This is a genomic window from Chlorobium sp. (genome assembly GCF_021740465.1).
Lineage (GTDB): Bacteria > Bacteroidota > Chlorobiia > Chlorobiales > Chlorobiaceae > Chlorobium.
Map to the genome: position 1 here is coordinate 53,718 of NZ_JAIOZR010000003.1, position 57,671 is coordinate 111,388.

Below are 57,671 nucleotides of genomic sequence, written 5' to 3' on the forward strand. Positions count from 1 at the left end.
GTGAATTCAAGGCAAGAATCCAGATGGTGCAGATTACAACTCGCGAGGAAGCTCGACGTGCAAATTCATTCGGGCCATGCGGCTGCCTGCTCTGCTGTTCGAGCTGGCTGCCGAAAATACATGCAAACCCATTTGCCGACAAGTCGCAGTATCCCGACAACAACTGCAGCGACACTCACGCTTTCAACATTACCGGTATCTGTAACCGTCCGAAATGCTGTCTGGGTTATTCAAAACATGACCGGTCACATGCACAGGTTTCCGGGCTTCCTCCTTCGGTGCCGCCTGTGGGCAGCAAGGTTTCAACACCATCGGGCGATGCCGTAATCGAAAGTGTCGATATGCAAAAAAAACTGGTTCTGCTTCGCTATATCAGGAACGACCAGAAACGGAAAATTCCTTTCGACAAGTGTCGTACCCTTTTCGTAAAAAAATAACTGTAACCCCGTAAACCGGCAGTATTGCGGTTTTCCTCAAGAACGGGATTCCCTGATCTGCCGTTTTCTGTATTTTTTTTCTATCCATGATGCATCCCGTTAAAAGAACTCTCGTCACTACGGCCCTTCCATACGCAAACGGCCCGGTACACCTTGGCCATCTGGCTGGGGTTTATCTACCGGCGGATATCTATGTTCGCTATAAAAGGCTCAAGGGGGAAGATGTCATTCATATAGGCGGCTCCGATGAGCATGGCGTGCCTATTACCATAACGGCGGAAAAAGAGGGGATTTCACCCCAGGATGTGGTTGACCGGTACCATCGAATGAACCACGACGCTTTCCGTAAATGCGGCATCTCTTTCGATTATTACGGCAGAACTTCTTCGGTCGGACATCATGAAACCGCGAAAGAGTTTTTCCTTGAAATCGAGAAAAAGGGGATTTTTCGCCGAAAAACCGAAAAGCAGTTTTTCGACGTTGAAGCCAATCGTTTTCTTTCAGACCGCTATGTTACCGGAACCTGTCCCATCTGCGGCAATCCGGAGGCCAACGGTGATCAGTGCGAACAGTGTGGTACCCATCTGAGTCCGACGGAGCTCCTGAATCCGAAGAGCAAGCTTTCCAATGCAACGCCCGAGCTGCGTGACACCATGCACTGGTTTTTCCCGCTGGGAAGGTTTCAGGAAGCGCTCGAAGAATATGTGGATACGCATGACTCGCAAAAAATCTCTCCTGAGAGTTTCGAAAAAGAGCAGTATAGTGTGTGGCGCCCTAACGTTGTGAATTATACTCGTACCTGGCTGAAACAGGGACTGAGCGACCGGGCGATCACCCGGGACCTCAGCTGGGGTATCGAACTACCGATATCAGATCGCGAAGCTCAGGGGAAGGTACTCTATGTATGGTTCGATGCCGTTCTTGGCTATATTTCATTCACCCGTCAGTGGGCGGCTCAGGTAGGCGATGAAAGCCTCTGGAGAGCGTATTGGCAGGATCCGGAGTCGAGAATCGTAAATTTTATCGGCAAGGATAACGTCGTGTTTCATACCCTCATGTTTCCTGCTATCCTGATGGCATGGAACGAGGGACGCGAAAATGGTATCTACAATCTGGCCGATAACGTTCCTGCATCGGAATTCATGAACTTCGAAGGCCGGAAATTCTCTAAATCGAGGAACTATGCGGTCTATCTCGGAGAGTTTCTTGAGAAATTTCCAGCAGACACGCTTCGTTACAGCATTGCCATGAACTATCCTGAAAACAAGGATACCGATTTCAGCTGGCAGGATTTTCAGAACCGGACCAATGGCGAGCTGGCCGATACGCTCGGCAATTTCATTAAACGGTCAGTTGATTTTACCAATTCACGATTCGAGGGTGTCGTGCCTCATGCCTGCAGCGATGAAGAGTGGAATACACTCGGTATCGAATGGCATGAAACCCTGGGAAAACTTGACCAGGCCTTCGAACAGTGTCATTTCAGGGAAGCCGTTTCGCTCGGTATGGAGATCGCCAGGGCTGCAAACCGCTTTCTCACCGAGTCCGAACCCTGGAAAGTTATAAAAACCGATCCTGCAGCCGCAGCCAGAACCATGGCGCTTTCCCTCAATCTCTGTCAGGCACTTTCCGTCGCGCTTTATCCTGTAATTCCTGATACCGCAGGCCGAATCCGTTCCATGCTGGGGCTCGAAGGCTCAATCGAAGAGACCATCGTATGCGGGCAGTCGCTTTTCTCCGGATTGCTCTCTCCACAGCTCCAACAGGGACACCGTATCAGGAAACAGTCCGAAATTCTCTTTACCAAGATCGAGGATGCCGATATAGAGCCTGAACTGAAAAAAATCGAGCGACTGCTTGCCGAGACAGAAAAACGTGAGGCCGGAGCCGCTCTGGAACGCCTGACGTTCAAGCCTGAAATCAGCTTTGATGATTTTCAGAAGGTTGACCTGCGGGCGGCAACGGTGCTTTCGGCCGAAAAGGTCAAAAAAGCCGGAAAACTGCTGAAGCTGCAGCTCAAGGTCGGCCCGGAGACCCGCCAGGTGCTTGCCGGAGTGGCCGAGCACTACAGCCCGGAGGAGATGGTCGGCAAACAGGTAGTTCTGGTGGCCAATCTTGCCGAACGCACCATCAGGGGAGAGGTTTCACAGGGCATGATTCTCGCCGTAGAGGGTCAGGAGGGGAAGCTTTTTCTGCTTGAACCGTCGGGAAACGACATAAACGGGAATCAGATACAATAATTATTTGCAAATGTAATATTTTTGCTTACATTAAGAGTACAAACACCGTGGGGTGGAGCAATTGGTAGCTCGTCGGGCTCATAACCCGAAGGTTGCAGGTTCAAGTCCTGTCCCCACCACCAAAAAAGCCGCACATGCAAAAACGTGCGGCTTTTTTATTGTCTGCTTTACTTCTCCCTGATCCGCCTCCACGCCCTTGTCTTCGCCGTTCATTTGCAGAAAGCGGCATCTGTATGCATGCCTTTTCAGGAGCGGAGAAAACGGCAAAGCCCCGGAACTTTGCCGGGGCTTCATGGAAAGGGGATTGCCATCGAAGGATTCATTCTTCCGGTTGCAGGGGAAGGGTGACCTGTTCCTTTATCATTTCCTCGATGTTGTTTGCCGGGATGAAAAACCGGTTGAGCGGAGTGCTTTCTGTGGCATTGTGCAGAATGCCCCGAGCCGTGCTGGCGGTCAGTGTGGCCAGATGTCCGGCAAAATTTTTCGGGAGTACGAACAGCCCGTTATCGTTGTTGGTGAAGAGTCCCCATGAATCCGGATCGAAAGCGAAAATGCAGCCTGTTTCAATAGTGATGAACGGCATGTCGTCCTGGAGAAAAACATTTTTGAAAAGTACCTTGAGCAACTTTTGTTTGTTGTCAATACCAAAGTTCAGCCCGGCATTGATTTTAACCGGTTTGTTTTCTTCTATGATTTCCGGAGAGAGATCGATCTGTTCGGTAATGATTTTAACAAGGGCAAAGTTCACCCTTTTCTTGGTAGTGTCTGGCATGGATGTTTCGTGCATGGGTTGAGAAAACAAATAGCGACCGCTTGAGGATTTATCGAAAGAACGTCACCAAGATAGAGAATTTTCAGAAAAAAAGCACCGGTTCATTCTGTGCGGCATTGCCCTTATGAGCCACTTGGGGAGGTTTTTCTTGCATCGTTGCACTCAAGCTGAGGAATCTGGGTATATCGGCCGTATTTCAGGGCAGTACGGATGTTTTTCAGCACCAGTTCCCTTGTCTTTGTGTTGCCTGATGCCCGGATCTCACGACAGAGGAAATAGGTGAAGGCACCGTGCCAGCCTCCCTCGATCAGGGCATCCGCACTGGTCTGATCAGCCTGGCAGCCGGCCCAGAGAATGTGTTGGATGTTTTCATTTTCGGGAAGAAGGTCGCGAAGGCCGCGAGGTTTCAGCGCCTCTATTTGAAGAAACGCCTCGATAGAGGGCGGTGAGAGGTAACGGGGTTTTCGTTCGGCCGCGAAATCGACAGCCCTCAATCCGGTTCCGCTGTGACAGGTATCGAAAAACGCTTCAAGGGTGACCTGTGCCGGAAGATCGGCAAAGAGACGGTTCAGTTCGTCATCGGTAATGATATGTTCGGCATGCCACTGTCCGTCGTTCTCTCTGAGATCGTACGGGCAGAAGGCTTCATCGGCAAGGTCGGGTTCATCATTGCCGGTATCGGGCACCTGGGTGCCGTGGCTGGAAAAGCTGAAAACAAGATAATCGTATTTTCCTGCAATGGCACCCTCGACCATCTCCCGAAGCTTGGCCATAATGTTCTGTTTTGTTGCCTTCGAGTCGGTCAGGGTAGTCACCTTCTTCGCGCTGAAACCGAAGTGCTCCGTCAGAAGCTTTTTCATTTCGTGTGCATCATTGACGCACCCGTTGAGTGTTGCCGAGGGGTAGTTGCGGAATCGGTTTATCCCTACGCATAAAGCTTTTTTTGCCATGTGGTTTCTATGGGAGTTGTGTTGCATACAGCTTGATGTTCGCAATCGCTCCAGGCCTTTTTGGGACTGAAGGGAAGTTTACGCATTTCATGATGAAATAAAAAAATGAAGAGCCCTCTGCAATGGGTATCTCATGTTCGGCCCAATGCCGCCTTCAGGAAACGAGGGGGGTTGGTAAACAAGGCCTGGATGGTTATGTTAAGGGCGGATTACCTCATGTAAAACCAAAGAGCCCGGAGCCAGATGCAGGAATCACCGTTTCCCTGTCCCTTTGAGGCGGATGTACCGCTCAGCGAAAAAAGTTATTACCGCATCGGTGGTACTGCGCGGTTCTTCGCCCTGCCGGAGACAATCCGCCATATCGGTAACCTGTTGCTCTGGAATCGTGAGCACCTGCTTCCTCTGGCGGTTATGGGCAGTGGCAGCAATATGCTCTTTTCCGATGAGCCTTTTCCGGGGATCGTACTTTCCATGGAGCGGATGAACCGGATGTTCTGGATCTCCGGAGATGAACTGTTCTGCGAGGCGGGAGCTGAAAATTCGGCAATTGCGGCAGAACTTTTCGATAAAGGCCGCTCGGGAGGGGAGTGGCTGCACATGCTGCCTGGACGGATCGGCAGTACGGTACGCATGAATGCGCGTTGTTTCGGAGGTGAAATATCCGGAGTGACCTCGGCAGTTGTAACCGTTGACCGGCTCGGTCGGGTGCAGTGGCGCTCCGCAGAGGGGGTTTTTCTCGGTTACAAGCAAACCTCCCTTATGCAGAACCGCCAGATCATAGTTGCCGCAGTGCTTCGTTTCGCAGCCACGAAACCACGTGAAGAGATTCGTGCCGAAATGGACCGCTATGAAGAGGAGCGCCGCAGTCGGCACCATTTCGATTTCCCAAGCTGCGGCTCTACCTTCAGGAACAACTATGATGCCGGTCGTCCCAGCGGTCGGATATTCGAAGAACTCGGATTCAAGGGAGTGCGGGAAGGGGGTGCCGCAGTAAGCGATTACCATGCGAACTTTATCTACAATACCGGAGGTGCCTCTTCATCCGATGTGCTCGCCCTTGCGGCGAGAATGAGAAAAGATGCCATTGAAAAAGCCGGCGTTCGCCTCGAACTGGAAGTCGAATGCACAGGGCTTTTCGACAGGGCGAAGCTTGATGCGTGCGGCGTGTCGTCAATGCCTGAAGGACAGGATGAGCTTAAGGCCTGGGCGGGCCTGCTCTGGCAGCCAGGGGAAGAGCCCGCTGTCGGAGGCTCGGGGGAGCACTTTCCCGAAACGCTGCTGCATGGCAGCCTGACCGGATATTCTGCCGAAGATCTTGCCTTTCCTGCGGAGATTGTCGTTCATGTCGAACAGCTCCTGAGTCTCCGGGATGCGCGTCTGAATTCGTCGCTTCCGTTTCTTAGATGGACAACCAGGGCGGAATCCGGAGAACTTTCGGCCAGCATTGCACCGGACGAGTCAGTGGTGCCGGGAAACTTTGTCGATGAACTCTGGAAAAGCCCGGTATCGGAACTCTTTATCGGGAACGCGGAATCGGAGAGCGGATACCTTGAATTCGAGATGCAGCCATCGGGAAACTGGGTCGTTTTGCGATTCAGTGACCGGAGAGTGCGGGAAGCAGGGTTCAGTCAGCTTTCCGAGGAGGCATGGATAGGGCATGTGGAGCGTTTCGTGCAAACAGGGGCATTTGGCATGACCTTTTCGTTTAAACTGGTGGAGCCCTTTTTAAATCGCGACATCCTGTCCCTTCAATGCTGCGCTGCTCCGGGGGAGGCGCGTTATGGATTGTTTCCCTGGTGGAATGCCGTTGAAGAAAAACCCGATTTTCATCAGCCGGAGCGGTTTTACCGTATCCGGCTCAGATAGCAGAATTCAGGTTGATGTTTCGTATCTTGCAGGGAGATGCGGGTTGTATAATCGATTACGTAAATTCCCTTTACAGAATCCTTTCTCATGCCGAAGTATTTCAGTGTGCTTTTTTCGTTCGTTTTCCTGCTCTTTTTGCTTCAAGGGTGTGATCGGTATTTCGACAAAACCGTTGAGGGACGCCTCGATATGGAGGTTGCACTTCGCGGGTTTTCGCTGGAACACGGAGTCGATATCGATAACCGGAATTTCATCGTGCAGGACGACGTTGCCTACGAGCTTGTCTTTCTTTCCGATACCTGGTTGAAGAATTTTTCTGCTTCAACAGAAGGCATTGCCATTCCTGTGCCGTCAGGAGTCGGCACGGTAAGACTTGAACCCGGGGCCCTTTACCGGGTCAAGGGTAAAACCGGAACAACAGGGGAACGCTACAGGGATTTTCCTGTCGTGCTCCTGCAGCTCCGTTCTATCGAATACCTCGGTTCAGGCTCTGGCGACGGTGGGTTGCACATCCATTTTTAGCCTTACAGGTCACCCGCCGGCATCCGGGATACTTCGGCGGCAGTAAAGACCGGCCCCTCCTTGCATATGTACACCGAACCGACATTGCACCTGCCGCATTTGCCGACGCCGCATTTCATCCGGTTTTCAAGCGTGGTATAGACATTCTTTTCGTTGAAGCCGAGCTTGCCCAGTGATATCAGGGTGAACTTGATCATCACCGGAGGCCCGCACAGCACTGCAACGCAGTTGTCCGGCGAAGGAGCGGCCTCTTCAAGCACGGAGGGCACGAATCCTATCCTGTGCTGCCAGTCCGGCGACTCTCCTCCGGGATCAACCGTCAGCACCAGTTCGATATCGCTGCGGTTCTGCCACTCTTCAAGCTCGTGCTTGTAGACAAGGTCGGCGACGGTTCTCGCTCCGTAGACAATGGTCACCTTGCCGAATTTGTCTCGCTGGTCGAGGCACGACCAGATAACGCTGCGTGTTGGAGGCAGGGCGATACCTCCGGCTATGAAGAGGAGGTTTTTGCCGTAGAACTCTTCAATGGGAAAGCGGTTGCCGTAGGGGCCCCTGTAGGTTACCAGATCACCGATCTCGGCACTGGCAAGCGAGGATGTCACCCTTCCCGACTGGCGGAAGGTGCACTCGATATACTCTTTACGGGTTTCCGGGCTGGCTACGCAGAAGGTGCTTTCGCCTTCGCCGAAGATTCCGTAAAGTCCGAACATACCGGTTCGGTAGTGCTCTTTGAACCGTTCATGTTCTGCCGGGTCCTGAAACTCGAGCCGCAACGTTTTGACGCCGGGAGCTTCGTCGCGTTTCTGAACGACTTTCATGATCGCCGGCTTGTAGATGTTCTGCTGTCCGTTCTGTGTGTTGTCTGTCACTTCGATAATTTTGTTATCTCTTGCAAGGTTTCTGTTATGCCCATGTCCACCGGACACTCGCGGGTACATCGTCCGCATCCGCTGCAGCTGTTAAGGCTGAATTTTCCGGGGAAATAATTGAATTTATGCATGATGCGCTGCCGCCAGCGGGCCGATTGTGTCGATCGGGGGTTGTGGCCCGAGGTGTGCATGGTAAAGAGTGCAAAGGAACAGCTGTCCCAGTTTTTTCTCCGGATTCCCGTATAGGTGTCGCCTTCGTCCTGAAAATCGAAACAGTGGCAGGTCGGGCAAAGGAAGGTGCAGGTACCGCAGCCTATGCAGCGCATCGATATCTCTTTCCAGAAATGGCTTTCAAAATTCTCCGGGTTCTGCAGCCACTCCCTGCAGGCATCGAGATCGAATTTTACCGGCACAACGGCCAGCGGCAGAGGATCTCCGGTGGCATTCTCCAGGAGTCCCTCGATAAGGCTGAAGGCGTCTCGTCCCCGTTCGGTAAGTTCCTCGACCAGCCATCCCCGGTTGCCCTCGAGCGGCCGGAGCAGGATATCCGAGCCCTGGGGACTGTCCGGAGCAAGCTTCAGCGATGTACACATGCAGAATTCATCGGCAGACGTACATGCTATCGTGACAATGACGGTTTCGGTTCTCCGCTTGAACCAGTAGGTATCCTTGTAATCCCATCCGAAGAGGGGATCGTCTATCGCCATCGCCGAAACATCGCACGGCCTGGCTCCGAAAACGATTCTCTGACGTCCGGGAGGAAGATACTCTTCGGTATCGATCTGCTGTTTGCCGATGCGGTAACGGAACATCGGCTCTGTCTGGGGGAAGAAAAGATCCTTGAGGGTTCTGTCCGGCAGGATGATCCCGAAATCGAGTTCGCCGGCTTTTTGGATTGTGTCGAACTGCGAGATGTTGTTTTTGCTTACAGGGCCTATAACATCAAGACCTGCAGCATGCCATCTGGAGATGCAGTCGTCGAGCCTGTCACGTAAAAGGATTTTTGTCATACGGATTACTTAGAGGATAAAGGTCTCGGGATCGTCCTTTTTGAAACTTGCCAGTACCGGTTCCTGGGTGTGGCTCATGCCTGAGAAATGGTCGAAAGCGTCAAGCACCTCCTGGGCCATTCTCCGGTTTATGAGGCGAAGAGGGATGTTGACGGGACAGGCCCGGTCGCAGCCTCCGCATTCGACGCATCGACCTGAAAGATGGAAGGCTCTGACCAGGTTCCACTCGAAATTTCCAAGGGTGTGCGAAGAGGTATGTACCCATTGCGGCTGGTTGTTGTCGACGATACAGCGCTTGCAGTAACACATAGGGCAAACCTGACGGCAGGCATAGCATTTGATGCATTTTGAGAATTCCGCCTGCCAGAAGGCAAACCGTTCTTCCGGCGTCATCCCTTCGATTTTTTCGATGAGTGCCTGCTCTTCGGGAGTCGAACGGCTCTCCTTCAGAGTGGAGATCAGGGAGGAAAAATCATTGACACCGCTGCCCTGGAGAGCAGCGAGTGAACCGTTCTCGACATTGAAACCGATAATGACAATCTGAAGGGGGTCGAGCTGGGATTCGGCGGCAAGGATATTGACGCTTCTTATGCCCTCCGGCCTCAGAAAGATACCGACTTTCTTCCTGTCGCTCAGGAGGCCTTCGCTTACAAGATAGCCCGAAAGGTTGGCGTCGCATGCGGCGTCAACATGAAGCAGGGAAGCGTCATCTGCCGAACGGATAAACAGTGCTCGTCGCCGGTCGGGGGTCGAACCGGCACCATATCCGATAATGATTTTCACCTCACCCGAAGCAAGCAGCTCAGCGGCTCTTTTTCTGTACTGTTCCTGTATACTCATTGCTGTTGATAAGAATTTAAAGCGAAACCGGAGTTTCGGTTTCATGGATCATGGCCTTGTACTGGTCGAAAGGTCCGAGTTTTCGGATGTCTTCGGTAAGGCTACTGATGAGTTCGGCGAATTTCACCCCTTCGGCGGCGCTGATCCATGAGAACCGGATACGTTCGAGCGGAATGCCGGTAAAATTCAGGAGAGCACGGAACACCGTCCACCGACGCCGGGCATGATAGTTGCCGTGAGTGAAATGGCAGTCTCCGGGATGGCAGCCGCTCACCAGCACGCCGTCAGCGCCTTTCTGCAGGGCCTTGAGAATGAACATCGGGCTTATCCTTCCAGTACAGGGAAGCCGCACCATGCGAATGTTCGGAGGGTATTTCAGACGACTGGTGCCTGCAAGATCCGCTCCGGCATAGGTGCAGTAGGTACAGACAAAAGCAACGATTTTCGGTTCGAATGGTTCGCTCATACGTTCGGTTTATTGATTCGTTTTTTCCGCTCCGCTAAAGTCCCATGACTTCTGCGAATATCTGTTTTTCGGTAAATCCGGCCAGATCGATACTGTTCGAGCGGCAGAAAGTTACGCAGGTGCCGCATCCCTGGCAGAGGCCCGGATTGATGAAGGCAACCCGTTTGATGAGCTCCCCGGAACGGCTGAGAATATCCTTTTTCTCGATGGCATTGTACGGACAGGCCAGGGCACATCCCCAGCAGCCAGAACAGGTCGATTCGTTATTGACCGCGATTACCGGCTCGCGTTCGAGCTGATCCCGGCTGAAGAGGCCGATCACCTTGCTTGCGCAGGCCGAGGCCTGGGAAACCGAATCCGGAATGTCTTTGGGCGACTGGCATGCTCCGGCCAGAAAGATACCTGCAGTTGCGGTTTCTACAGGGCGAAGCTTGAGGTGGGCCTCGTTGTAAAAGCCGTATTCGTCGCAGCCGATGCCGACAACCTTCGCAAACTCCTTTGCATCAGGCTGTGGTGTTATAGCCGTAGCGAGCACTACCATGTCGGCAGCGATTTCGACAGGTTTGCCCAGCAGGGTATCGACACCGCGCACCATGAGCTTGCCGTTCTCTTTCCAGACCTTGCTGACCCGGCCCCTCAGGTAGGAGGCTTCGTCCTCTTCGATAGCCCGGCGGGTGAATTCGTCGTACCCTTTACCGGCAGCCCGGATATCCATATAGAATACATGGGCTTTTCCGCCATGGACCTTGTGCGCGTAGAGCATGGCGTGTTTGGCTGTATACATACAGCATATTTTCGAGCAGTACTTCACTCCTTTTGACGGATCCCGTGAACCCGCGCACTGGATAAAGACGATGGTTTCGGGTTCGACACCGTCGGAGGGGCGCTTGATTTTTCCCGCGGTCGGTCCGCTGGCAGAGGCAAGGCGTTCGAACTGCAGGCCGGTGATCACATCGGCATATTTGCCGTATCCGTACTCGCCGTACATGGCTGTGTTCTGAATCTGAAAACCGGTAGCCACGACAATGGCTCCTATTTCCAGTTCGAGGAACTCGTCCTGCATCTCGAAATTGATGGCGTCTGTTTCGCAGACCTTCTGGCACACCTTGCACTTGCCGTTTTTGAAAAAGGTGCAGTGTTCCTTGTCGATAACCGGTATGTTCGGTACCGCCTGGGCGAAAGGCGTATAGATCGCCGGTCGCTTGCCGAGATTGCAGTCGAATTCATCGCTGATTTTCTTCTGCGGACATTTCTGGATGCAGTCGCCGCATCCGGTACAGGCTTTCATGTCCACATAGCGTGATTTCTGGCGGATCCTGACCTTGAAGTTGCCGATGAATCCTTCGACCTGTTCGACTTCGGAGTAGGTCAGGAGACGGATTTTCGGATGCTGTGCGGCTTCAACCATTCTCGGGGTCATGATGCACTGCGAACAGTCGAGAGTGGGGAAGGTTTCGGAAAGCTGTGCCATATGGCCACCAAGTGACGGTTCCCGTTCGACAAGCACCACCTCCTGACCGGCATTGGCGATATCGAGCGCGGCCTGGATTCCGGCTATGCCGCCTCCGATAACCAGAGCTCTCTTTGTTACGGGGACTTCTATAGGTTGCAGCTCATTGTTCAGCTTTACTTTTTCGATGAGCGAGCGGGTTATTTCAATAGCCTTTTCCGTGGCCATATCCTGATCGGTGTGCACCCAGGAACACTGCTCCCGGATGTTGGCGATCTCGCAGAGATAAGGGTTAAGTCCGGCTTCCGCACAGGCTTTTCGGAAGGTTGCCTCATGCATTCTCGGAGAGCATGCGGCAACCACGACTCCGGTCAGATTGTGTTCCCTGATGGCTTTTTTCACATTCTCCTGACCGGGATCTGAGCAGAAATACTTGTATTCGACTGAAACCGATACGCCCGGATGGTCGTTCATGGCCGAAACGAGTTTGGTACAGTCTATTTTAGCGCCGATGTTTTCGCCGCAGTGACAGATGAAAACGCCAATTTTTGCCATTCTTTCGCTGATTAGATAGATCGCCGTGCTTTGAAACCGCACTGCTTGATTGTTTTCGAAAAGGCAAGACAGAACTGAAACTCACAACAGTTTATTCCGGCTTTCGGTTTCAGTGAAAAAAACCCTTGCCGTCCGTAAATCAGGACTGGTATCCAAGGGGAAAAAACAGGTTTTTTCCGTATGTATGGCATTGATCACAGAAGCAGGCAAGAAGACTTTGTCTACACGTGTGTCAGGACTGGATGGCCATACCGAACCAGTCCGTTATTGCAGAATCACAAGGTATAGCATTCCGGGTTACCGCTTGTTGAGCAGCTCAAGTGCCGGAACAAAATGCTTTCCGACGGCGACCTCTGCAGGATCGGCACCGCATGCAACGGCTACAAGTTCTGAAATATAGTAAACAGGCATGGATTCAATATCCTCATACCGCTTTCTCATACCCCCCTGCCGCATATCGAGATTGGCATGGCATAGCGGACAGGCCACAACAAAAGCCTGCGCACCGTTTACCGAGGCATTTCGGGCAATGGAATGTGTCAGGTCTTCAACCATTTCCTGCTGGGCAAGCGTCAATCCCGCCCCGCAGCATTCGATCTTGAAGTCCCAGTCAACAGGGGTGCCGCCAAGTGTTGTGACGATCTGCTCCATTTTGAGCGGATTTTCGGGGTCGTCAAAACTCATCGCCTCCATCGGGCGAACCAGAAGACATCCGTAATAACAGGCCAGGCTCAAATCCTTGAGCGGGCGCTTGACCCGTTTGGCAAGTTCGTCCGCACTGTAGCCTTCAAGCAGCTGTGTAACCCCTATGAACTCCGCTCTGCCGGTGGGTTCGATACCCGTTGTGCCTTTTACCTCGAGGCGAAGCTCTTCCGAGTCGATAACGGCTTTGCGGGTAGTGACCTGCCGGTTCTGGCATGCTGCACAGGGTGCAAGTACATAATCCATGCCTGCGGCATCGGCAAGGGCCTGATTCCGGGCTGGAAGCAGGAGGGCGAGCCGGTGACTGGTCGCATGGGCGGAGGTTGCCCCGCAGCAGTTCCAGTCGGGAATCTCCTCAAGGCGGATATCGAGGAGTTCGCACATTTTTCTTACGGAAATATCATACTCTTTGGCCGTGCCGCCGAGCGAACAGCCGGGGTAGTACCCTATGGTCATTCCTGGCTTGATGAGGGGTGGCGGCTGCGGCGAAAAGGTGTTCTTTTTTGGCTTTCTGGCCGGAGCGGCGGTATGCACCTCCTTTTCGGCAAGTTCAAAGATTTTTTCGATCTGCTCTTTGCCGCTGACCCCCTCTTTGCCGCTGAAGGAGGCCAGAGGATTGATTTTTCCCTCACGAATCATTTTTATGCCGGAGGATGCGTCCTGCAGAAACGTACGTGTTCTCAGCTTGTAGCTGTTGACCAGTGAAAGCTCCTGAAGGCGCCCATGCTTGCGGATATTGTTCAGAAAAGAGGTATGGAATGCCGTCACAAGTTTTTTCGAGCGGTCCTCGGAAACGATGCCGGATTTGATGGCAAGTTCTCTCAGTGCGTCCATCGTTGCGGCAATGTCCATGTTCTGCGGACATCTGGCAGTACAGGTCTGGCACCCCACACAGTACCAGAGGGCGTTGCTGCGCATGGCTTCTTCAATATAGCCGGCCTGGACAAGGCGCATGATTTTGGTAGGCGGGTTATCCATGAATCCGCCAGCCGGGCACCCGGCGGTGCATTTACCGCACTGATAGCAGCAGTTGTAGTCATTGCCGGTTGACTGTTCCAACTGTTTTTTATAGGCATCGATCGAGGAAAGGTTGTGTTTTGACACCGGGTTACTGATTAGCGTGTTGAGGAGCGGATTTCAAAACGACACAAACGTAGCATTGTACTAAAAAAAAAAATAAAGTCCAATTAAGAGAACGATATGACCTTCATAATGACGATATTTTTCCTTCACTGAGCGTTGGAGCCGTGTCTTTCGTGTACTATCTTTGAAAGGCAAACTGCAATAGTGTTCATTATATCCAATTTTTAATCATTATTATACAAACAATCCGTCTCATGCTTAAAGAGTTCAGAGCGTTCGTTCTGCGGGGCAATGTCGCCGATATGGCCGTAGGCATAATCATCGGCGGAGCGTTCGGCGCAATCGTCAATACCCTTGTCTCCGATGTGCTCATGCCGCCGCTCGGTCTTTTGATCGGGGGTATCGATTTTTCCAATTTCTACCTTGTGCTCAAGGAGGGTGCCACAGCAGGGCCTTATGCGGCTCTTGCCGACGCAAAAGCCTCTGGTGCGGTTACCGTCAACTACGGAATCTTCCTGAATGCCCTCATCAGCTTTCTGATCATGGCCTTTGCGGTTTTCATGCTCATAAAATCGCTGAACTCGATGCGGCCGAAGCCCGAACCATCCAGTCCTGCTCCGGCCGTGAAGGAGTGCCCTTTCTGCTGCAGCACCATTCCTGCAAAAGCCTCGCGCTGTCCGAGCTGTACCTCCCGGCTTGAAAAATAAAACCGTTACGGTATGGATATAAGCCTCTTTTTGCTTATGATATTTGCTTTGCAGGCGGTTTTTCCGGCGTTGAATTTATTTTGTACGTAACCATGTTTGATGAAATCCAGTTTGAGAAAATAAAGAGGCTTCCCAAGTATGTCTTTGCTGCGGTCAATGAACTGAAAATGGCTGAACGGAGGGCGGGGGAGGATGTGATTGATTTTTCGATGGGCAATCCTGACGGGCCTACTCCGCAGCATATCGTCGACAAGCTTGTTGAAAGCATCAACAAGCCCCGAACCCACGGTTACTCCGTTTCAAAGGGCATATACAAGCTGAGGGGTGCCGTGGGCAGCTGGTACCGTCGGAAATACAACGTCGATCTCGATCTTGACCGTGAGGTGCTGGTCACCATGGGTTCCAAGGAGGGGTATGTTCACCTGGTGCAGGCAATCACCAATCCAGGTGATCTTGCCATGGTACCCGATCCCTGTTACCCGATTCATTCCCAGGCATTCATACTCGCCGGCGGTAATGTTCACCGCCTGAAACTGGAGATGCTCGAAGACTACCGTCTCGATGAGGATGCTTTTTTCGCCAATATCGAAACCGCGCTCAGGGAGTCCTCTCCGAAACCGAAATACCTCGTGGTGAACTTTCCCAACAATCCCACCACGGCTACGGTCGAACTCTCTTTTTATGAGCGCCTGGTCGAACTTGCCCGGAAGGAGCGATTCTACATCATCAGCGATATCGCCTACGCCGAAATAACCTTTGACGGCTACGTCACCCCGTCAATTCTTCAGGTTCCGGGTGCGAAGGATGTTGCCGTGGAGAGTTACACACTCTCGAAAACCTACAACATGGCCGGCTGGAGAGTAGGGTTCATGGTCGGCAACGCCAAGCTCATCGGCGCTCTTGAAAAGATCAAGAGCTGGCTCGATTACGGAACCTTCACTCCCATCCAGGTTGCATCTACCATTGCGCTTACCGACGACCAGAGCTGTGTGGCAGAGATCTGCGACGGTTATCGCCGTCGCCGCGACGTGATGATAAAAAGCTTTGAAAATGCCGGCTGGCCCATACTGCCGCCCAGGGCGAGCATGTTCGTGTGGGCGCGTATTCCGGAACATCTCAGGAGCATGGGCAGTCTTGAATTCAGCAAGAAACTGCTTACGGAAGGGAAGGTTGCCGTCAGTCCCGGCATCGGGTTCGGCGCTTACGGGGATGAATATGTTCGTGTCGCCATGATCGAAAACGAGGAGCGTATACGCCAGGCGGCACGCAATATCCGCAAGTTCCTGAAAAACAGTGAATCCTGACCGACACTCCGGCCAGCCGCTTCCTTACTCTTCGATATCGAAAATTTCATGGATCGCCGCCGGTATGGCATCGAGAATGCCTCCGGCAGAGACCAGGCTCGAAACCTCGTCGGCAAGATCTCCGGCCCTTCCGTGAAACCACGCTGCCGCCGCTCCGGCATCGAGAATATCCGCGCCTTTTGCCGCGATAGCCGCAATCATTCCGGCCAACAGGTCTCCCGATCCGGCAGTTGAAAGCGCTTCGGTTCCCGAATCGTTGAGAAACAACTCTCCAGCAGTACCGGCAAGTACCGTCGGGTGGCCTTTCAGCAGCAGATTCACACCGTTTCGTCCTGCAAATCCGGCCGCAAGCCCAAGCGGATCTGAAGCAATCAGCTCCGCCGCAAGACCGGACAGTCTGCTGAATTCGCCGTAATGCGGGGTAAGCAGGGTATTGGAGAAATCGATGCCGCTCTCTCCGAAATCGCTTTCCTTCAGGGCGAACAGGGCATCGGCATCGATCACGAGTTTTCTGGCGATGATTTCCGGTTTGCGGAGCAGTTCCCTTATGAATGAGACGGTTTCAGGTTTCCGGCCAAGCCCGCACCCGATCAGCACCGCATCCGCCCACAGGGCTTTTTCAAGGATGGCGTCCATCTCCTGGGATATGACGACCGCTTCCGGGGCAAAGGAGTGCAGAACCGCCGCACCGGCAATGGGCATGGCTGCACAGACATATCCCGCCCCGGTTCTGATGGCGGCTTTCACCGAAAGCAGGGCGGCGCCAAGCATGGAGCTCTCCAGAGAGTGCGATCCGGCGATAATGAGCACTTTTCCGTTCTGGTGCTTGGCTCCGGAGGGTTCGCGCAGCATGTACTGAGCGGCAGCATACTCCCGGTCGGTCAGGCGGCAGGTTCGCGAATCGAGCAAAAATTCCGGAATCGATATCTCTGCCGTTTGCAATTCGCCGCAAAGCCTGGGGCCTTCATTGAAGAAAAACCCGGTTTTCAGAAAAGCCATGGAGACGGTCATGTCGGCCTGAACGGCCTGTTCGGCGGTAAAGCCGGAGGTGGCATCGAGGCCGGAGGGTATATCGACGGCGATAAGCGGTGAACCGGTGCGCTGACGGATGCTGTTGAGCAGATCGATGCCTTCTCCTGCCGGAGGCAAGAGCCGCTTCCGGGGTTCGTCGATTTTCAGTCCGGTACCCAGCACCGCATCGACGAGACCGTCGTACTGCCGCTCCATGACGAAGGGGAGAGCTTCGTCCGTCTCCCTGAAGAGTCGTAGGGGCATGTCGTAGAGGTCGCGGCAGGCGTAAAGAATTTCCAGGCCGTTACGATTGACGGGGGAGAGTGCCTCGTCGGGGTAGAGCAGCAGCAGATCCACCCCGGCGCCCCGATTGAGCAGGTGACGGGCGACTACCAGACCGTCGCCGCCGTTGTTCCCCTTGCCGGCCACAACAAGAAAGATAGCCCCCTGAAGATCCTCTCTATCGAGAAGTGTCCTTATACGATCAACCGTTCGTACGCCGGCAAGCTCCATCAGCCTGCTTTCCCCTATATGGAGATCTTCTAAAGCGGCCCGGTCCGCTTTGGCCATTCCGTCCGCGGTGACAACTGGAAGCATGAGATTTTTCTCCTGTTACAGGTGAATCCTCTCTTTATTTCAGAGCGGTTTCCCTACAATTCATCGAGATGCAGGGCGTGTTCGAGTGCATGATAGTAAGTCTCGGCAAGCTCTGCGGTTGTGAAGGATACGGCGGTTTTTCCGTTGATGGCGATTGTTGCGCTCTTTTCCAGAACCTTGCCGATCACCCGAACCGGCACATTGAAGAGCACAGCCTCTGCAATAACCTCTTTTGCCGACTCCGGAGCAATGCTTACCAATACCCTTCCCTGCGCTTCGGAGAAAAGCTGCAACTGCATGTGGAACGGATCTTTCGCTGCATCCTCAAGATCGACGTCAAAACCAAGATGGAAGGCTTTGTTCATAACGGCTTTCTCGGCCAGCGCGGTTATGAGCCCTCCGTCGGAAATGTCGTGAGCCGAGCGAAGCAGTTTTTTCGATGCAAGCGAGACCAGGAGCTCCTGCAGCTGCTTTTCATGCTGCAAATCGATATCCGGGGCGTCCTGGCCGGGTGTACCGTACTGCATCGTCAGATATTCCGAACCCTCGAGGCTCAGTTCGGGATCGCCGAAGAGCAGGATCGCATCGCCGGCGCTGACGAAGGTAGAACCCACAAGAATGTCGATATCGTCGAGCAGGCCGATCATGCCTATGGTCGGAGTAGGGTAGATGGCGGCCCGTTCGCCGCCGATGGATGTCTCGTTATAAAAACTCACATTACCGCCGGTTACCGGGGTGTTGAATGTCCTGCAGGCTTCACCCATGCCTTCTACCGAAGTCTTGAACTGGAAGTAGACTTCAGGTTTGTAGGGATTCCCGAAGTTCAGGCAGTTGGTTATGGCCAGGGGTCGGGCTCCGGAGCATGCAATGTTGCGGGCACATTCGGCAACCGCTATTTTTCCGCCTTTCAACGGATTCAGATAAACGTAACGGGCGTTGCAGTCGGTTTTCATTGCCAGGCCTTTTTTCGTGCCTTTGATGCGGATAACGGCAGCATCGGAGGCTCCTGTGGCGGTGATGGTATTGGTCTGAACCATGGAGTCGTACTGCCGGTAGACCCACTGCTTGCTGGCGATGCTCGGCCGCGAAAGCAGCGCAAGGCTGAGCGCCCGAAGGTCGAGCTGGTCATCGCCGATGAGTTCGGCTTTCGGGGTCGAGGGCTTTTTTTCAACCGCTTCGCGGATATAGACCGGTGCACCGCCGCCGAGCACAAGCGACTCCGCAGGTATTTCGGCCATCACCCTGCCGTGCTGCATCACCCTGATCTGATTGTCGGCCGTGACGCTTCCGATAACGACAGCCTGAACATCCCATTTCCTGTAGACGTCGATAATTCGCTCTTCAAATCCTTTTTCGGCTACCACCAGCATGCGTTCCTGCGACTCGGAAAGCATGATTTCGTAAGCGCTCATGCCGGCTTCACGCGCAGGTACCAGATCAAGATCGATTTCAATGCCTCCCGAGCCGGTTTTTTCGATGCCGCGGGCGCTCATTTCCGAAGTTGAACTGGTCAGTCCTGCTGCACCCATGTCCTGCAGGCCTACAACATAGCCGGTGGCAATGGCTTCGAGAGTGGCTTCAAGCAGCAGCTTTTCGGCAAACGGGTCGCCCACCTGTACGCTCGGGCGCTTGTCTTCCGATGCTTCGCTGAGGTCTTCGGAAGCGAAGGTCGCTCCGTGAATGCCGTCCCGTCCGGTCGACGATCCCACGATCAGCACCGGATTGCCCTCGCCCTTTGCCGTGGCGCTGACGGTTTTGTGATGCTCGACAATACCTACAGACATTGCGTTGACCAGTGGATTGCCGGTATAGCACTCTTCAAAGTATATCTCTCCGCCGACCGTCGGTACTCCGAAAGAGTTTCCGTAGTCGCCGATGCCCCTTACGACCCCGTCAACCAGGTAACGCACCCTGGGGTCCTTGGGCGAGCCGAACCGCAGGGAGTTCAGCGAGGCAACCGGACGGGCGCCCATGGTGAAAATGTCGCGGTGAATGCCGCCCACGCCCGTTGCGGCCCCCTGATAGGGCTCGACGGCGGAAGGGTGGTTGTGCGATTCGATTTTGAAGGCAACGGCAAGATTGTCGCCGATATCGACCAGTCCGGCGTTCTCCTCGCCAGCTCCGGTAAGCAGGGCGGCACCCTCTCTGGGAAGGGTTTTAAGTACGGCAATCGAGTTCTTGTAGCTGCAATGCTCCGACCACATGACCGAAAAAATGCCGAGCTCGGTAAAGCTTGGGGTTCGCTTCAGAATATCGAGGATTTTCTGATACTCTTCGGCATTGAGACCATGCTCCAGGGCAAGCTGAAGGGTGACTTGGGGTTCAGTAGGTTTCATAGTGAACGGTGAGCGTTACAAGGCATCACGGCTGCTGGCCATGACAGTTTTTATATTTTTTCCCGCTGCCGCAGGGACAGAGGTCGTTACGTCCGGGTTTTTTCTCTGCAACGATCGGCTGCTGAACGCTATCCGTCTCTGGCTGCTGACCGGCTCCCCCCTCTTCAATCTGCTGGTATACGCTTTCTGCCGCCTGATGCTGGGCAACAAGCTTTTCCTGGCGCAGGGCCTCTTTTTTCTGGCGGGCCTCTATTTCGCGGGCTTCTTCAGGATTGATCGGAAAAAGCTTGAAGGCCAGTGAAAGGGTCTCCAGCTCGATCTCCTGCAAAAGCCCCACAAAGAGGCGGAAAGCCTCCTGCTTGTATTCGAGCAGCGGGTCTTTCTGGCCGTAGGCCCGAAGGTTGATGCCCTCCCTGAGCGAGTCGATCTCCCTGAGATGCTCCCTCCACTTTTTGTCGATCACGCTGAGCACGGCATATTTTTCGATCTGCCCCATGATCTCCTGCGGAATCTCCTCTTCCTTGCGTTTATAGAAGGCTATGGCGGTATCGTAGAGCCTGTCGGCGATTCCCTTAACGCCTTCGCGATCGTAGATGTCGCTTTCAGGACGGAATTCAACCGACAGCTCACGGAGCACCCGCTCCTCGAGTTCCGGAGCATCGAAAGCCTTGTCATATTTTTTTACCACCAGATCGCAGTAATCCCGCAGCAGGTCGAAAATATCTCCGGTCAGGCGGTCTTTCTGCAAGCCGTTGCGGCGACGGGTATAAATGACGTCGCGCTGCTGGTTCAGCACATCGTCGTATTCGAGCAGGCGCTTGCGGATGGCGAAGTTCTGTTCCTCCACCTTTTTCTGGGCTCGCTCGATCGATTTGGTGATCATGGAGTGCTCAATCACATCACCCTCTTCATGGCCGAGGCGGTCCATAACAGAAATAACCCGATCGGAACCGAACAGGCGCATAAGCTCATCCTCGAGAGAGACGAAAAACATCGTTTCTCCGGGATCGCCCTGCCGACCGGCACGTCCGCGCAGCTGACGGTCGATGCGCCGGGACTCATGCCTTTCAGATCCGAGAATGAACAGTCCGCCCAGTTCACGAACACCCTCTCCCAGTTTGATGTCCGTGCCTCGTCCGGCCATGTTCGTGGCAATGGTTACTGCACCTTTCTGGCCGGCACCGGCAACAATTTCGGCTTCCCGATCATGCTGCTTGGCGTTCAGCACGCTGTGCACGATCCGTTTTGCGCGCAGCATTCTCGAAAGCGTCTCCGATACCTCGACGCTTGCCGTGCCAACCAGTACAGGCTGCCCCTTTTTCTGCAGCTCTTCTACCTTCGTGACAATGGCGTTGTATTTCTCCCGACGGGTTTTGTAGACCAGGTCATCCATATCCCGGCGCACGATCGGCCTGTTTGTAGGAATGACCACCACGTCGAGTTTATAGATCTCGTAGAACTCCGAAGCCTCGGTTTCAGCCGTACCGGTCATGCCTGCCAGCTTTTTGTAGAGACGGAAGAAATTCTGGATGGTAATGGTTGCCATTGTCTGTGTCTCGCCTTCGACCCTCACGTTTTCCTTGGCTTCTATGGCCTGGTGCAGGCCGTCACTGTAACGGCGACCCGGCAGAATGCGTCCGGTAAACTCATCGACAATCATCACCTTGCCCTCCTGCACCACATACTCGTCGTCACGCTCGAAAAGCGAATAGGCCTTGAGCAGCTGGCTGATATTGTGCAGACGCTCGGAGCGGTCGGCAAAAAGGCGGTAGACTGCGTCCTTCTGCTTGACCTTGTCGGCAGGGGTGAGTGCCGTGTTGCTTTCGATGACGGCAATTTCCGAACCTACATCGGGCAGGAGAAAGAGGTCGCTGTCCTGATGGCTCAGGCGGCTGAGAAACTCACGCCCCTTGTCGGTAAGGTCGATGGTGCCGGCCTTTTCGTCAACGGCAAAAAAGAGCTCGTCGTCGACCTCGTGCATGCGGCTGGCATTGTCCTTCAGGTACTCGTTTTCGGTACCCTGAACAAGTTTCGCCATGCCCTGCTGCGAAAGCATCTTGATGAACCGGCTGTTTTTCGGCTGGCCGCGCTTGACCCGAAGAAGAGCGAGCCCTGCATCGAACTCTCCAGGCTTGGCCTTTCCGGACGAATCCCTGAGAGAAGCTTCAGCTTTGGAAAGATAGCCGGCGACAAGCTGTTGCTGGCTGCGCACGATCTGCTCGATCCATGGCTTGATTTCCTGGAACTTGCCGTTGTTGTCGGCGTTGGGAACAGGCCCCGAAATGATAAGCGGCGTTCTGGCCTCGTCGATCAGCACACTGTCGACCTCATCGACAATGGCAAAATAGAAATTGCGTTGCACCATCTCGTCAACGGTACCGGCCATGTTGTCGCGCAGGTAGTCGAAGCCGAACTCGTTGTTCGTGCCGTAGGTTATATCGCAATGGTACTGCTCCCGGCGCTCGATCGGATGCATGGTATTGAGAATCACGCCCACACTCAGCCCGTGAAACTCGAATACGGGAGTCATCCACTCCTTGTCGCGCTGGGCAAGATAGTCATTGACCGTCACCACATGCACGCCGCGTCCGGTAAGTGCGTTCAGAAAAATCGGAAGGGTGGAGACAAGGGTTTTGCCTTCACCGGTAGCCATTTCCGATATCCGACCGGAGTGCAGAACCATGCCGCCGACGAGCTGTACGTCGTAGGGCACCATGTCCCAGATCATTTCGCGGCCCATAACCTGGTAGGAGTGATTTTTCAGGCGGCGGCAGGTATCCTTGACGAGTGCAAATGTTTCGGGAAGAATTTCTTCGAGCACCGAAACGGTGGCCTTTTCATAATCCTGGGCAAGGGTGTCGAGTTCGTCGTTGATGGCATCCGCCTTGTCGAGATCGATATCCGGGTTGCCGAGCGCGGTTTCAAGTTCATGGCGCTTTTCCTCGATTGGCTCGAGCACTCCGCGCACCTTCCGGCGCAGTTCGGCCCCCTTCCTTTTCAGGTCGTCATCGGAAAGCGACTGAAAGGATGCCTGCAGTTCATTGATACGCTGGATGACCGGCTGTATTTTCTTTATGTCCTTGTCGTGTTTCGATCCGAATATTTTCTCAAAAATTTTCAGCATTCTTTTTTCTTCGTTCTCGCTTGTGTTTCATACGGGTTGTGAAACAGGATAGATAATTGTTTTGTAAGGTATTGAATTACCTTCTGAGAAAAAAGACGTCCCCGACAAAAAAAGCGGGGGAGAGGGCACAGTTCATGCCTGTTTTGCGGGTCGCCGCTCTTTCCTGGCGGGGATTCTCCGGGGAAAACGCTCTTGCGCCCGGGATTATGCCGTTCTCAGATGTCTGACTTTTCTTCGCCAGCAGTGGAAAAGCAGATGCCCGGCATAACCGGCCAGCTCAGGCTTCAGAATGGTGCGGATCTCCTCCTGAAGCCTGAGATAGTTTTTTTCCGTCAGCGCATCCGAAGCCCTCCGGATGCCGAACCACCCGGCAAGATACTGCCGGACATGGGTGTCGATCGGAAAGGCGTCGAAACGACCAAGGCCGAACAGCGCGATGCAGTCGGCGATTTTAGGGCCGATGCCGTCAAAATCGCAAAGCTGCTCCCTTAACCGGTCGAGCGGAAGCTCCCCGGAACCCAGTTCACCGAAATCCAGCAGGCCGGAAGCTGCGGCTCCGGCAACACGTCTTATGTTGACGGCTCTCCGGTAGTTGTTGTTGGTACAGGCCTGCAGTAGCGGCAGGGGGGCTTCTGCAAGGCATTCGGCATCGGGAAAGCGGTAAAGGCGGTGTTTTTGTCCCCTGAACTCTATGGTACATGGCGAGCCGAACTTCTCGCACAAAAGGGCGATCTGCCGCCGTATCAGCGTCATGCCGATACCCTGGGCACACATGAAGGTTATGGTTGTTTCAAAAGGCTCCTGCCGGAGCAATTTCAATCCCGAATACTCCTTCAGCAACTGTGCAACCTCAGGGTACTGTTTTATGAAACCCTCCCCGAACAGATTCCGGTTGTCGATATCAAGGGTTAAATATGTGCGTAACACATCAGTAAGCGGCGTTTCGCCTATCTCGTCATCCGAGGAGTAAATGGATATTGATCCGTCATTTATACTGCTGATAACTACCGGCATGTTTCGGATAAAAGAGATGTAAAACCCATCAAAACCTGATATTTTATCCCATCTGAATGACTGCCCACTAAACAATGTATCCTTAATAAATAAAGGATAATAATGAGTTATTGTAGATAATTTATTTATGATCATGTATTGATTTATGCTTATCGATAACAGGATCCATATCCTGTGAAAATATTTTTTATTATAAATACTATTTTATTGTAATGAAATAAGATGAAGTTTTTTACATAAAAAAATTATAATAATACTATTATGCGTATTTTTGATGATTTATGTGGTGTAAGTTTGCTGTTACCATTTGTTTTATATGTTTATTATGATTACTAATATCAACTATATTTTATTCTGAATTATTGATATTTTATTTTTAAAAACGCTTGATATGATGATTATATCATTGCTCTAATGATATTTATAGTCCGTTAAGATTATAATATTTATGGCGTTGATGTCTGGTTTATCAGCTTTCAGCGAAAGAAATAATAATTGTTCATCTGTATGTATGGTTCCCTGACAACCGGGTCATGCCGGAAAGCAAGATGGTTCTGATGTGAATTTTATGCTGCTTATTCTGAAAAACAGGGAGACGGTAACTGCGCGTTGAATCCGTCGCGAAGCCCCGTCAGGGCGCTCGTCATAACGGTGCATGCAATGCCGACCTCAGGTGTCGGAACTGCATGCACCGTTCATGGAACAATGCTGTAATGGTTAGTGGTGGCTGATTTCGTGCCGCATTCAGGACAGAATTTCACATTGGACTGAAGCGGGGGGCTGTATTGAGGGCTGGTTGCGCGTGAATTGAATTTTTGTCAGGTCTGTTCGGGTTTTGTGTTAATAAAACGCCGGACACCGCTTCAGGCGAAGCGGTCTCTTTCAGCTCAACTGCCTGAAGCAGCCCAGCAGTGACTCCTGCGGGGCCTCTTCGGCCCGAATCAGCTCGAAAGTACGGTTTACTGCTTCCGGGGCCACGAGCGACAGTACGGCGATCTCGGCCACGTCACTGCGATCTATGGAGCCGGTTATCCGGTCGCCGGTATCGAGCACCAGACGGTGCTGCAGGGGCGGGCCGTCAAGCAGGCCTCCCGGCCTGATGACGGTAAAGGCGAATCCCTCGTCCGTGAACAGCCGCCGCACTTCGTTTTCGCCCGCCAGCTTCATGTCGAGCACCCGTCCGTATTTGTTGAGCGGGTGCTCCGGCCTGGTAACGGCAAGCGAGCTGATGAGAATGAAGGTTTTCACCCCCTCTTTTTTTGCCAGCGTCGCCAGGCGGATAACCGCGTCGCGATCGATGGCCGATGGAGGAAGCGCTTCGGGGTCCATGACGTTGCTGCCCAGGGCGCAGATCACGGCATCCGCATGCCGGCAGGCCGCCACGATCTCCTGCTCGTGCTCCGTGGTTCCCAAGGTGAGCCTGTCGGTCACTTCCGGTCCGAATTTTTCCAGGGCTTTTTCTCCGGAGCGCACAAAAAGGCGGTAATCGACGCCGTAGTGCTGAAGCCTCCTGACCACCCGCTGACCGGTTCTTCCGGTTGCTCCGGCGACGAGCACAGTTCCTGAATAGGGGTGCATGGGTGTCAGCCGAATAATGAAAACTTTACATTCAGAATCATGGTCAGGTCAATCAGGCTGTGCAGCAAGAATACCGTGGGCAGGTCGCGATACCAGAAAAAGCTCAATGCCCAGCTTCCGGCAATAAGGAGCTGCGTCGGCATGAAGAGCGGTTTGAAGGGACTTGCCTGGTTGACATGTTCCGGAAGGATATCGAGCCAGAACAGGCCGTGGATCACGCCGCTGTAGACCATAAAAAAAAGCATTCCCGAAGCGAAAAGCAGCCAGGCGTTTTTTGTCGCCAGGCCTGCAAGTCTTTCGCCCATAGAGAAAAAGGCGTAGAACATGAAGGTTTCGGCAATGCCGTTGCCGAAGGTAAAGAGCAGCACCGAAGCCCAGTCCAGCGTTCGGCCCCCGTCGTAGGTGGAGTTGGTGTAAACGAAAGCGTTAATGGCCACAATGGCCACCGAGGCGGCAAGCAGCACCTTGCGGCGAAGATCGAAATCGGTATTGTAGCTGAAGGTTTCCTTTCTGAAAAAAATCAGCCCGATTGCGATGGCTATAAACCAGTAGGTAAAAATTTTCATGGGTATAGACCATTCCATAATGACAGGTAAGTTAAAATTTTACGTATTGTTATGTAATTCTTCGCTTTTTTTTGAGCTCAACCGGACAGGCGTGGATGCCACGAACGCCGCGGCATGGTAGGAGCTTCTCACGAACGGGCCGGACTGCACATGGCGAAAGCCGAGCGATTCGGCCATGCGCTTATACTCAGCAAACTCTTCGGGAGTAACATATCGGTTCACCGGAAGGTGGGATGCTGTCGGCTGCAGATATTGGCCGATCGTCACCATATTGCAGCCGAACGAAGCGAGATCCGCCAGTGAAGCGAAAACCTGGTCGAAGGTTTCTCCCATACCGACCATCATGCCGGACTTCGTGGAAAGCCCGAAGATGTTATTTGCCCGTTCGAGCAGTTCAAGGGATTTGCGGTAATCAGCCTGAGGGCGTATCGTCCCGTAAAGCGAGGGGACGGTTTCGATATTATGGTTCAGCACTTCCGGTACCTCACGCATAACCCGGTCGGCGTTTTCAGTTATACCGTCAAAATCTGGAATAAGACATTCGATGCTGACTTCCGGATTTTCTGCACGGATGCTTCTGATTGCGGAGACCCAGTGCCCGGAACCTCCATCGGCAAGGTCGTCCCGGTTGACGCTGGTCAGTACCACATGATTCAGGTTCATGTTTTTTACTGCAAGGGCAATCTTTTCGGGTTCTCCGGGATCCGGAGGTGCCGGCAGAACGGTTTTATCGACGGCGCAGAAGCGGCAGGTACGGGTGCAGACCGAGCCGAGCAGCATAAAGGTTGCCGTGCCTTTCGACCAGCACTCCTGCAGGTTGGGACACATGGCCGAACGGCAGACCGTGTTCAGCCGGAGTCCCGAAAGCAGCTGCCGCGTCGCGGCGAAATGCTCGCCGGTCGAGAGTTTCAGCTTCAGCCATTCGGGTTTTTTCTGTCGATCACGGTTCATTGCTTTCAGGCCTGGTCAGTAAAATTAAGAGGCAATATATGAAAATGCCTTCTGAATGCATGGCCTGATGCTTTTACAGCGTGCAGAGGACTAATGCACGGCGAAGTTCCGATGTGAGGTGATTTTTTGGGCAAACCAACGGTTGACATAATTATACAACCTTAAGCCGGGAATGATGAAACAGCACGAACCTGAAAGCATTGATGACTATCTTGCAGGCTTCCCGCAGGATGTCCGCCGGACTCTGGAAAAGATTCGCTCCACCCTAAGAGCGGCGGCACCGGAAGCGGAGGAGAAAAAATCAGCTATCGGATGCCGACCTTCGCCCTGAAAGGCAATCTCGTGCATTTCGCCGCTTTTAAAACCCATATAGGCTTCTATCCGACCCCTTCGGGTATTGAGCGCTTTCGGGACGAGCTTACCAGATATGACTGCGCGAAAGGTACCGTACGTTTTCAGCTCGGGGAGCCTGTTCCGTATGATCTGATAGCACGCATCGTCCGATTCAGGCGTTGCGGAGAATCTCGCAAGAGCCTCTGCAAAAGAGAAAAAGCCGAATACGAATTTACAGCATATTACTGCATAAGGGAGCAATCATGAACGAACTGAAAAAGAGGGCTTGCGAGCCCTGCCGTGAAGGATCCGCCCCGTTGTCGGCGATCGAGACAGAACGGCTGATGAAGCAGCTGCAAGGATGGAACATCGTTATGGAGGATGGCGTCAACCGGCTGCAGCGTACATTCACATTTCCGGATTTCAGGCAGGCGCTGGCTTTCACCAACAGGGTCGGCGAATTGGCAGAAGCCGAAAATCACCACCCGAAACTGATAACCGAGTGGGGACGGGTAACTGTGGCCTGGTGGACACACTCTGTAAACGGGCTGCACCTGAACGATTTCATCATGGCTGCCCGCACCGGCTAACAGGCTTCGGGCTGAAGCCTGAAACGGGAATTTCTCTCTGAAGGAATTGTCAGAGGCTTGAGTATGTATCTTTTCGTTAACAAATACTAACAGTTACTGCAGGTTTTTATGCCCAGTATCTTGTAGAGAGGACAGAAGCCGATACCTGCGGTAATGAGCGGAATCAATCCGGCAGCTCCCAGCCAGTTCTGGTATACAACGCCCAGCACGATGATTATGATGCCTAAGACGACCCGGATAACCCGATCCACCTGTCCCATGTTCTTGTTCATTTCCTGACTATTGAATGTTTTATTGTTCTGCTTTTAAGCAGGAAGCATGTATTTGCCCCCCGCTCATACTACACTTGTCTTTTACAAGGCTTTTTTCCTGCATTCCGTTCCTTACCCGGTGGAGAGAGCACGATTGCGGACAAGGGTATCAAAAGCATGAATATTTTGAAAACTGTCAGGTAACCCTATTTTGTTCAGGGAATTATCTTTTGCGGAAAGTGCCGTGCGGACGGCCGAACCCCTGAAATTTCAATACACGCCATGTTTTCTCTACCTGAAACGGAAACAGCCCTGGAGACCGCTCTTGAAGCCGGAGAACTTATCCTCGATTGCTATGGCCTCGAGGAGATTCGGACGGAATACAAGTCCGATAACTCGCCATTGACCACCGCCGACAGACAGAGCAACGAGCTCATTCTGCGAAAACTTTCCGAAACCGGCCTTCCGGTTTTAAGTGAAGAAGGCCAACAGGCTCCCTATGAAGAAAGAAAGTCCTGGCCCTCTTTCTGGATGGTCGATCCCCTTGACGGAACAAGGGAGTTTCTTGCCCGGAACGGGGAGTTTACCGTCAATATAGCCCTGATCCGTGACGGGCACCCCGTTCTCGGTGTTGTCTATGCCCCGGCAAAAGAGCAGCTTTATTTTGCGGTCCCCGGAGAGGGCGCTTTTCTGCTCGAGGGTGCTCGCGGCATGATCGGCTCACCGGAGCGGATAGCGGCGGCCTCCCTCAGGCTTCCGTTTTCGAGCAATCCCGACAGCTTCAGAATTGTCGCGAGCCGTTCCCATATGGATGAGAAAACCCTCTCCTATCTTGAGCGTCTTCGTCAGAACAATCCCGATCTCGATGTGCTGCGCTGCGGAAGCTCCCTGAAGTTCTGCATGGTGGCATCCGGCGAAGTACACAGTTATCCCCGATTTTCACCCACCATGGAGTGGGATACCGCCGCAGGACACGCCATTCTCAATGCTGCAGGAAAAACGCTGATCGACACCGTAAGCCATAGGGAGCTGGTCTACAACAAGGAAGACCTTCACAATCCGGGGTTCATCGCGCAGTAAAGGGGTACCGCAGCATTGCAGATATGTCGGACACTTTTCACCAGGCGCAATTTCCAGGGATTTGTCTTGAAAATCCTCGCCGAAACCGGTTGCTCCGGAAGCACGGGGATGAGAGAATTGAACCGAAACGCACTTCTTTGACCGGGAAATAAGCTATATTAAAGTTCGCTGTAGATTTTTTTTCGACAGGGGGACTGCTCTCCTGATCAGTTGTGCGTTTTCGCTTCAATATTCAGACCTCTGAAGAGTGCTTTACCGTTTGTACGTCGGTGGATCTGAGTTTTTGGCGTATTTATCAATAAAACCAATCTCAGGTTCATGCGTATTTTAACGTTTACAGGAAAAGGCGGCGTCGGCAAGACAAGCGTTTCCGCTGCCACGGCCGTGCGGCTCTCGGAGCTCGGTTATCGTACCCTCGTGCTTTCAACCGATCCCGCGCACAGTCTGTCGGACTCCTTCAACCTGCCGCTCGGTTCCGAACCCACAAAAATAAAGGAAAATCTGCATGCCATCGAGGTCAATCCCTATGTTGACCTGAAGCAGAACTGGCATGCCGTGCAGAAATTCTATACCGGCATATTCAAGGCCCAGGGCGTTTCAGGCGTCGTGGCCGACGAAATGACCATTCTTCCCGGTATGGAGGAGCTTTTTTCGCTCCTGCGCATAAAGCGCTATAACGCAAGCGGACTTTACGACGTCCTGGTCCTCGATACTGCGCCGACAGGCGAGACCCTGCGGCTTCTCTCCCTTCCCGACACGCTGGCATGGGGCATGAAAGCCGTCAAGAATGTCACCAAATACATTGTCCGGCCGCTCAGCAAGCCACTATCGAAGATGTCCGATAAAATCGCGAGTTACATACCTTCCGAAGATGCGCTCGATTCCGTCGATCAGGTTTTCGACGAACTCGAGGACATTCGCGAAATCCTGACCAACAACCAGAAATCGACGGTACGCCTGGTGATGAACGCCGAAAAAATGTCCATCAAGGAGACCATGCGGGCTCTTACCTATCTGAACCTCTACGGTTTCAAGGTCGATATGGTGCTGGTCAACCGCTTGCTCGATACCGAAGAGGACAGCGGATACCTGGAAAAATGGAAAACCATCCAGCAGAAATATCTCGGTGAAATCGTGGATGGTTTTTCGCCGCTTCCGGTCAAGAAACTCAGAATGTACGAGCAGGAGATCGTGGGGCTGAAGGCGCTCGAACAGTTCGCAAGGGACATGTACGGCGACAGCGACCCTTCTGCCATGATGTATGACGAACCGCCCATCAAGTTCGTCCGCACCGGCGATATCTATGAGGTACAGTTGAAGCTCATGTTCGCCAACCCTGTAGATATCGATGTCTGGGTGACCGGCGATGAGCTGTATGTGCATATCGAAAACCAGCGAAAGATCATCACGCTTCCCATCAGTCTTACCGGGCTCGAACCTGGAGACGCCTACTTCAACAACAAGTGGCTGCACATTCCCTTCGACCTGAACAACCACAAGCAGAACGGAAGCCGACGGTAGCCGCTTTGCTGCCGGATCGCCTTCATCCCGACATACCATGCGGATGGTTGCGGCGATACCCGATGTTTCACCCTTGTTCCGAAACGGCCGCTTTGCCCGGCCGTTTTTTTTTCGTGATGAAAAAGGACCTTCCGCCCGTTCGTCCGGGCAATCCGATCGAACGGCGGCGCATCGCGAACATCCCTTCTGTCCGGGGAGTGTCCTGTGCACGGCAGGGAAGAGACCGCCACTCTTTGGGCCGGTGCTGCCGAGCCGCACCGGCTTTTTGATACAAACGGGCCAAGTGTTAGATTGATGTAATTCGCGAACAGAACGCAGTTCCGATTTCCCTGTCTTCCTTCAGGGCGCCGATACATGAACGGGTGTGTTCCGGTACGACCGGCTTGAATGATGGTCTCGATAAATCTCACCGGAAAAAAAGTTCGGAGCGCAAGTTTCTATCGCAAAGCGGCGTCAAAAAATAAACACGGGGTTTTGCATTTCCGGCGGTATGCCGTCATGCAACAAGGTCGCTATTCCGATAAATCCTCTCCTTATCACCATGCTCGGAAAAAGTCTGTTCTGCATCATGCTTGTATTTGCTCTGGTTATACCTGCAGCCGCCATAACCACCGCAAAATCAACTCCGTCTCGATCCGGGGTGTCGCCACTCGTTCCGACGGCCGCCCAGGAGGAGGCCGGAATGTATATCAGACAATTTCTTCTCGATCGGCACTACAGAAAGGTATCACCGAAAGATTCCCTCTCCATGGAGATTTTCAACCGCTATATCGGCATTCTCGATGGCAGCCGAAGCTATTTCCTGGCCAGGGAAGTAGACAGTCTGAGGCAGGTCTACGGGAACCGGTTTGATGATGAACTTCTCTCCGGCAAGGCAGACGCCGGATTCGCCATCTACAACTTCTTCATTAAACGCGCAAGGGAGAAAGTGCGGTATATGAAGGCAGCGGCCGGTACGGCAACATTCAACTTTTCGGTTCCCGATACCCTCGATCTCGACCGCAAGAACGATCCCTGGCCGGAAAACCGCAAGGAGTTGACCGGCTTGTGGAACAGAGAGCTGAAGTACCAGTGGCTCGATTTGAAATCGTCCAGCGAACCACCCAAAGGCATACGAACCGAGCTTGCGAAAAACCTGGCCGGCAGACTCAATCTCCTGAACCGTCTGAACTCCGATGATGCATTTCACGCATATGTTACAGCCGTAACAACGTCGTTCGATCCGCATACCAGCTATTTCTCGCCGGATGAGTTCGAGAATTTTCAGATCGACCTGAGTCGTTCACTGGAGGGCATAGGCGCCCGGCTGCAGATTGAAAACGACTATATCGTCGTCAACGAGGTGATTCCCGGAGGACCTGCTTTTAAAAGCAGGCTTCTGAAAAAAGGAGACAGGATCATCGGCGTAGGACAGGGTCGGGCATCGAAAATAGTCGATATAACCGGCTGGAGGATCAACGATGCCGTGGGACTAATCCGCGGAAAGAAAGGCTCCCTCGTGCGTCTGAAGCTGCTGCCGGCAAGCCAGGCGGGCAGGGGGCCAGCAAAAATGATTCAGCTTGTCCGCGACAGGATCAATCTTGAAGAGGAGGCTGCCGGTAAACAGATTGTCCGGATCAACGGACGGAAAATCGGCATTATCACCATACCTTCCTTTTATCTCGATTTCGATGCTCGCAAAAGGAATGACGGCAATTTCAACAGCACAAGCCGCGATGTCCAGAAAATTCTCGGTGAACTCAATGCGGAAGGTGTCGATGGTGTCATCCTCGATCTGCGCGATAACGGAGGCGGTTCGCTCGAAGAAGCCGTGAACGTTACCGGTCTGTTCATTCCCCAGGGACCTGTGGTGCAGATCCGGAGCCAGTCGGGCGGGACATCGGTTCTGGGTGATAAAGACGCCAGGGTGCAGTACGACGGCCCTCTTGCGGTACTTGTAAACCGTTACAGCGCATCGGCTTCCGAAATCGTGGCTGCCGCAATCCAGGATTACGGCAGGGGTGTGATTATTGGAGAAAGAACGTTCGGCAAAGGCACGGTGCAGAGCCTCATCGATCTTTCTGAATCCCTCTCTCCGGGTACGGGGGGAGCGGGACTGGGTCAGATAAAATTGACGATGGCGAATTTTTACCGTATTTCAGGTGGGAGCACGCAGCACAAGGGGGTCGAACCGGATATTTTCATGCCGTCGATGATCGACACCGCCACAATCGGAGAGGACACCTATTCCAGCAGTCTTCCGTGGACCACCATTCAGCCTTCGCTCTACCAGGCAACAGGCCAGATAACTCCGGCAACGATAGAGCTGCTGAAGCAGAAAGAGAATGTGCGTTCAACCTCGAATCAGCATTACCAGGCCTATCTGCGCGATCTTGCCACCCTCGACCGGATCCGGAAGAAAAAGGGGATCGTGCTTCAGGATGCGGCATTCAAATCCGAAGCGGAAGTCATAAAACAGATAGAAAAAAAGTGGGGAACCGACCGGGAGGCAGCGAAAAGTACCAAAAACGATGTGCTGCTCAACGAATCGGCTTCGGTTCTGGTCGATCTCGGAGAGCATGGGACAACCATTCCGGGCCGATCCGCAATGAGGTGAGACCGGTTCAATTCCCGGCAGATCCGGCAAAAGATAGCTCCGGCTTTGAGTAACAGGAGGTTTTTTGTGATACTCCGGGAACAACGGGGTGAGATTTCGGGCAATGACGGACTATATTTTTTTACTTGCCGGTATAGGCTGCGCCGCGTTCGGCGGAGAGTTCTTTGTCCGCGGGGCTGTGGGCACGGCATTGGCTCTCCGCATAGCTCCGGCAATCATCGGGGTTACCGTAGCGGCGTTCGCCACCTCAAGCCCGGAACTTTCCATTGCAGTAAGTTCGGGACTTGCCGGCAAATCGCAGATATCCCTCGGCGATGCGCTCGGGAGCAATATTGTAAACATAGCGCTCATTCTGGGTATCGCTCTGCTCATATCGGACATTCCTGTCGCGTCAGGTACGATACGACGTGACGTATCGGCTGCCGTTCTCGTCCCCCTGTTAACCGTGTTTTTTGTGTTCGACGGCACGCTTTCGAGGCTCGACGGACTGCTCATGCTCTGCATGTTTATCGCATGGCTCACGGCGGCGGTACTCGAAGCAGGCCGCCAGAGGAAATCGGCCGAAAGCGGCGTCGGCCGCATGAAAGTCCTGAACCCGGCGCTTTTTGCGATCGGCGGCCTTCTGCTGCTGATACTTGCCGGGCGGCTGATCGTTTCCGGTGCAACCGGCATTGCCCGCGCTTTCGGGCTCGACGAATTCATTATCGGCGCTACCGTTGTCGCCCTGGGAACCTCCATGCCGGAACTCGCCTCCCTTGTGTTTGCCAAACTTCGGGGGCAGGATGAAATCGGTCTCGGCACGATTCTCGGCAGCAACATCTTCAATGGATTGTTCATCGTTTCCGTAGCCGCGATCCTCAGCCCGGTACGCCCCCTCTTGCATGAAGTGCTTCCCGCACTTGCTTTCGGACTTCTGTCGGTACTCATAGCGCTTCCCTGGCGTGGCAGCGGACGAATCAGAAGAGGGCAGGGCGTCTTCCTGCTGCTGCTCTATGCCCTTTATCTTGTAACGGTGTTCCTGCTGCACCCCTGAAGGGGCTGCATAAGCCGAGCGGTCCGGCTTTTCGCGCATGGAGAGGGAAAGGTGAGGCGCAAGGATTGAGGTTCTTTTGCAGGGCTTTCGTATCTTGTTTTTAATGCTGAAGCCTCGCTGCATTTTTTCAAACCCATGAAAAAAAGGAGGGCCTGCCCGTGGACGCCATCATTTCCTCCATCATTCCGGTTCTCGATTCCGTTCGCTCCACACTGATGAACCACAAAAACGTGGTTGCCACCGGCGTTGGGTACAAGGTAACCGAGGGCCGAAAAACCGGGCAGCTGAGCATCATCTGTTCGGTCGAACGGAAGGTGCCCCTGTCGAGCCTGTCGAGCAGCGAGATCCTGCCGAAAGCCGTGGACGGCATTCCCACCGACGTCGTTCCTACCGGAAGGATACGGGTGTTTCAGCCTCCTACCGGCCGGTTCCGTCCCGCACCGGGAGGGGTAAGCGTCGGCCATTTCGAAATCACGGCCGGAACCCTGGGGTGTCTGGTCAGAAAAAACGGGGAGCTGTACATGCTCTCCAACAACCATGTGCTGGCAAACAGCAACGACGCGTCGGTCGGCGACCCTATCCTTCAGCCGGGGCCCTACGACGGCGGGAAAAACCCCGAGGACCTGATAGCCGAACTGAGCGAATTCGTGACGATCAACTATACCGACTCACAGAGCCAGTGCCCGATAGCCAACGGGGTCGCCGACGTGTGCAATGCCCTGGCGGCGCTCTCAGGCAGCAGCAGCCGGCTGCAGGCGGTTACGGTTCAGGCGGCTCATAACCTTGTCGATGCGGCGATTGCACGCATCCTGAAGCCCGAGGATGTAAAGGAGGAGATTCTCGGCATCGGCTCCGTTACCGGAACCGCCGAGGGAAAGCTCGGCATGGCGGTCAGAAAAAGCGGGCGCACCACCGGTTTGACCACGGGAGAGATCCAGCAGATCGATGTTACCGTCAATGTCACCTATGGCGGCGGAAGGGTGGCGCAGTTCCGCGACCAGCTTCTGGCCGGCGCCATGAGCCAGGGCGGCGACAGCGGTTCGACCGTGCTCGATAACGACCGGAAAATCGTGGGGCTGCTCTTTGCCGGAAGCGACCAGACCACCATCATCAACAGGATTCAGAACGTATTCAGCCTGCTGGGAGTCACCTTGTGAGGGTTTGGGCCCTGCTGGCGCTCCTGGTGGCGCTTCCCGGATTGCAATGCTGTGGAAACGAGACGCACATGAAATCGATTCAGGAGATAAAACGCACCCACGAAACCCGGCTGCTTGCGCTGCCGGACGTGGTGTCGGTCGGCATCGGCATGAACGCCGACGGAGCCGAGGCCATTATCGTCGGACTCGCCGCCCCCAACCCGGAGACCCGGGCCCTTATTCCCGAGAAGCTCGAAGAGTACCCGGTTATCGTGCGGATAACCGGAGCGCCGAAGGCGCAATAGGCAGACAGCTTAGGGCATCCCTCCTGTTTCGATGCCGAATCTCCTTATTAATAATCGGACAGAAAACGGTTTGGGTTGCCGTATCTGAATGGAAAAGCGGCGGAAAAAAGGTTCCAAACTACTGGTTTTCATGGGAAACAGCTTACCGGCAAAAAAAGTTAAAGTCGCGACCTGGAGCGCGCTCGAAGAGAAAAAGCCGGTTTACGCCCAGGTGCTGAACGTTGATCTCGTCGTCGTCCGTTACGGAGAGAGCGTTTCGGTGCTCTACGGAAGGTGCCAGCATCGCGGAGCCCTGATGGCCGACGGCCATATCGACGCAAGGAACCTGGTCTGCGGCGTACACGGCTGGGACTACCGGTTCAATACCGGCATAAGCGAATACAACAACGACGAAAAGCTCGAACGCTTCGCGGCATGGATCGACAAGGCGGACAACGCCGTCTATGTGGATGAAAACGAGGTCGCGAGATGGGCCGACCGCCACCCGCAGCCCCTGAACCGCCACGCCTACGCCGACACGAAAGAGACTCCGGAAGAGCCCTTCAACAGGTACATCCGCAAGCTTGCCGCCACACCGCCGCATGCGTTTCAGGCTCATGGCAATGTTTCGGCGATGGGAGTGCCGCTCGTCGATCTTCCGCGGTGGAACGATATCCAGATGCTCACGGCACAACTCTCAAGACCGCCTCTTTTCGAGAATGAACCGGTGGACACCTCGGTCGTTATCGGGCCGAACGCACTCATCCCCCTCAGGCTCTCCATGCCGATATTCGTCACCGACATGAGTTTCGGGGCCTTGTCGCGCGAAGCGAAAATCGCGCTGGCAAAAGGCGCCGAGATGGCCGGAACCGGTATCGCTTCGGGCGAAGGCGGCATGCTGGAGGATGAGCGGCGAGAGAACTCCCGTTATTTCTATGAACTTGCACCCGCAAAATTCGGCTGGAACATCGATAAGGTCAAACGCTGCCAGGCATTCCATTTCAAGGCCGGCCAAGCCGCAAAAACAGGAATCGGCGGTATTCTGCCCGGTGCGAAGGTGAGCCCGGAGATCGCCGAAACGCGCGGACTTCGCCCTTTCGAGGAAGCGGTTTCACCCTCCCGTTTTCCCGATCTCTCCACCCCTGAGGATTTCAGGGATTTCTCCGAAGGGATACGCGAAGCGACCGGCGGCATTCCGATCGGGTTCAAAATGTCCGCACAGCATATCGAACGCGATATCGACTTCGCGCTCGACGCCGGCGTGGACTACATCATTCTCGACGGACGGGGCGGCGGCACGGGCGCATCGCCCGATCTCGTGAAATACCACACCGGCGTACCCAGCATTCCAGCCCTTGCCCGAGCCCGCGCGCATCTCGACCGGTGCGGAGCCAGGGGCGTTTCGCTCGTCATCACCGGCGGCCTGCGCACGGAAACCGACTACCTCAAGGCCCTCGCGCTCGGTGCGGACGCCGTGGCCATCGGCAATGCCGCGATTCAGGCAATCGGCTGCCTCTCCATGCGAGCGTGCGGCAACAACCACTGCCCGGTGGGCATCGCCACGCAGGATCCCGTTCTCAGGGAGCGGGTGGTTATAGGGACTGCTGCCGAAAGGCTCCGCAATTACCTGCTGAACACCACGGCCCTGATGCAGGTCATGGCCCGTGCGTGCGGCTACCGGAGGCTCGGCGATTTCAGCAGGGACGATCTGGTAACCTGCAGTACGGATATGGCCTCGCTTGCCGGCATAGCCCATGCCGGCGGATTTCCTGACGCAGCGAAATCATGATCGGAGCCTGAAACAGCACCTTCAGGTTATCCTCAAAAACCTGTATCACAGGTGTCCTGTTATTTGTAACAGCGTAGTATGTTTGTATCAGGCACATAAAAAGGGTGACCGGGATATGTCGAAAATGAGACCCAGCGGTGGGTATCGCGATCATTTATGGGCATCTCTATAAAGTGTGATGAGCGATCAAAGAGCAAGGCGGACGGAGCGGAGAAACCGGAGTGTACACGTAGTACATGAGGATTTCGAGCACCGACCAACGCAGCAATTTGGGCGCGCAATAACTTTATAGGGATGCCCTTATGACGCTACCGTCTGGTTCTGCGAAGCGTTTGTTGATTCCCGCTCGCGTCTGACCGATCAGATGGTACAGGCTGCCAGATCCGGCAGACAGAATATCGCCGAAGGCAGCCGCGCTTCGGCAACCTCATCACAAACGGAGCTTCGTCTGCTTAACGTCGCGCGCTCCAGCCTCGAAGAACTGCTGCTCGACTACGAAGACTATCTGCGACACCGTCGCCTCAGGCAGTGGAAGCCCGACTGCCCCGAAGCGCTTGCCGTCCGGCAGGTCCCCCGGAAATTCAAGGCGGATTCGCCCGATACGTCGGATACGTCTGATCTGACGGATCAGGAACGATGGACACTTTATGCGCCCTGGCTCGAACACGCCGACCCCGCCGTGCGGGCCAACGCCCTGATCTGTTTGATCAACCAGGCCAATTTTCTGCTCGACCAGCAAATTGCCTCGCTCGAAACCCGCTTCATCGAAGAGGGCGGCTACAGCGAACAGCTCGCAACCGCACGGCTGGCCCATCGGGTCAAGCAGAAAACAGACCCTTCTCTTCACATTCCGCCCTGTCCGCAATGCGGAAAACCGACCGTCCTGCGCACGGCGCAATCCGGAAAAAACGCCGGCAAGCAGTTCTGGGGCTGCAGCGCTTACCCCGACTGCAAAGGCGTTATTGCTATTTGACGGATCGCTCAATGCCGCGCTCCCATATGCCCGAAACGTTTGCCACATCCTTGTCGGGAGAATTCCGGCAGGGGAGTCTCGCCTTCTGTCAGGAAAATCGGAAAAGTTGTCTGAGCGTCAGATTATTCGAAAAACTTTCGTTCCGGGTGCCTGGTAATCCGGTGAAGTGTGATTTCTATCGAAGAGCGAATTTTTCTTTGAATAGATGGATTTCATGATTATTATATCATAATAACTATGAAATTATAATCATGTTGCGATGCCTGTAAACCCTTTCTGCTATACGGTTCTCTCTCTCGATGCACCATTCTGCGGTCGCGATGAGGAACTTGACGCCCTCTGTGCCCATGCACGATCGAATACGAACGTTGTCCTCTACTCGCCGAGGAGATATGGCAAAACATCGCTTATCAAGCGGGTGCAGGACGTGCTTTCGCGCGAGAAGTTTATTACCCTCGCTATCGATATTTCAGGAGCGACAAGCGCCGAGGATGTGGCCTCCCTCATAGCCCGAGATATTTTCAGGTTTGTCGAACAGAAGGGCCCTCTGCTGAAAAAAGCACTGAGCATTATCAATAACTGGCGTCCCAACTTCACCCCGCAGCCTGATGGCAGCGTTTCGGTCTCGGTTCAGCCGGTGAGCCAGAAAACAGGTATCGCCTTTCTTGAAGAGACGCTCGAAGGCCTCGACCGCTTTCTTGCCGGCAATCCCCAGCAAACCAACATCGTGCTCGACGAATTCCAGGAGATTGCCGAACTAAGGAACGGTGAACAGATCGAGGCCCTTCTGCGCAAACACATCCAGCATCAGACAAACTGCTCCTGGTTTTTTCTCGGGAGCCGTCGGCGAATGCTGCTCGACATGTTTGAAGAGGAGAGTCGTCCGTTCTACCGAAGCGCCGTCAAAATGCAGTTACCGCCACTTCCTGAAGAGGATGCTGTGAGTTTTGTCATGGAACGATTCAAGGCAGGAGGCAAGGAGTGCCCCCGGGAAATCGCTGCCCGGATCATCGGCATCACCCAGGCTTATCCGTTTTATGTCCAGCGGGTTTCGGGAGAGATATTTACCCGCGCCCGGAAAGAAGAGATCGGGGAACAGGAGTTACAGGAAGGTATCCGGAGCATGCTCGAACAGGAGGAACGATACTACGCAAGCATTGAACGATCCCTGCCGGCAGGACAGAAAAAGCTGCTCAGGGCGCTTGCGAAGGAACCGGCTGACAGCCCTTATGCCGTGGACTACCAGCGGAAACACCGCCTCGGTTCGCTCAGCGCCATTCAGGCAGGAATCAGAAAGCTCAGGACGCTCGATCATATCCAGGAGGATGGGGGAGTGACCCGTCTGACTGATCCGATGTTCGCATTGTGGCTCATCGAGCAGGAACAGGAACTGCTGCCGGACAAAGACTCGCCAGTTGAAAACACGAAACAGCTATCGTTCGGCCAGACGTTTCTTGAATACAATGTCGAGCAGAGTCTGCAGAGGGGCTATTCCGAAATGCCCGGCTACAGGTCGGATGAGGGTGTTGACATCAAAGCCGAGCTGCCCGAAACGGAAGGAGGCGATAACCGTCCGCGAATAACCATTTTTCTCTCGTATGCCCACGACGATCAGGCATTGAAAGAGCGCTTTTTCGATCTCATCAGGAACCGTCTCAAATCCTCGAAGGATTACCATTTTTCCTTTTCCGCCGACACCGATCTCCTTTGCGGCACACAATGGCATGACGAACTGCAGGAGCGGATCAGGAGCTGCGATTTCGGCTTGTTGCTCTTATCCAGCAGCTTTCTGGCAAGCGCCTACATTCAGGATCACGAGGTACCGCACCTCATTGACCGGTGCTTTCCGGTAGTCATTAAAAGTATCGATATAAGCAGACAGAACCTGCGTGGCCTCGAAAAACTGCAGATCTATCACTATCAGCAGAACAGGTCGTTCGAAGAGGTAAAGGGGCCTAACCAGACACGATTCATCAATGCATTCGCCAAACAGATCGAGGACAGGGTAGAAGCATATCTGAAGAACCGCGAACGGGAACGGTTTTCACGCCTGAGCTGCGATGACGAACCGATACGAAAACTTACCAACAGGCACCTGAAAAGCCCTGGGTACGAATGTGCAAGGTATATCGAGAACTGCGCCAGTAAAGGAACCATCTCCCACAAGGCAGAAAGCGTATCGGCGGCGGATACCGTCAAGGCTCGTCCCTATATCATAAACTGGGCGCTTGAAACCGATGTACCCTTTTTCGCATTGCTCGGCGATTTCGGCACAGGAAAAACCTTCACCTGCCGGATGCTTACCCGCGAGATCAACACAATGCACGACGAATCGCCTGAAACGGTGCCCCTCTGTATCTATATTGACCTGAGAAGGGTGTCAACCCGCATCGGAACAGAGAAGAGAGTCCCAAAGCTTGTTGACATTCTTCAGGATGCCATCAGTTTTGCCAAAGACCCGCTCGACAAGAGCATCGTAACGCCCGAGGATATCATCCGTCTTGTGCGCTCGAACCGGGCGATGATCATCTTCGACGGTCTCGATGAAAAGACCGTGCATTTTACCCCTGAAGAAACCAACCAGTTCATTGCTGAACTCTGGAGCATCCGGGAACAGCGGGATAAAAAGGAGAACAAGCCGCCCCAGGGAAAACTCCTCATCAGTTGTCGTAGCCACTACTTCAGGGACACCATCGAGCAGAACACCCTCTTTCTCGGCAGGGATCGCGAAGGGCGCAGCAAGGAGGAGTACCGATCGTGTACACTGTTACCCTTCGACAGTGAACAGATCAGGGAGTACCTGGAAAAACGGCTCGGATGCGACAGGGAGAAGACAGACCGGATCGCCAACCTCTTCGACGAGGTGCATAACCTGAAAGATCTGGCATCGAGGCCATACACCCTTTCCCTGATTACCGAATTCATTCCGGACATCGAACGGCTCATTGCCGAAGGCCGGCCTGTCAACACGGCAACCCTTTACGACACAACCGTGGATAACTGGCTGGCGAGAGACGAGGGCAAACATGAATTCAGTGTGCCGCACAAGAAACGCCTCATGAAATCGCTTGCCGCCGAAGTCCACAAAAGGGCTGGCGAAGGGATGAAAACGGATGAACTCGACGAATGGCTCGATGATTGGCTCTATCTGAACCCGGCCATCAGGGATGCCTATGCCGGCATGAACCGCGAAACGCTCAAGAAAGACCTTCGCACGGCCACCTTCATCATCCGCGAAACCGAAGGCAGCTTCTCTTTCGCCCACACATCCCTGCAGGAGTTCTTTCTTGCGGGGTTCATTGTCGATGTGCTCTCGGCACGGCAGTTCGAGCCGCTGGCGCTGGAGATGAAAATGCCCTCAAAAGAGACGCTCGACTTCGTGGCCGATATGCTCGAAATCGATGAACGCAAATCATCCGGAGTCACTGCGGCTATCGCAACGATTCTTGAATCCTCCTATCTCAAAAGTGTTGCCGAACTGGCCTTCGCACTCTGCCTGAAACTGCATGAGCATGGAATGCCCATTTCTGCACTGCGAGCCGTACATCTTGAACAGGCCGATCTTGCCGGTTGGGTGATCGGGAACCTGAACCTTTCGGGAGCCCGTTTCGATGCTGCAAATCTGAGAGGTACGAGCTTCAGGAACACCGTGCTCAGCAAAGCCTCCTTCAGGAACGCTAACCTCGTCAATGCCGAGTTTCTTGACTGCAACGCAGCCGGGGCAGATTACACGGAAGCCGATGCCGTTGCGGGAATCTGGCGCAATTGCGATCTCCGGAAAAGCCAATGGTTATCAGCAGAACTCCGACTTGCTTCGTTCGTGGGATGTCAGGCATCTGATAGGGTGGATTTTCCGGACGAGAGTCTCTTTGTTGTTGCTCGCTGCGAAGGCTTGACCAGCTTGCCCATTCCTGCAAAAACCCTATTCTCGATCTATGACGGTCATTCCGGTAGCGTATCGGCTGCGTCATTCAGCCCGGAGGACGGGACGCGCATCGTTTCCGGCTCTGGCGACAAAACGCTGAAGCTGTGGGATGCGCACTCCGGCACCTGCCTCCAGACACTCACCGGCCATTCCGGCTTGGTCAGCGCTGCGTCATTCAGCCCGGACGGGACGCGCATTGTTTCCGGTTCTGCCGATAAAACGCTGAAGCTATGGGATGCGCACTCCGGCACCTGCCTCCGGACGCTCTCCGGTCATTCCGACTGGGTCAGCGCTGCATCATTCAGCCCGGACGGGACGCAAATCGTTTCGGGTTCTGACGATGAAACGCTCAGGCTGTGGGATGCGCACTCCGGCATCTGCCTCCGGACGCTCACCGGCCATTCCAGCCTTGTCAACGCTGCATCATTCAGCCCGGACGGGACGCGCATTGTTTCCGGTTCCGGCGATAAAACGCTGAAGCTGTGGGATGCACACTCCGGCATCTGCCTCCAGACGCTCACCGGCCATTCCGGCTTGGTCAGCGCTGCATCATTCAGCCCTGATGGGATGCGCATTGTTTCCGGTTCTTATGATAAAACGCTCAGGCTGTGGGATGCGCACTCCGGCATCTGCCTCCAGACGCTCACCGGCAATTCCGGCTGGGTCATCGCTGCATCATTCAGCCCTGATGGGATACGCATTGTTTCAGGTTCTGCCGATAAAACGCTGAAGCTGTGGGATGCGTATTCCGGCATCTGCCTCCAGACGCTCACCGGCCATTCCGGCTGGCTCAGCGCTGCATCATTCAGCCCTGATGGGATGCGCATTGTTTCCGGTTCTGCCGATAAAACGCTGAAGCTGTGGAATGCGTATTCCGGCATCTGCCTCCAGACGCTCACCGGCAATTCCGGCCGGGTATGGGCAGTGTCATTCAGCCCTGACGGGACGCGCATTGTTTCCGGTTCTGACGATAAAACGCTGAAGCTGTGGGATGCGCACTCCGGCATCTGCCTCCAGACGCTCACCGGCCATTCCGGCCGGGTCAGAGTTGCGTCATACAGCCCGGACGGCACGCGCATCGTATCCGGTTCTGACGATCACAACCTGAAGCTGTGGGATGCGTATTCCGGCATCTGCCTCCAGACGCTCACCGGCCATTCCGACTGGGTCAGCGCTGCGTCATTCAGCCCGGACGGGACGCAAATCGTTTCGGGTTCTGACGATGAAACGCTTAGGCTGTGGGATGCGCACTCCGGCATCTGCCTCCAGACGCTCACCGGCCATTCCTACTGGGTCAGCGCTGCGTCATTCAGCCCGGACGGGACGCAAATCGTTTCAGGTTCTGCCGATGAAACGCTCAGGCTGTGGGATGCGCACTCAGGCATCTGCCTCCAGACGCTCACCGGCCATTCCGGCTGGGTCATCGCTGCATCATTCAGCCCTGATGGAATACGCATTGTTTCAGGTTCTGCCGATAAAACGCTTAGGCTGTGGGATGCGCACTCCGGCACCTGCCTCCAGACACTCACCGGCCATTCCGGCTGGGTCAGCGCTGCGTCATTCAGCCCGGACGGGACGCGCATCGTTTCCGGTTCTGCCGATAAAACGCTGAAGCTATGGGATGCGCACTCCGGTACCTGCCTCTATACGCTCACCGGCCATTCCGGCGGGGTCAACGCTGCGTCATTCAGCCCGGACAGCACGCGTATCGTTTCGGGTTCTGAAGATAAAACGCTGAAGCTGTGGGACGCCCACTCCGGCCAGTGCCTCATGACGATGGCAAACCTGCCGGATAACGAAACCGCTTCATGGAGTGAAACGGAGCTGAAACTGCTTTCGGCATCGAAAGAGGCCTGGCGCTGGATCGGCCTTGCCGATGGCTGTCGCCGCCTGCCAATCGAGTTACTCGACGATCCGGCAGATCCCTTAACTCGAAGTCTTCAGTGATTACATTGATTTCAGGAGAGGGGAATTGGAAACAGAGGCATATGAGGCGCTTTGGATCTATTATTGTTGTTTATTGTGGTTTTATATTTATAACTTTACATAATTTATATTATACAACAATATGGCAGGGCAGCCCGGCAGGCGGTTTTGGGCTCCCTGCGGGGTTTTTTGGTATGCACTTCCCCGAACGATGGCGTTATTTGAAGAGCACCCCGGTTACCGGATGCCAGAAGGCTGCGGTAAGGAGTGCCGTCAGGACCGGACGGATGACGTTCTGCCATTTTGTGTTTCTTTCGGCGATCATCGACCAGGTATGGTTGGCTGCTGAAAGAATCAGGAACAGGCAAAAAACCGATACCACTGCGACGTTGGCATAGGCGTCCCAATGTGCAATGAACGCGACCAGTGACGTTACGGCCACGGCAAGGAACCAGAACGCGTTCTGGCGCTGGTAGTTGCTGCGCCCTTCGAATCCTTTCTCCTTTGCCGCCTCATCCCCGAAAAAAAGTCCCTCGATCGCCGAAAGCCCTGCAATCGAACCGACAAACCACGGCGTCATGATGCGCAGCACCTCTTCGGGTGAATTGCCGTAATAATACGCAAGAAAAACGCCAAGAAAGGTTCCTGCGATACGCAGGGCCTCGAGCAATTTTATGATCATGGGGGTATATGTTTACAGGTGGTTAACGGTTTATAATTGAATAATATAGCGTATTTCCTGTTTTTCGGCATAAAAAAAAAGGACGTCCCCGGTTTCAGTTCCGGGACGGCCTCTATGGTCATATGGTCAGATCGTAAAGATTATCGCCAGTTGCCTTACTTCTTTTCGGGCACTTCGCGCTCTTCCTTTACGGCGTAGTTGATCAGGTAGTCATACAGCCTGATCAGCTTCGAACCCTGGGTGGTCTGATCGATCCAGTGGCCGATCATGCCGATGGTACGGGCCAGAACGAAGAAGCCGTTGAGCGACTGTTCCGGGAAGTCCAGATCGACAAGAATACAGCCGATGGTTCCGTCCACGTTGAGAATCAGGTTGTCCTTTTTCGACGTGGTGATCTTTTCGACCTCGAGCGCATAGTCGAGACAAGGCGTGTGCAGCGAGGTGTGGTTCTTCACGTAGTCAACCAGGTACTTCACCCGCTTGTCGGGGTTCTTGACGCTTTTGACGCGGTGGCCGATTCCGGGTACGGGACCGACGTTCTGCTTCATCCATGACAGGAATCCTGCGATGTCGTTCGGGTACTCCTTGACGCCGTACTTGAAGTACTTGCCGGCGTTGGTGACCGCTCCGCCGAAGCGGGGGCCGATCATGGTCATGCCTGCCGAAACCGCCTGGGGCAGATCGATGCCTGCACATGCTCCGATGATCGCTCCGAATGCGCCGGAGACGGCCGGACCGTGGTCGGCCGAGATCATGATGATGCGTTTGATGATTTCCGACTCTTCACGCGAAGGCAGCTTCTTGCTCCAGAGCAGGCTGAGGACATCCTCGATGCCGTAACCCTTCTCGCAGAGTTCCGAAGCGGCATAACCGACATAACGGGGCTCTTCGCCGCGGTCGTCGGAAATGGTGGTGCGGATGAGCGGTTCGACGATCACTTCGCCCTGCTTCATGATTTCCTGAACTTTCAGCGGCAGTTCAGGCAGCAGCGCCTCGTCGATTTCCGGTTCCGGTTTGATGCTTCCGTCGGCGAGCAGTTCTTCGTAAACCTGCTTGATGCATTTCGACAGACCGCCGAAGGTGTCGGGCACCAGAGCGCCTGCGTCGCGCAGTGCGTTCATTTTTGCGCGTGCCGAACCGACGCCCTTCTTGCCCTCTTTTGCACCGGCATGGCCGAATTTCATGCCCTGAGGCAGAACCTCCTGGCAGGTGCCGCCGATGGTGGCGATAAGACGGATGCGCCGTTTTTCAGCTGCGAGCCACTCGGCAGCCTCGTCTTCGAGGGTTCCACCGACCTCGCCGACTATGACGACGGCCTTGGTATCAGGGTCTTTTTCGAACATTTCCAGGTAGGTGACGAAATCGGTGCCAGGATAGGCGTCGCCGCCGATGGCTACGGCCGTGGTGACGCCGTTGCCGTTCTGGGCGCAGAGCCACATGGCTTCGTTCGACAGTCCGCCCGATTTGGTGATGACTCCGAATGAACCGGGACGATAGAGGTTGCAGAGCTTGAGGTTCTTGAACTCGCCGCCGATGACGCCGAGACGGCATTCCCCTGCCGACATGATGCCGATCGAAGAGGGACCGTTGAAGAGCTTGCCTTTTGCATTGGCAAGTTTTCTCAGTCTTTTTGCATCCTTTTCCGGAACGCCTTCGGTAATCATCGACACCAGCTTGATGCTGCCTGCTTCAATGGCTTCCTTCGCCGCAGTGTATGCCCGGTTTGCCCCGATATAAATAAGGGCCGTGTTGATGCCGGGGTTTTCGGCCAGCGCTTCTTCGAGCGAAGAGTAGACCGGAACGTTTTTCAGCTCGCCGCCGCGGTAGATCTCTTTCTGCTGCCCTTCTTCGGGAGGATAGACGAATGCCTGAACGGAGAGGGGCCTGTTGACCAGAAAGTCGAACTGGGCCATCCTCCTTGCGGCATTCAGGCCGGCAACACCGCCTATGATGACTACCCGTGTATCCCTGCTTGCTAATATACTCACGATTCTGTCCTGATTAAAAAGTTATAAGTTCCTTTATAATTGGTAGTTAAGGATACCGTTGCCTTACGAGTTCAGTGCGAGGTCAACAATATCGGTCATCGGCATACTGCGGTCGTACACATGGATGTCAAAGCCCTCGTCCTGCAGTTTTCTGATGGCGGCAAGTCCCTGATTTTCGTTCGGACCACCCCTTCTCACCCAGATTTTCACATTTTCGAGATAGCCTTTCGATTTGCTTTCGCGGAACCCGTTGATAATACCGTTGAAGGTCGCCTTGACGTCGGTGAAATTGGCGATGGCGCCGCCGACAATGATATGCTTGATGTTCGGCAGGGCGCATACGGTTTCCGTCAGGGCCTCAACCGCCCAGTCCGACGGATCGCCGGAATATTCGGCGTAGTTGGCGATGGTGCCGCCTCTGGCCACCACGGCATCGGAATAGAACACCGAAGCGCCGCCGCCGGCTGTCAGAAGGGCGACTTCACCACCGGGTACCTCGACGAATTTTACCGAACCCTTGATGCGGGCGTCGATCTCCATGATCTGCAGCTCGGCTTCGGTGAAGGGGCGTCCGATTTCCGAAACCGGCTTGAAATCCCAGTCGGCATGACGGAAGCGGGCATCGTAGTCCACATTCATGACCGCGTCGAGTGCGGCAAAGCGCATGTCGCTTTTGCGGATGACGAGCGGATTGATCTCAATGGACTGCGCATCTTCGTTGTCGAAACAGAGCACGAGGCGCGATACGATTTTGCCGACCCGTTCGGCTATTTCGCCGGTAAAACCGGCTTCACCAGCAAATTCCGTGAGTCGCTCGACGGAGGGATTCTCGTCGATGGGAATGAAAAGACGGCGAACCGTGTCCCAGTTCTCCTCGATATCTACACCGCCCCTGTTGGAGAGCAGTACTTCGGCACCGTCACGGTTGCCGTTGATACAGAGATAGTACTCTTCGTCGTGTTCGAGCATCTCGGCGACAATGACCTGGCGGATGACCGCAGTGCCGATTTCGCGTCCGATCATCTCGCGGGAAGCGGCTACGGCCTCTTCAAGATTCAGGCCGAGCTTGACAAGGCCGAGCTTGAAACGGCCGCCGATAGCCTCGTGAGCCTTGACAACAAGTTTTGATTCTCTCAGCCATTTATTAGCTTCACCAAGTTGTTCAAGCCGGTTCGGGTCCATGATAACCACATAGTTAGGCACGGGAATGCCCCACTTGTTAAATAGTTTCATAGCCGGCCCTTCAAGTATCTTAGCCATACTATAGATTTGTTTATATGTTTTGGGTAAATGAAATAAACAAAGAAAAGCGCAAGATTTTAAGTTAACTATATTTCGATGTAATCCAATAGTTTAGAATTGTTAATTTTGCGAAACTTCACGAAAAGCCTGTTTATATGAACGATTTTCTCTTCTGGTGGCAACACCTGCCTTCACAGATGAATCCCGTGATTATATCATTGGGAGGATTTGCCGTTCGGTGGTACGGCATGATGTACATTATCGCCTTTGCGGTGGTCTGGCTGCTTACGCTCTACCGCATGAAAACCGAAAAAACAGGATTCGACCGCCAGTTTGCCGGTGACGCACTGACCTGGGCCATGGTTGGGGTCGTGCTTGGCGGTAGGCTGGGTTATATCCTTTTCTACGGGCTCGGCGGCTTTTTTGCCGACCCGCTCGGAACGCTTCTGCCCTGGAGCTCGACATCGGGTGGATGCAGCTTTGCGGGCATTACGGGCATGTCCTATCACGGCGGCGTGATCGGCGTGGTGCTGGCCATGTGGTTTTTTTCCCGTTCGCAGAAAAAGGGATTTTTCGAAACATTCGATCTCTTCATTCCCTCCCTTCCGCTCGGCTATACCTTCGGACGGCTCGGAAATTTCATCAACGGCGAACTGTACGGACGGGTCACCGATGCGGCCGTCGGCATGTATTTTCCCCTGGCGCCAACGGTGGAGCTTCGCCATCCCTCTCAGCTTTACGAAGCGTTTTTAGAGGGTATCGTCATGTTTGTCATCCTCTGGGCCCTGCGCAAAAGGTCTCCGTATCCGGGATTTCTTTCGGGACTCTACCTGTTCGGTTACGGGTTCGTCCGCTTTTTCATCGAATATTTCCGCGAACCCGATGCGCATCTCGGTTTCGTGTTCCTGAACTTTTCCATGGGGCAGGTGCTCTGTTTTGCGATGATGCTGGCCGGAGCGGCTGTCCTGCTCCTGCAGAAAAAGCCGTCACCGGGGCGTTAGAAGCACCTCTTCCCCGCTGCCGAAGCACCGTTTCCGAACGATCAGCATCACGATGATCGAAGTTATCGCCGTCGAGCCTACCAGCATGAACATCACCACAATCTGGTAGCGGATGGCGATAAGCGGGTCGGTTCCCGAGAGGATCTGCCCCGACATCATGCCGGGAATGAAAACGAGTCCTACTCCCATCATCGCGTTGATGGAGGGAATCATGCCGGCCGTGACCGCATTCCTGAACACGTCATCGCTTGCCTCGCGATAGTTGGCGCCGAGCGCCAGTTTCATTTCCACCACTTCCCGCTGCTGTCGAAGGTCACGGAACAGCCGCTCAAGCGCAATGGCGATAGCCGACATCGAGTTTCCTATCACCATTCCTCCGGTGGGGATGAAATAGCGCGGTTCCCACCAGGGAGTGGTGCCGACAATCAGGCCTGAAACGAACATTGCCGTCGCGAAGTAGGTGACGAGCATGGTGAGAAAGGTCGGCAGGATATACGACACCTGCTTCTCCTTTACCCGTCCCCTGACGATGAACATGGCCGAAACCACCATGACCGCAAAAACCGCAACAGTCAGAAGCAGGCTTTCCGATCCGAGGATGAAGGTGAGCACATACCCCATGAGAAAGAGCTGTGCGAAGGTACGCACAGCTCCGACCGCGATATCGCGATTGAGCCCCAGATGGTAGATGAAGGAGCTTGCCTGGGCGATAATGATAAAGGTAAAGGCAAGCAGCAGCTTTCCCGTCGAGATATCGATGATACCATTCATGGCGCAAGCGTGAGTTTCCGGTTTTCGAGCATGAAGGTCAGCGTTTTTACACTTTCAGGCCGGTAATCGCTGTGAGTGACGCTGACGATCGTCATCTTTTTTTCCCTGTTGAGGCGTTCCATGATTGAAAAAACCATTGCGGCGCTTTCAGGGTCGAGCGCCGATGTGGGCTCGTCGAGCAGCATCATTTCGGGCTCCTGCAGGATCGAGCGCATGAAGGCCAGACGCTGTTTTTGGCCGGAGGAGAGCTTCAGGGCCGACTGCTCGAGGGTGACGCCGCCGAGATAGAACTCGTCAAGCATACGGTAAAGCGTATCGGGCTGCGGCACCGGTTTTTTGCTGTTGGCCCTGAAGGAGAACGGCAGCAGCAGGTTCTCGCCGACCCGGGCATCGACCATCTGCGGAATCTGGGCCACATAGCTTATCGATGAACGGAGTTCGGCCGGGGGAATGGTTGCAACATCCCGGCCCATGAAGTGAATCGTGCCGCTCTGCTGGCGGTTCAGGCGGCAGACGAGACGCAGCAGCGTGGATTTGCCGCTTCCCGAAGGGCCTTTTATCAGAACGAACTCCCCGCTCCGGACGGCAAGATCGAGCTCCTCGAAGACGGGAACAGGAGCGCCTTCATAGGTGAAGGTGAGGTTTCTGATTTCAAGCAGCGGCTGGTTCATGGGGTCCGGGTATCTTGAAAAGATCGATAAATAGACGTTTATTAAAAGGAACCCCTGAAGCAGGTAATACGGCAAAAGGGCGCCTACGGCAAGTCGCCCTGAAATATAACGAGAACACAGCTTATGCAGGCACCCGAAGAACGACTCGGCTCATTTTATCTCGGCGCGGAATATGACCTCGCTTCCTCGCAGCGCCTCGAGAAACCCGTCCATTACGATGCGCGGGACCTTACAACCCATGCGGTCTGCGTCGGCATGACCGGAAGCGGCAAAACCGGCCTCTGCATCGGCCTGCTCGAAGAGGCTGCGCTCGACAGGGTTCCGGTTATTCTGGTCGACCCCAAGGGGGATATGACCAATCTTCTCCTGCAGTTTCCGGATCTGCTGCCTGAAAATTTCCTTCCCTGGATCAATGAAGACGATGCGCGGCGCAAGGGGAAAAGCCCCGAAGAGCTCGCCTCCTCAACCGCCGAACAGTGGAAAACCGGACTTGCCGACTGGGGAATAACTCCCGACAGGATACGGCAGCTGGGCCAGAGTGCCGACTATACCATATACACGCCCGGTTCCGAAACCGGCGTGCCGGTCAGCATTCTCGGCAGCCTTGCCGCTCCCCGGCTCGATTTCGAGGAACATGCCGAAACCGTCCGCGAGCGCATCAGCGGCACGGTAAGCGCCCTGCTCGGACTGGCCGGCATCAAGGCCGATCCCACCAGAAGCCGCGAATCGATTCTCCTGGCCGGCATTTTCGAACACTTCTGGAAAAAAGGCCGGGATCTCGATCTGGCGGCCCTCATCACCTCGATCCAGAATCCGCCCATGCGGCAGGTCGGGGTTTTCGACGTCAACACCTTTTATCCCGAGAAAGAGCGATTCGAGCTTGCCATGGCCTTCAACTCCCTGATCGCCTCCCCTTCCTTCCAGAGCTGGCTCGAGGGGGACCCGCTCGATATCGACCGTATGCTCTATACCTCCGAAGGAAAGCCGCGTCACAGCATCTTTTATCTGGCCCATCTTTCGGAGAGCGAACGGATGTTTTTCGTCACGCTGCTCCTTGAAAACGTGCTGACCTGGACCCGTGCGCAATCCGGCACCTCCAGCCTCCGGGCGCTGCTCTACTTCGACGAGGTTTTCGGGTATCTTCCCCCCGTTGCCGAACCCCCCTCCAAACGTCCCCTGCTTACGCTGCTCAAGCAGGCCCGGGCTTTCGGAGTGGGCTGCGTACTGGTAACGCAGAACCCGGTCGACCTCGACTACAAGGGCCTTACCAACACCGGCACCTGGTTCATCGGCAAGCTGCAGGCCGAACGCGACAAGCAGCGGGTGCTCGAAGGGCTCAAAAGCGCCATTTCCGAGGCCGGAGGATCAGGAGGCTCCGTCGACTACGACAGCATCATCAGCCAGCTCGGCAACCGGGTTTTTCTTTTGCACAATGTTCACGAAGACCGTCCGGTCGTCTTTCAGACCCGATGGGCTATGAGCTATCTCTCGGGGCCGATGACGCGGCCGCAGATCAAAAAACTCATGGCCTCACGCAAGGGAGCCTCGGGAGTTGCGGAGCCTGCAGCCCTCGCCGCCGCTCCTGCGCCGGCGCACTCCACCGTCGATGCGCGCGCGGGCGGCAGCGTCGGTGCACTTCCCTACGGATTCACGGCAAAACCTCCCGGACTCGACCCGTCGATCCGGCAAGTGTTCGTGCCGGTCCGATTCGACGCCCGTACGGCTCTCGAAAACCATGCCCGTCATACGGGAAGCGTTCCTGCGGTGCAATCAGAACAGCTGGTCTATGAACCGGCGGTCGTAGGTTCGGCGGCGGTCTCCTTTTCCGACCGGAAGCGTGCAATAAGTGAAAATCGGCGTCTGGTAACGGCGCTCTTTCACTCCGGCCCCCCGGCCGGAGCGGCTTCGTGGGAAGGGTGCGAAACGCTTGGCGGGGCGCAGGAGTCTCTTTGCGACACGCCCGACAGTCGTGCCTGGGCATTCGCGTCGCTTCCGGAAAACCTCAGCACAGCACGCAATCTCGCGGCTTTCGGAGAGCCCTTTGCCGACTGGCTCTATCTGCACTCCCGTTTTCAGCTGACCGTTCATGCGGAAACAGGGCTTTTCCGCCGCAGTGGCGAGAGTGAGAGGGATTTTGCCATACGCCTGCAGCAGGCCGCAAGGGAAAACCGCGACCGGGAGGTCGATGCGCTTGAAAAGAAGTATGAGCCGCAGCTGGAGCGCATACGCGAGAAGATCCGAAAGGAGGAACGGGAGCTGGCCCAGGACGAAGCCGAACACCAGAGCCGCAAAACCAGCGAACTGGTCGGGCTCGGCGAAAGCGTGCTCGGTTTTTTTCTCGGCAGAAAAAGCACCAGGGGCATCGGCAGCGCCCTGAGCCGTCGAAGAATGACCGCAAATGCAAAGGCCGATATAGAGGAGTCCCATGAAACTATAGAAGATCTGCAGCGGGAACAGGAGAAGGTTAGTGCGGAAATGCAGGCACGGGTCCAGGAGATTTCCGCAAAGTGGGAACACCCCGAAAGCGCCCTCGCCGGCGAAGAACTGGCTCCGCGGAGAAGTGACGTATCGGTGCATTTCGTCACGCTCGGATGGCTACCCTCCTGGAGACTCTCTGTTGCCGGCCCTGACGGGCCGACGACACTCACCCTGCCTGCCTACGAGCTTGCTGGTGCCGAAACCTGAAAAATGTTTCCGGCGGGAGCGACGAACCTCCCGCCGGAACGGAAAAACGGTGCAAGGAGCCTTCCTCAGGACCTGCGCAAAAAGAAAAAGCCGACAGCGGCAATAACCGCAAGGGCGACGCCCCAGACGGCGATAGGAAAAGCCGCTCCCCCCTGATACATGCTGAATGCGCCGAACAGGAAGAATATGATCGCGGCTCCGATCTGTATGGTTTTTTCGGGCAGTTTCTTTCCGAGCATTTTACCGGCTACGATGGCCAGGCCGTCCGAGAGCACCATGCCGATGGTCGAACCGATCCAGACCGGCAGAAAAGGGTTGTTTGTTGCCAGCGTTATGGTTGAGAGCATGGTTTTATCGCCGAGCTCGGCCATGAAGAACGTTGTAAAGACAAGCCAAAACGGGTGGATGGTTCTTTTGCAGCTCGCATCTTCATCCTCGAGATGATCGCCCCGGAGTGTCCAGAACCCGAAAATGACAAAGGCAATGCCGGCGATAAAGCCGATCCAGTCGGCGGGAAGGCGGGCACCGAGGAACCAGCCGATGCCGGCGGAAAAAACATGAACCGCAAGCGTGGCCCAGAAGATGCCCCAGAGAACGGTTTTCGTATTGTAGCAGGTGGCGAGCGTCAGGGCGACAAGCTGCGTCTTGTCGCCGAGTTCAGCCAGAAAGATCATGACGAGCGAGAGCCAGAAAGCGTCCATAACCGGAGGTTAGCGTTGCCTGATTATTCAGGTAGTCCGTTCACAAGGCGGATCGACCGGAACGCCCTTTCCTTGCGGATAAAAAGAGGCACAAGTATAGCGGAAAAAACGGGGTTTTAAAAGTCGGGAAGTGCGTTTTTCCTGGAGCCGATGCGTGGCTTTACTGAACGGTTTTTTCGATTCCCGCAGTTTCAATGCCCCGGCTCCGCAGTTTTTCGATGATTCCGTCATAAACTTCCGGGCCCATATAGGGGGTGCGGCTGAGCACCCACAGCCCCGATCCGGTAGTATTGGAAACGACCGCCCACGAGTAGTCCGCTGCCAGCTCGATGACCCGGTAATCGGCACTGATGAGGCTGAAAAAGCGCACCTTGAGCCATGCGTTGCCGCTCCCGGAAACAGGAGTGCCCTGGGCCTTTATCGAAACCGTCTTTCCGTGCCGGCGACAGGAGTTCACGACCCGGACCTTTCCTTCCGGCGTGAGGGTATACTCCGCCTTGGTGTTGGTACACCTTTTCTGCCGTTTTCGTGGAACCGAAGCGGCTTCATACCAGGTACCGCAATAACGCGCTACATCTACCCCTTCAACGGTATGCAGTAATGGCGGGATACGGGTTTTCTTTCTGAAAAACGACATGGCAATATGGCTTATGATCAAATCCGGCGAAGGAAAATACCCTCCAGCACACTCTCCCGGAACGGAAGGCTCTCCTCTCTGCGCCCTTTTCTCTCTCTCAATCAGGAAACCCGGAACTCCGGCGATAAGTTTCAGAATTTTACGCCCGGCTTTTTCCCGCTTTGCCTCCCGCCCTGAAATGTTAAATTAACGGCAACCCACGGCTCCCTGTGGAGAAAGCCTTTTTTTATCAACCAGCATTGTCGTCCATGCCGCATATGAGACTCAGAGAGGCCGTAACCGCCGACATCGAACGATGCTCCGAACTGCTCGGCATTCTGTTTTCGGCAGAGCGCGAATTCGCACCGGATCCCGCTGCCCAGAGACGCGGCCTGCAACTCGTTCTCGACAGCCCGCAGACCGGACGGGTGTTTGTGTGTGAAACCGGGGGCAGGATAGCCGGCATGGTGATGCTGCTCTTTACCGTCAGCACCTTTCTCGGAAAGAGGGTAGCCCTGCTCGAAGACATGATTGTCGATCCGGCCTTCCGCGCGCAGGGTATCGGTTCCCGGCTTGTCGGCCACGCCGTAGCCTTTGCCCGCAGTGAGGGTCTGGGCAGAATAACCCTTTTGACGGACCACGACAATACCCTTGCCAGGGAATTTTATCACCGCGCGGGCTTCGCGGCATCCTCGATGGTGGTGCTCAGAAAATCGCTTGACGATCAAGGAGAAACCCCATGACCGGTTGCTGGCAATGCCGGGAGTGCGGCTATCTTTACGATCCAGCCGAAGGTGACCCCGAAAGCCGGGTCCCGCCGACAACAACTTTTGAGCGGCTTCCCGGAAGCTGGTGCTGCCCGGTATGCAGCGAAAGCAAAGGTGGCTTCGAACCTATGATCGCCGGCTGAACGGCTCAGTTGGTTTTTTTGTCGAGCGAATGGCTTACGGCAATAGCCGCGGCCTTGCGGGCCGGATAGATGCTCACCAGAACGCTCAGAGCAACCGCGGTCAGGCCGACGGCGAGAAAGTCGGCGGCATTCATGCTTACCGGGTAGGACTGGATGATGAATGCGCTTTGCGAGGGCAGCCGTACAATACCGTACAGCTCCTGCAGCCGGCAGATGCCCCATGCTGCAAGCGACCCGATAGCGGTTCCCGCTAAACCGGTCATGGTGCCCTGGATCAGAAAGATCCCCATGAACTGAGGCCTTTCCAGACCGAGACACCGGAGGTAGAACAGCTCTTTCTGCTTGTCGATAGCCGTCATGGCAAGGGAACCGGTAAGGCTGAGCGCGGCAACAAGCACCACCAGCATCAGGACGCTGAAGCTCGCCCATTTTTCCAGCTGCATAACCGCGAAGATATCCCCGTATTTCTTTTCCAGGGACCTCAGGGTGCAGCTCTGCGCAAAAGGCGTGCCGGCAATCTTCGCTTCGAGCCGTCTGAGCAGCTTCCGGCCCGACACCCCCTTTTCGGCCCTTATATCGATGCCGGTGTAGCTCTGGCCGCCCAGAAGCAGCACTTTACGGGCAAATTCGTTGGGAGCGAGCACATAGCGGTCGTCGAACAGCTTCTGCAGGGTGAATGTAGAGGAAACCTTTGTTTCAGGAATTCTCAGAGCGGCAAGCATATAGGGTTCGGAAAGCATTTCAAGGCCGACGCTGATCAGTTCGGGACTGAACAGCCTGACTTCGCTGAAGGGCGAAAGCCCCAGACGTCCGGCAAGCAGATCTCCTGCAGAAACCGTCTCTTCACTGAAAAAGGGCCGAACGCTCGATGTTCGGCGCATCAGTTCTCGCTGGGCTCCCCTGCTGAGACCCCGTATCATGACCAGCTCGCTTTTCCCTCCGTCCCCAGCAGACATGATCGCCTCCCCTTCGGCAAACGGTTCGGCGGCCGCAACGCCTTCGACGGCAGCCAGGGACTGAAGCAGGCTGTCGCTGACGGCCACGCCCTGGCTGCCGGTTCGGGAAACCAGCTGAACCTCCCCTTCGATAGTGGTGAACATGTCGTATGCGAGCCTCTGAAAGCCGTTCAGGACGCTCATCACGATAAGCAGGGTGCTGACCCCCACGATGATCCCGGCAAGGCTGATCGCCGAGATCACGTTGATAATCCTGAATCGTTTGCGCGCAAAGCTGAACCTGCGGGCAATCCATAATGCTGTTTTCATAGAAGGAAAAATTGGATCAGGTGGTCAGTGCCGTACCGGGATTGAGCGATGAAGCGATTCTGGCCGGTATGAAGGCGAAAAGCATGGTCAGCAGAATAACGGCTACACCTACCATAAGGTAATCGAGGGGATCGACCATCAGCGGCACATACTTGATGAAATAACTCTTCTCGGGAAGGGTTATGAGATGAAAACGCTGTTCGAACAGGGTCAGCGAGAGGGCGACGGCGGCTCCGGCAGCCACTCCGGCGAGCGAAATGAGAAGGGACTGCCCTAAAAAAATCAGCCTGATTTTCCGGGGCTCGAGCCCCAGGGCGATCAGCATGCCGATCTCACGGGTTTTTTCGATAACCAGCACCAGAAGCGTCGAGATGATGTTGAATACCGCAACGACAGTAATGGTAATGATGAGCAACGGAGAGATGTTCTTCTGCAGCTTGAGCCACTCGAAAAGGTTTGCGTAGCGCTCGAACACCGTATAGGTGTAGAACGGAAAACCGAGTTTTCGTGCCAGTTCCCCGGAAACGGTGCCGATATCTGCCAGATCCCTCACACGGACATCGTAACCGCTGATCATGTCGGGATGAAAGCGCTCCTGAATCTCGTCAAGCGAGGCTATAACCACCACATCGTCGAAGCCGTCCTGCAGTCCGGTGTCGTAGATGCCGAGGATTGTGCCGGCTTCGAGATCGAGAGAAGCCAAGAGTTCCACGATATCCCGGCTTCCGCCTCCGATCCCCTCTTTCAGCTTC

45 protein-coding genes, 1 tRNA gene and 2 pseudogenes (2 of these 48 cut by a window edge) are annotated in these 57,671 nt (G+C 54.6%); 23 read left to right on the forward strand and 25 right to left on the reverse strand.

All coding sequences use genetic code 11. The annotated features are described in order from the left end of the window. The 3 genes from K9G39_RS02140 to K9G39_RS02150 all read left to right on the forward strand — a co-directional run. Positions 1 to 437, forward strand: the 3' portion of a protein-coding gene (locus K9G39_RS02140) for a PSP1 domain-containing protein (protein ID WP_292003284.1). It extends 544 nt beyond the left edge of the window; 437 of the gene's 981 nt are visible here — the last part of the coding sequence; its start codon lies off the left edge, out of view; it ends in the stop codon at positions 435 to 437. A gap of 89 nt (positions 438 to 526) precedes the next feature. Then, positions 527 to 2,677, forward strand: coding sequence for a methionine--tRNA ligase (gene metG, locus K9G39_RS02145; RefSeq protein ID WP_292003367.1), 2,151 nt, complete (start codon positions 527 to 529; stop codon positions 2,675 to 2,677). Positions 2,678 to 2,723: 46 nt separating this feature from the next. After that, positions 2,724 to 2,799 (forward strand) — tRNA-Met (locus K9G39_RS02150). A gap of 197 nt (positions 2,800 to 2,996) precedes the next feature. Here K9G39_RS02150 and K9G39_RS02155 read toward each other — a convergent pair. Together K9G39_RS02155 and K9G39_RS02160 are read right to left on the reverse strand one after the other, a co-directional pair. Next, on the reverse strand, positions 2,997 to 3,449 hold the full coding sequence (locus tag K9G39_RS02155) for a hypothetical protein (RefSeq protein ID WP_292003285.1): 453 nt from the start codon (positions 3,447 to 3,449) through the stop codon (positions 2,997 to 2,999). A gap of 122 nt (positions 3,450 to 3,571) precedes the next feature. Further along, positions 3,572 to 4,399 (reverse strand): caspase family protein, encoded by an 828-nt coding sequence (locus tag K9G39_RS02160; RefSeq protein WP_292003286.1) that lies wholly within the window; start codon positions 4,397 to 4,399, stop codon positions 3,572 to 3,574. 243 nt (positions 4,400 to 4,642) lie between these two features. On the opposite strand from K9G39_RS02160, the gene murB reads away from it, so the two are divergent. Beyond that, complete coding sequence (murB, locus tag K9G39_RS02165; protein ID WP_292003287.1) at positions 4,643 to 6,265, forward strand: UDP-N-acetylmuramate dehydrogenase; 1,623 nt, start codon at positions 4,643 to 4,645, stop codon at positions 6,263 to 6,265. 87 nt (positions 6,266 to 6,352) lie between these two features. Then, positions 6,353 to 6,787 (forward strand): hypothetical protein, encoded by a 435-nt coding sequence (locus K9G39_RS02170; protein ID WP_292003288.1) that lies wholly within the window; start codon positions 6,353 to 6,355, stop codon positions 6,785 to 6,787. 2 nt (positions 6,788 to 6,789) lie between these two features. Here K9G39_RS02170 and K9G39_RS02175 read toward each other — a convergent pair whose 3' ends face one another. The 6 genes from K9G39_RS02175 to K9G39_RS02200 form a co-directional block, all read right to left on the reverse strand. After that, complete coding sequence (locus K9G39_RS02175; protein WP_292003368.1) at positions 6,790 to 7,605, reverse strand: FAD/NAD(P)-binding protein; 816 nt, start codon at positions 7,603 to 7,605, stop codon at positions 6,790 to 6,792. A 47-nt stretch (positions 7,606 to 7,652) separates the two neighbouring features. Beyond that, positions 7,653 to 8,666 carry a 4Fe-4S dicluster domain-containing protein gene (locus tag K9G39_RS02180; RefSeq protein WP_292003289.1) on the reverse strand — a complete coding sequence of 338 codons (1,014 nt, stop codon included), beginning with the start codon at positions 8,664 to 8,666 and terminating at the stop codon, positions 7,653 to 7,655. Between the two features lie 9 nt (positions 8,667 to 8,675). Next, positions 8,676 to 9,506, reverse strand: coding sequence for a 4Fe-4S dicluster domain-containing protein (locus K9G39_RS02185; RefSeq protein ID WP_292003290.1), 831 nt, complete (start codon positions 9,504 to 9,506; stop codon positions 8,676 to 8,678). Positions 9,507 to 9,522: 16 nt separating this feature from the next. Beyond that, complete coding sequence (locus K9G39_RS02190) at positions 9,523 to 9,972, reverse strand: hydrogenase iron-sulfur subunit (protein WP_292003291.1); 450 nt, start codon at positions 9,970 to 9,972, stop codon at positions 9,523 to 9,525. A 34-nt stretch (positions 9,973 to 10,006) separates the two neighbouring features. Further along, the gene (locus tag K9G39_RS02195; RefSeq protein WP_292003292.1) at positions 10,007 to 11,977 is read right to left on the reverse strand and encodes a CoB--CoM heterodisulfide reductase iron-sulfur subunit A family protein; all 1,971 of its coding nucleotides are present in this window, start codon (positions 11,975 to 11,977) and stop codon (positions 10,007 to 10,009) included. 297 nt (positions 11,978 to 12,274) lie between these two features. After that, positions 12,275 to 13,783: a heterodisulfide reductase-related iron-sulfur binding cluster gene (locus tag K9G39_RS02200; RefSeq protein WP_292003293.1), complete on the reverse strand. Its 1,509-nt coding sequence runs from the start codon at positions 13,781 to 13,783 to the stop codon at positions 12,275 to 12,277. A gap of 233 nt (positions 13,784 to 14,016) precedes the next feature. Here K9G39_RS02200 and mscL point away from each other — a divergent pair, with 233 nt between their 5' ends. After that, positions 14,017 to 14,469, forward strand: a complete 453-nt coding sequence (gene mscL, locus K9G39_RS02205; protein ID WP_292003294.1) for a large conductance mechanosensitive channel protein MscL — start codon at positions 14,017 to 14,019, stop codon at positions 14,467 to 14,469. 92 nt (positions 14,470 to 14,561) lie between these two features. Beyond that, the gene (locus K9G39_RS02210; RefSeq protein ID WP_292003295.1) at positions 14,562 to 15,773 is read left to right on the forward strand and encodes an LL-diaminopimelate aminotransferase; all 1,212 of its coding nucleotides are present in this window, start codon (positions 14,562 to 14,564) and stop codon (positions 15,771 to 15,773) included. A 24-nt stretch (positions 15,774 to 15,797) separates the two neighbouring features. On the opposite strand, the gene K9G39_RS02215 is transcribed toward K9G39_RS02210, so the two are convergent. From K9G39_RS02215 to lipA, 7 genes are all read right to left on the reverse strand, one after another. Then, on the reverse strand, positions 15,798 to 17,381 hold the full coding sequence (locus K9G39_RS02215) for an NAD(P)H-hydrate dehydratase (protein ID WP_292003296.1): 1,584 nt from the start codon (positions 17,379 to 17,381) through the stop codon (positions 15,798 to 15,800). Between the two features lie 53 nt (positions 17,382 to 17,434). Further along, positions 17,435 to 19,717, reverse strand: coding sequence for a phosphoribosylformylglycinamidine synthase subunit PurL (gene purL, locus K9G39_RS02220; RefSeq protein ID WP_292003297.1), 2,283 nt, complete (start codon positions 19,715 to 19,717; stop codon positions 17,435 to 17,437). 25 nt (positions 19,718 to 19,742) lie between these two features. After that, positions 19,743 to 22,841 (reverse strand): preprotein translocase subunit SecA, encoded by a 3,099-nt coding sequence (secA, locus tag K9G39_RS02225; protein WP_292003298.1) that lies wholly within the window; start codon positions 22,839 to 22,841, stop codon positions 19,743 to 19,745. A gap of 204 nt (positions 22,842 to 23,045) precedes the next feature. Further along, on the reverse strand, positions 23,046 to 23,990 hold the full coding sequence (locus tag K9G39_RS02230; protein WP_292003299.1) for a DNA glycosylase: 945 nt from the start codon (positions 23,988 to 23,990) through the stop codon (positions 23,046 to 23,048). A gap of 747 nt (positions 23,991 to 24,737) precedes the next feature. Then, positions 24,738 to 25,433 (reverse strand): SDR family oxidoreductase, encoded by a 696-nt coding sequence (locus K9G39_RS02235; RefSeq protein ID WP_292003300.1) that lies wholly within the window; start codon positions 25,431 to 25,433, stop codon positions 24,738 to 24,740. Between the two features lie 5 nt (positions 25,434 to 25,438). Further along, a complete protein-coding gene (locus K9G39_RS02240; protein ID WP_292003301.1) occupies positions 25,439 to 25,999 on the reverse strand; it encodes a hypothetical protein in 561 nt (186 codons plus the stop codon). Between the two features lie 39 nt (positions 26,000 to 26,038). Beyond that, positions 26,039 to 26,950 carry a lipoyl synthase gene (lipA, locus tag K9G39_RS02245; protein ID WP_292003302.1) on the reverse strand — a complete coding sequence of 304 codons (912 nt, stop codon included), beginning with the start codon at positions 26,948 to 26,950 and terminating at the stop codon, positions 26,039 to 26,041. A gap of 175 nt (positions 26,951 to 27,125) precedes the next feature. Here lipA and K9G39_RS02255 point away from each other — a divergent pair. Next, positions 27,126 to 27,550, forward strand: a pseudogene (locus tag K9G39_RS02255) (DUF1801 domain-containing protein). After that, positions 27,547 to 27,873 carry a 4a-hydroxytetrahydrobiopterin dehydratase gene (locus K9G39_RS02260; protein WP_292003305.1) on the forward strand — a complete coding sequence of 109 codons (327 nt, stop codon included), beginning with the start codon at positions 27,547 to 27,549 and terminating at the stop codon, positions 27,871 to 27,873. The pseudogene K9G39_RS02255 and the gene K9G39_RS02260 overlap by 4 nt, the downstream one beginning before the upstream one ends. Before the next feature lie 86 nt (positions 27,874 to 27,959). Here K9G39_RS02260 and K9G39_RS02265 read toward each other — a convergent pair whose 3' ends face one another. Next, positions 27,960 to 28,145: a DUF2892 domain-containing protein gene (locus K9G39_RS02265; RefSeq protein ID WP_292003306.1), complete on the reverse strand. Its 186-nt coding sequence runs from the start codon at positions 28,143 to 28,145 to the stop codon at positions 27,960 to 27,962. 261 nt (positions 28,146 to 28,406) lie between these two features. On the opposite strand from K9G39_RS02265, the gene cysQ reads away from it, so the two are divergent. From cysQ to K9G39_RS02315, 10 genes and pseudogenes are all read left to right on the forward strand, one after another. Further along, positions 28,407 to 29,204 carry a 3'(2'),5'-bisphosphate nucleotidase CysQ gene (gene cysQ, locus K9G39_RS02270; RefSeq protein WP_292003307.1) on the forward strand — a complete coding sequence of 266 codons (798 nt, stop codon included), beginning with the start codon at positions 28,407 to 28,409 and terminating at the stop codon, positions 29,202 to 29,204. Positions 29,205 to 29,522: 318 nt separating this feature from the next. Continuing rightward, positions 29,523 to 30,725 carry a TRC40/GET3/ArsA family transport-energizing ATPase gene (locus K9G39_RS02275; RefSeq protein WP_292003308.1) on the forward strand — a complete coding sequence of 401 codons (1,203 nt, stop codon included), beginning with the start codon at positions 29,523 to 29,525 and terminating at the stop codon, positions 30,723 to 30,725. Positions 30,726 to 31,266: 541 nt separating this feature from the next. Further along, positions 31,267 to 33,321, forward strand: a complete 2,055-nt coding sequence (locus K9G39_RS02280) for a carboxy terminal-processing peptidase (RefSeq protein ID WP_292003369.1) — start codon at positions 31,267 to 31,269, stop codon at positions 33,319 to 33,321. 103 nt (positions 33,322 to 33,424) lie between these two features. Next, positions 33,425 to 34,354, forward strand: a complete 930-nt coding sequence (locus K9G39_RS02285; RefSeq protein WP_292003309.1) for a calcium/sodium antiporter — start codon at positions 33,425 to 33,427, stop codon at positions 34,352 to 34,354. Between the two features lie 158 nt (positions 34,355 to 34,512). Next, entirely contained in the window at positions 34,513 to 35,511 is a 999-nt protein-coding gene (locus K9G39_RS02290) for a hypothetical protein (protein ID WP_292003310.1), read from the forward strand. 68 nt (positions 35,512 to 35,579) lie between these two features. After that, positions 35,580 to 35,795, forward strand: coding sequence for a hypothetical protein (locus K9G39_RS02295; RefSeq protein WP_292003311.1), 216 nt, complete (start codon positions 35,580 to 35,582; stop codon positions 35,793 to 35,795). Between the two features lie 130 nt (positions 35,796 to 35,925). Next, complete coding sequence (locus K9G39_RS02300) at positions 35,926 to 37,563, forward strand: glutamate synthase-related protein (protein ID WP_292003312.1); 1,638 nt, start codon at positions 35,926 to 35,928, stop codon at positions 37,561 to 37,563. A gap of 349 nt (positions 37,564 to 37,912) precedes the next feature. Further along, positions 37,913 to 38,038 (forward strand): annotated as a pseudogene (locus K9G39_RS02305) (four helix bundle protein); the annotation flags it as partial. Positions 38,039 to 38,242: 204 nt separating this feature from the next. After that, positions 38,243 to 38,536 carry a four helix bundle suffix domain-containing protein gene (locus K9G39_RS02310; RefSeq protein WP_292003370.1) on the forward strand — a complete coding sequence of 98 codons (294 nt, stop codon included), beginning with the start codon at positions 38,243 to 38,245 and terminating at the stop codon, positions 38,534 to 38,536. Between the two features lie 259 nt (positions 38,537 to 38,795). Beyond that, complete coding sequence (locus K9G39_RS02315; RefSeq protein WP_292003313.1) at positions 38,796 to 44,408, forward strand: pentapeptide repeat-containing protein; 5,613 nt, start codon at positions 38,796 to 38,798, stop codon at positions 44,406 to 44,408. 196 nt (positions 44,409 to 44,604) lie between these two features. Here the strand turns inward: K9G39_RS02315 and K9G39_RS02320 are convergent, their stop codons facing one another. The 3 genes from K9G39_RS02320 to K9G39_RS02330 form a co-directional block, all read right to left on the reverse strand. Continuing rightward, positions 44,605 to 45,069, reverse strand: a complete 465-nt coding sequence (locus K9G39_RS02320) for a DUF6790 family protein (protein ID WP_292003314.1) — start codon at positions 45,067 to 45,069, stop codon at positions 44,605 to 44,607. Positions 45,070 to 45,224: 155 nt separating this feature from the next. Beyond that, positions 45,225 to 47,057, reverse strand: a complete 1,833-nt coding sequence (locus K9G39_RS02325; RefSeq protein WP_292003315.1) for a citrate/2-methylcitrate synthase — start codon at positions 47,055 to 47,057, stop codon at positions 45,225 to 45,227. Positions 47,058 to 47,120: 63 nt separating this feature from the next. Continuing rightward, positions 47,121 to 48,317: an ATP citrate lyase citrate-binding domain-containing protein gene (locus K9G39_RS02330; protein WP_292003316.1), complete on the reverse strand. Its 1,197-nt coding sequence runs from the start codon at positions 48,315 to 48,317 to the stop codon at positions 47,121 to 47,123. A gap of 137 nt (positions 48,318 to 48,454) precedes the next feature. On the opposite strand from K9G39_RS02330, the gene lgt reads away from it, so the two are divergent. After that, on the forward strand, positions 48,455 to 49,300 hold the full coding sequence (gene lgt / locus K9G39_RS02335; RefSeq protein ID WP_292003317.1) for a prolipoprotein diacylglyceryl transferase: 846 nt from the start codon (positions 48,455 to 48,457) through the stop codon (positions 49,298 to 49,300). Here lgt and fetB read toward each other — a convergent pair. Together fetB and K9G39_RS02345 are read right to left on the reverse strand one after the other, a co-directional pair. After that, positions 49,286 to 50,071 (reverse strand): iron export ABC transporter permease subunit FetB, encoded by a 786-nt coding sequence (gene fetB / locus K9G39_RS02340; protein WP_292003318.1) that lies wholly within the window; start codon positions 50,069 to 50,071, stop codon positions 49,286 to 49,288. The two genes, lgt and fetB, sit on opposite strands and share 15 nt — an antisense overlap. Then, positions 50,068 to 50,742 (reverse strand): ABC transporter ATP-binding protein, encoded by a 675-nt coding sequence (locus tag K9G39_RS02345; protein ID WP_292003319.1) that lies wholly within the window; start codon positions 50,740 to 50,742, stop codon positions 50,068 to 50,070. The genes fetB and K9G39_RS02345 overlap by 4 nt, the downstream gene beginning before the upstream one ends. 123 nt (positions 50,743 to 50,865) lie before the next feature. Between K9G39_RS02345 and K9G39_RS02350 the strand changes: the two genes are divergently transcribed. After that, a complete protein-coding gene (locus K9G39_RS02350) occupies positions 50,866 to 53,427 on the forward strand; it encodes a DUF87 domain-containing protein (RefSeq protein WP_292003320.1) in 2,562 nt (853 codons plus the stop codon). A 65-nt stretch (positions 53,428 to 53,492) separates the two neighbouring features. Here K9G39_RS02350 and K9G39_RS02355 read toward each other — a convergent pair whose 3' ends face one another. Together K9G39_RS02355 and K9G39_RS02360 are read right to left on the reverse strand one after the other, a co-directional pair. Continuing rightward, a complete protein-coding gene (locus K9G39_RS02355; protein WP_292003321.1) occupies positions 53,493 to 54,128 on the reverse strand; it encodes a TMEM165/GDT1 family protein in 636 nt (211 codons plus the stop codon). Between the two features lie 160 nt (positions 54,129 to 54,288). After that, the gene (locus tag K9G39_RS02360; RefSeq protein ID WP_292003322.1) at positions 54,289 to 54,786 is read right to left on the reverse strand and encodes a lipocalin family protein; all 498 of its coding nucleotides are present in this window, start codon (positions 54,784 to 54,786) and stop codon (positions 54,289 to 54,291) included. Positions 54,787 to 55,013: 227 nt separating this feature from the next. Between K9G39_RS02360 and K9G39_RS02365 the strand changes: the two genes are divergently transcribed. Both K9G39_RS02365 and K9G39_RS02370 read left to right on the forward strand, forming a co-directional pair. Then, positions 55,014 to 55,487, forward strand: coding sequence for a GNAT family N-acetyltransferase (locus K9G39_RS02365; protein ID WP_292003323.1), 474 nt, complete (start codon positions 55,014 to 55,016; stop codon positions 55,485 to 55,487). Beyond that, positions 55,484 to 55,654 (forward strand): rubredoxin, encoded by a 171-nt coding sequence (locus K9G39_RS02370; protein ID WP_292003324.1) that lies wholly within the window; start codon positions 55,484 to 55,486, stop codon positions 55,652 to 55,654. Before K9G39_RS02365 ends, K9G39_RS02370 begins: the two co-directional genes overlap by 4 nt. A gap of 5 nt (positions 55,655 to 55,659) precedes the next feature. On the opposite strand, the gene K9G39_RS02375 is transcribed toward K9G39_RS02370, so the two are convergent. Beyond that, positions 55,660 to 56,919 (reverse strand): FtsX-like permease family protein, encoded by a 1,260-nt coding sequence (locus K9G39_RS02375; RefSeq protein WP_292003325.1) that lies wholly within the window; start codon positions 56,917 to 56,919, stop codon positions 55,660 to 55,662. Between the two features lie 16 nt (positions 56,920 to 56,935). Further along, positions 56,936 to 57,671: the 3' portion of an FtsX-like permease family protein gene (locus K9G39_RS02380; RefSeq protein WP_292003326.1), read on the reverse strand. It continues 536 nt past the right edge of the window; 736 of the gene's 1,272 nt are visible here — the last part of the coding sequence; its start codon lies off the right edge, out of view; the stop codon is at positions 56,936 to 56,938.

Coding starts and splice junctions, on each gene's coding strand:
- K9G39_RS02215 (WP_292003296.1), bottom strand. CDS start 17,381: ATGCTTCCAGTTGTCACCGCGGACGGAATGGCCAAAGCGGACCGGGCC.
- fetB (WP_292003318.1), bottom strand. CDS start 50,071: ATGAATGGTATCATCGATATCTCGACGGGAAAGCTGCTGCTTGCCTTT.
- K9G39_RS02240 (WP_292003301.1), bottom strand. CDS start 25,999: ATGAAAATTTTTACCTACTGGTTTATAGCCATCGCAATCGGGCTGATT.
- K9G39_RS02345 (WP_292003319.1), bottom strand. CDS start 50,742: ATGAACCAGCCGCTGCTTGAAATCAGAAACCTCACCTTCACCTATGAA.
- K9G39_RS02265 (WP_292003306.1), bottom strand. CDS start 28,145: ATGAACAAGAACATGGGACAGGTGGATCGGGTTATCCGGGTCGTCTTA.
- K9G39_RS02160 (WP_292003286.1), bottom strand. CDS start 4,399: ATGGCAAAAAAAGCTTTATGCGTAGGGATAAACCGATTCCGCAACTAC.
- K9G39_RS02170 (WP_292003288.1), top strand. CDS start 6,353: ATGCCGAAGTATTTCAGTGTGCTTTTTTCGTTCGTTTTCCTGCTCTTT.
- K9G39_RS02230 (WP_292003299.1), bottom strand. CDS start 23,990: ATGATCATAAATAAATTATCTACAATAACTCATTATTATCCTTTATTT.
- K9G39_RS02330 (WP_292003316.1), bottom strand. CDS start 48,317: ATGGCTAAGATACTTGAAGGGCCGGCTATGAAACTATTTAACAAGTGG.
- K9G39_RS02365 (WP_292003323.1), top strand. CDS start 55,014: ATGCCGCATATGAGACTCAGAGAGGCCGTAACCGCCGACATCGAACGA.
- cysQ (WP_292003307.1), top strand. CDS start 28,407: ATGTTTTCTCTACCTGAAACGGAAACAGCCCTGGAGACCGCTCTTGAA.
- mscL (WP_292003294.1), top strand. CDS start 14,017: ATGCTTAAAGAGTTCAGAGCGTTCGTTCTGCGGGGCAATGTCGCCGAT.
- K9G39_RS02370 (WP_292003324.1), top strand. CDS start 55,484: ATGACCGGTTGCTGGCAATGCCGGGAGTGCGGCTATCTTTACGATCCA.
- K9G39_RS02295 (WP_292003311.1), top strand. CDS start 35,580: ATGAAATCGATTCAGGAGATAAAACGCACCCACGAAACCCGGCTGCTT.
- K9G39_RS02320 (WP_292003314.1), bottom strand. CDS start 45,069: ATGATCATAAAATTGCTCGAGGCCCTGCGTATCGCAGGAACCTTTCTT.
- K9G39_RS02155 (WP_292003285.1), bottom strand. CDS start 3,449: ATGCCAGACACTACCAAGAAAAGGGTGAACTTTGCCCTTGTTAAAATC.
- K9G39_RS02180 (WP_292003289.1), bottom strand. CDS start 8,666: ATGACAAAAATCCTTTTACGTGACAGGCTCGACGACTGCATCTCCAGA.
- K9G39_RS02275 (WP_292003308.1), top strand. CDS start 29,523: ATGCGTATTTTAACGTTTACAGGAAAAGGCGGCGTCGGCAAGACAAGC.
- K9G39_RS02195 (WP_292003292.1), bottom strand. CDS start 11,977: ATGGCAAAAATTGGCGTTTTCATCTGTCACTGCGGCGAAAACATCGGC.
- murB (WP_292003287.1), top strand. CDS start 4,643: ATGCAGGAATCACCGTTTCCCTGTCCCTTTGAGGCGGATGTACCGCTC.
- K9G39_RS02235 (WP_292003300.1), bottom strand. CDS start 25,433: ATGCACCCCTATTCAGGAACTGTGCTCGTCGCCGGAGCAACCGGAAGA.
- lipA (WP_292003302.1), bottom strand. CDS start 26,950: ATGAACCGTGATCGACAGAAAAAACCCGAATGGCTGAAGCTGAAACTC.
- K9G39_RS02300 (WP_292003312.1), top strand. CDS start 35,926: ATGGGAAACAGCTTACCGGCAAAAAAAGTTAAAGTCGCGACCTGGAGC.
- purL (WP_292003297.1), bottom strand. CDS start 19,717: ATGAAACCTACTGAACCCCAAGTCACCCTTCAGCTTGCCCTGGAGCAT.
- K9G39_RS02375 (WP_292003325.1), bottom strand. CDS start 56,919: ATGAAAACAGCATTATGGATTGCCCGCAGGTTCAGCTTTGCGCGCAAA.
- metG (WP_292003367.1), top strand. CDS start 527: ATGCATCCCGTTAAAAGAACTCTCGTCACTACGGCCCTTCCATACGCA.
- K9G39_RS02285 (WP_292003309.1), top strand. CDS start 33,425: ATGACGGACTATATTTTTTTACTTGCCGGTATAGGCTGCGCCGCGTTC.
- K9G39_RS02350 (WP_292003320.1), top strand. CDS start 50,866: ATGCAGGCACCCGAAGAACGACTCGGCTCATTTTATCTCGGCGCGGAA.
- K9G39_RS02280 (WP_292003369.1), top strand. CDS start 31,267: ATGCTCGGAAAAAGTCTGTTCTGCATCATGCTTGTATTTGCTCTGGTT.
- K9G39_RS02355 (WP_292003321.1), bottom strand. CDS start 54,128: ATGGACGCTTTCTGGCTCTCGCTCGTCATGATCTTTCTGGCTGAACTC.
- K9G39_RS02315 (WP_292003313.1), top strand. CDS start 38,796: ATGCCTGTAAACCCTTTCTGCTATACGGTTCTCTCTCTCGATGCACCA.
- K9G39_RS02210 (WP_292003295.1), top strand. CDS start 14,562: ATGTTTGATGAAATCCAGTTTGAGAAAATAAAGAGGCTTCCCAAGTAT.
- K9G39_RS02175 (WP_292003368.1), bottom strand. CDS start 7,605: ATGAAAGTCGTTCAGAAACGCGACGAAGCTCCCGGCGTCAAAACGTTG.
- K9G39_RS02190 (WP_292003291.1), bottom strand. CDS start 9,972: ATGAGCGAACCATTCGAACCGAAAATCGTTGCTTTTGTCTGTACCTAC.
- lgt (WP_292003317.1), top strand. CDS start 48,455: ATGAACGATTTTCTCTTCTGGTGGCAACACCTGCCTTCACAGATGAAT.
- K9G39_RS02185 (WP_292003290.1), bottom strand. CDS start 9,506: ATGAGTATACAGGAACAGTACAGAAAAAGAGCCGCTGAGCTGCTTGCT.
- K9G39_RS02260 (WP_292003305.1), top strand. CDS start 27,547: ATGAACGAACTGAAAAAGAGGGCTTGCGAGCCCTGCCGTGAAGGATCC.
- secA (WP_292003298.1), bottom strand. CDS start 22,841: ATGCTGAAAATTTTTGAGAAAATATTCGGATCGAAACACGACAAGGAC.